General features: G+C 66.3%; 50 protein-coding genes and 3 pseudogenes (2 of these 53 running past the window's edge). 27 read left to right on the forward strand and 26 right to left on the reverse strand.

Features of this window, described 5'->3' with window-relative positions:
• The 6 genes from EPN59_RS08700 to EPN59_RS08725 form a co-directional block, all read right to left on the reverse strand.
• Window positions 1–740 carry the 5' portion of a sigma-54 dependent transcriptional regulator gene (locus EPN59_RS08700; RefSeq protein WP_293042599.1) on the reverse strand. 619 nt of this gene lie to the left of the window's left edge, so 740 of the gene's 1,359 nt are visible here — the first part of the coding sequence; its start codon is at window positions 738–740; its stop codon lies beyond the left edge, outside the window.
• 38 nt (window positions 741–778) lie between these two features.
• Window positions 779–2,725 (reverse strand): ATP-binding protein, encoded by a 1,947-nt coding sequence (locus EPN59_RS08705; protein WP_293042596.1) that lies wholly within the window; start codon window positions 2,723–2,725, stop codon window positions 779–781.
• Between the two features lie 424 nt (window positions 2,726–3,149).
• A complete protein-coding gene (locus EPN59_RS08710) occupies window positions 3,150–4,430 on the reverse strand; it encodes a dicarboxylate/amino acid:cation symporter (RefSeq protein ID WP_293041287.1) in 1,281 nt (426 codons plus the stop codon).
• A gap of 469 nt (window positions 4,431–4,899) precedes the next feature.
• On the reverse strand, window positions 4,900–5,904 hold the full coding sequence (gene lipA, locus EPN59_RS08715) for a lipoyl synthase (protein ID WP_293041285.1): 1,005 nt from the start codon (window positions 5,902–5,904) through the stop codon (window positions 4,900–4,902).
• Between the two features lie 13 nt (window positions 5,905–5,917).
• Window positions 5,918–6,769: a lipoyl(octanoyl) transferase LipB gene (lipB, locus tag EPN59_RS08720; protein ID WP_293041283.1), complete on the reverse strand. Its 852-nt coding sequence runs from the start codon at window positions 6,767–6,769 to the stop codon at window positions 5,918–5,920.
• A gap of 240 nt (window positions 6,770–7,009) precedes the next feature.
• Window positions 7,010–7,336: a DUF2917 domain-containing protein gene (locus tag EPN59_RS08725; protein ID WP_293041282.1), complete on the reverse strand. Its 327-nt coding sequence runs from the start codon at window positions 7,334–7,336 to the stop codon at window positions 7,010–7,012.
• A 99-nt stretch (window positions 7,337–7,435) separates the two neighbouring features.
• Here EPN59_RS08725 and EPN59_RS08730 point away from each other — a divergent pair, with 99 nt between their 5' ends.
• Window positions 7,436–8,413: a transcriptional regulator GcvA gene (locus tag EPN59_RS08730; RefSeq protein ID WP_293041281.1), complete on the forward strand. Its 978-nt coding sequence runs from the start codon at window positions 7,436–7,438 to the stop codon at window positions 8,411–8,413.
• 110 nt (window positions 8,414–8,523) lie between these two features.
• On the opposite strand, the gene EPN59_RS08735 is transcribed toward EPN59_RS08730, so the two are convergent.
• The 8 genes from EPN59_RS08735 to EPN59_RS08770 form a co-directional block, all read right to left on the reverse strand.
• Window positions 8,524–8,808 carry a DUF493 family protein gene (locus EPN59_RS08735; protein WP_293041280.1) on the reverse strand — a complete coding sequence of 95 codons (285 nt, stop codon included), beginning with the start codon at window positions 8,806–8,808 and terminating at the stop codon, window positions 8,524–8,526.
• Between the two features lie 43 nt (window positions 8,809–8,851).
• A complete protein-coding gene (locus EPN59_RS08740; RefSeq protein WP_293041279.1) occupies window positions 8,852–10,069 on the reverse strand; it encodes a D-alanyl-D-alanine carboxypeptidase family protein in 1,218 nt (405 codons plus the stop codon).
• 384 nt (window positions 10,070–10,453) lie between these two features.
• Window positions 10,454–11,086 (reverse strand): alpha/beta fold hydrolase, encoded by a 633-nt coding sequence (locus EPN59_RS08745; RefSeq protein ID WP_293041278.1) that lies wholly within the window; start codon window positions 11,084–11,086, stop codon window positions 10,454–10,456.
• A 13-nt stretch (window positions 11,087–11,099) separates the two neighbouring features.
• The gene (locus EPN59_RS08750; RefSeq protein ID WP_293041277.1) at window positions 11,100–11,426 is read right to left on the reverse strand and encodes a (2Fe-2S) ferredoxin domain-containing protein; all 327 of its coding nucleotides are present in this window, start codon (window positions 11,424–11,426) and stop codon (window positions 11,100–11,102) included.
• Between the two features lie 273 nt (window positions 11,427–11,699).
• Window positions 11,700–12,320, reverse strand: coding sequence for an ABC-type transport auxiliary lipoprotein family protein (locus EPN59_RS08755; RefSeq protein WP_293041276.1), 621 nt, complete (start codon window positions 12,318–12,320; stop codon window positions 11,700–11,702).
• Between the two features lie 96 nt (window positions 12,321–12,416).
• Entirely contained in the window at window positions 12,417–13,382 is a 966-nt protein-coding gene (locus EPN59_RS08760; protein WP_293041274.1) for an MlaD family protein, read from the reverse strand.
• Window positions 13,383–13,455: 73 nt separating this feature from the next.
• Window positions 13,456–14,343, reverse strand: coding sequence for an ATP-binding cassette domain-containing protein (locus tag EPN59_RS08765; RefSeq protein ID WP_293041273.1), 888 nt, complete (start codon window positions 14,341–14,343; stop codon window positions 13,456–13,458).
• Window positions 14,340–15,473, reverse strand: coding sequence for an ABC transporter permease (locus EPN59_RS08770; protein WP_293041272.1), 1,134 nt, complete (start codon window positions 15,471–15,473; stop codon window positions 14,340–14,342). The genes EPN59_RS08765 and EPN59_RS08770 overlap by 4 nt, the downstream gene beginning before the upstream one ends.
• A gap of 166 nt (window positions 15,474–15,639) precedes the next feature.
• Between EPN59_RS08770 and EPN59_RS08775 the strand changes: the two genes are divergently transcribed.
• From EPN59_RS08775 to EPN59_RS08785, 3 genes are all read left to right on the forward strand, one after another.
• A complete protein-coding gene (locus tag EPN59_RS08775; RefSeq protein ID WP_293041271.1) occupies window positions 15,640–16,557 on the forward strand; it encodes a biotin--[acetyl-CoA-carboxylase] ligase in 918 nt (305 codons plus the stop codon).
• A complete protein-coding gene (locus EPN59_RS08780) occupies window positions 16,554–17,450 on the forward strand; it encodes a type III pantothenate kinase (RefSeq protein ID WP_293041270.1) in 897 nt (298 codons plus the stop codon). The genes EPN59_RS08775 and EPN59_RS08780 overlap by 4 nt, the downstream gene beginning before the upstream one ends.
• Window positions 17,451–17,569: 119 nt before the next feature.
• Window positions 17,570–17,809, forward strand: a complete 240-nt coding sequence (locus tag EPN59_RS08785) for a hypothetical protein (protein ID WP_293041269.1) — start codon at window positions 17,570–17,572, stop codon at window positions 17,807–17,809.
• Window positions 17,810–17,844: 35 nt separating this feature from the next.
• Here EPN59_RS08785 and rfaE2 read toward each other — a convergent pair whose 3' ends face one another.
• The 6 genes from rfaE2 to EPN59_RS08815 all read right to left on the reverse strand — a co-directional run bounded on the left by rfaE2 (window position 17,845) and on the right by EPN59_RS08815 (window position 23,912).
• Window positions 17,845–18,330 carry a D-glycero-beta-D-manno-heptose 1-phosphate adenylyltransferase gene (gene rfaE2, locus EPN59_RS08790; protein WP_293045897.1) on the reverse strand — a complete coding sequence of 162 codons (486 nt, stop codon included), beginning with the start codon at window positions 18,328–18,330 and terminating at the stop codon, window positions 17,845–17,847.
• A 155-nt stretch (window positions 18,331–18,485) separates the two neighbouring features.
• Entirely contained in the window at window positions 18,486–19,358 is an 873-nt protein-coding gene (locus EPN59_RS08795) for a ferritin-like domain-containing protein (protein ID WP_293039264.1), read from the reverse strand.
• Window positions 19,359–19,843: 485 nt separating this feature from the next.
• A complete protein-coding gene (locus EPN59_RS08800) occupies window positions 19,844–21,052 on the reverse strand; it encodes a patatin-like phospholipase family protein (protein ID WP_363928551.1) in 1,209 nt (402 codons plus the stop codon).
• A 56-nt stretch (window positions 21,053–21,108) separates the two neighbouring features.
• Entirely contained in the window at window positions 21,109–21,852 is a 744-nt protein-coding gene (locus tag EPN59_RS08805) for a PhaM family polyhydroxyalkanoate granule multifunctional regulatory protein (protein WP_293039266.1), read from the reverse strand.
• Window positions 21,853–21,981: 129 nt separating this feature from the next.
• Entirely contained in the window at window positions 21,982–22,872 is an 891-nt protein-coding gene (locus EPN59_RS08810; protein WP_293039268.1) for an enoyl-CoA hydratase/isomerase family protein, read from the reverse strand.
• 47 nt (window positions 22,873–22,919) lie between these two features.
• A complete protein-coding gene (locus tag EPN59_RS08815; RefSeq protein WP_293039270.1) occupies window positions 22,920–23,912 on the reverse strand; it encodes a fumarylacetoacetate hydrolase family protein in 993 nt (330 codons plus the stop codon).
• Between the two features lie 272 nt (window positions 23,913–24,184).
• Between EPN59_RS08815 and EPN59_RS08820 the strand changes: the two genes are divergently transcribed.
• The 6 genes and pseudogenes from EPN59_RS08820 (at window position 24,185) to EPN59_RS08845 (ending at window position 31,563) form a co-directional block, all read left to right on the forward strand.
• Entirely contained in the window at window positions 24,185–25,600 is a 1,416-nt protein-coding gene (locus tag EPN59_RS08820) for a DUF3108 domain-containing protein (RefSeq protein WP_293039272.1), read from the forward strand.
• Between the two features lie 277 nt (window positions 25,601–25,877).
• A complete protein-coding gene (locus tag EPN59_RS08825) occupies window positions 25,878–26,666 on the forward strand; it encodes an alpha/beta fold hydrolase (protein WP_293039274.1) in 789 nt (262 codons plus the stop codon).
• 166 nt (window positions 26,667–26,832) lie between these two features.
• Window positions 26,833–27,090 carry a DUF3567 domain-containing protein gene (locus EPN59_RS08830; protein WP_293039276.1) on the forward strand — a complete coding sequence of 86 codons (258 nt, stop codon included), beginning with the start codon at window positions 26,833–26,835 and terminating at the stop codon, window positions 27,088–27,090.
• Window positions 27,091–27,318: 228 nt separating this feature from the next.
• A complete protein-coding gene (locus tag EPN59_RS08835; RefSeq protein WP_293039278.1) occupies window positions 27,319–28,413 on the forward strand; it encodes a homocysteine S-methyltransferase family protein in 1,095 nt (364 codons plus the stop codon).
• Between the two features lie 73 nt (window positions 28,414–28,486).
• Window positions 28,487–31,204 (forward strand): annotated as a pseudogene (metH, locus tag EPN59_RS08840) (methionine synthase).
• 158 nt (window positions 31,205–31,362) lie between these two features.
• A complete protein-coding gene (locus EPN59_RS08845; RefSeq protein WP_293039282.1) occupies window positions 31,363–31,563 on the forward strand; it encodes an acid-shock protein in 201 nt (66 codons plus the stop codon).
• Between the two features lie 148 nt (window positions 31,564–31,711).
• Here the strand turns inward: EPN59_RS08845 and EPN59_RS08850 are convergent, their stop codons facing one another.
• Window positions 31,712–32,038: a DUF1840 domain-containing protein gene (locus tag EPN59_RS08850; RefSeq protein ID WP_293039284.1), complete on the reverse strand. Its 327-nt coding sequence runs from the start codon at window positions 32,036–32,038 to the stop codon at window positions 31,712–31,714.
• A 306-nt stretch (window positions 32,039–32,344) separates the two neighbouring features.
• Here EPN59_RS08850 and argS point away from each other — a divergent pair, with 306 nt between their 5' ends.
• From argS to EPN59_RS08875, 5 genes are all read left to right on the forward strand, one after another.
• Complete coding sequence (argS, locus tag EPN59_RS08855; protein ID WP_293039286.1) at window positions 32,345–34,129, forward strand: arginine--tRNA ligase; 1,785 nt, start codon at window positions 32,345–32,347, stop codon at window positions 34,127–34,129.
• Between the two features lie 118 nt (window positions 34,130–34,247).
• Window positions 34,248–35,057: an SPOR domain-containing protein gene (locus EPN59_RS08860; protein ID WP_293039378.1), complete on the forward strand. Its 810-nt coding sequence runs from the start codon at window positions 34,248–34,250 to the stop codon at window positions 35,055–35,057.
• A gap of 144 nt (window positions 35,058–35,201) precedes the next feature.
• On the forward strand, window positions 35,202–35,840 hold the full coding sequence (locus tag EPN59_RS08865; protein ID WP_293039289.1) for a thiol:disulfide interchange protein DsbA/DsbL: 639 nt from the start codon (window positions 35,202–35,204) through the stop codon (window positions 35,838–35,840).
• 16 nt (window positions 35,841–35,856) lie between these two features.
• On the forward strand, window positions 35,857–36,633 hold the full coding sequence (locus EPN59_RS08870; protein ID WP_293039292.1) for an SDR family oxidoreductase: 777 nt from the start codon (window positions 35,857–35,859) through the stop codon (window positions 36,631–36,633).
• 178 nt (window positions 36,634–36,811) lie between these two features.
• Window positions 36,812–38,452, forward strand: a complete 1,641-nt coding sequence (locus EPN59_RS08875; RefSeq protein ID WP_293039295.1) for an ABC transporter substrate-binding protein — start codon at window positions 36,812–36,814, stop codon at window positions 38,450–38,452.
• A gap of 211 nt (window positions 38,453–38,663) precedes the next feature.
• On the opposite strand, the gene EPN59_RS08880 is transcribed toward EPN59_RS08875, so the two are convergent.
• Window positions 38,664–41,417 carry a DUF3141 domain-containing protein gene (locus EPN59_RS08880; protein WP_293039298.1) on the reverse strand — a complete coding sequence of 918 codons (2,754 nt, stop codon included), beginning with the start codon at window positions 41,415–41,417 and terminating at the stop codon, window positions 38,664–38,666.
• A 372-nt stretch (window positions 41,418–41,789) separates the two neighbouring features.
• Here EPN59_RS08880 and EPN59_RS08885 point away from each other — a divergent pair, with 372 nt between their 5' ends.
• The 9 genes and pseudogenes from EPN59_RS08885 (at window position 41,790) to EPN59_RS08925 (ending at window position 48,645) form a co-directional block, all read left to right on the forward strand.
• A complete protein-coding gene (locus EPN59_RS08885; RefSeq protein WP_293039301.1) occupies window positions 41,790–42,725 on the forward strand; it encodes a phosphate acetyltransferase in 936 nt (311 codons plus the stop codon).
• A gap of 23 nt (window positions 42,726–42,748) precedes the next feature.
• Window positions 42,749–44,002, forward strand: a complete 1,254-nt coding sequence (locus tag EPN59_RS08890; RefSeq protein ID WP_293039381.1) for an acetate/propionate family kinase — start codon at window positions 42,749–42,751, stop codon at window positions 44,000–44,002.
• A 264-nt stretch (window positions 44,003–44,266) separates the two neighbouring features.
• A pseudogene (locus EPN59_RS08895) lies at window positions 44,267–44,482 on the forward strand (VOC family protein); the annotation flags it as partial.
• Window positions 44,483–44,504: 22 nt separating this feature from the next.
• A complete protein-coding gene (locus EPN59_RS08900) occupies window positions 44,505–45,455 on the forward strand; it encodes a glyoxylate/hydroxypyruvate reductase A (protein WP_293039384.1) in 951 nt (316 codons plus the stop codon).
• 88 nt (window positions 45,456–45,543) lie between these two features.
• Entirely contained in the window at window positions 45,544–46,467 is a 924-nt protein-coding gene (locus EPN59_RS08905) for a hydroxymethylglutaryl-CoA lyase (RefSeq protein WP_293039304.1), read from the forward strand.
• Window positions 46,468–46,527: 60 nt separating this feature from the next.
• Window positions 46,528–47,046, forward strand: coding sequence for a YbaK/EbsC family protein (locus EPN59_RS08910; RefSeq protein WP_293039307.1), 519 nt, complete (start codon window positions 46,528–46,530; stop codon window positions 47,044–47,046).
• A gap of 2 nt (window positions 47,047–47,048) precedes the next feature.
• Window positions 47,049–47,285: a DUF1289 domain-containing protein gene (locus EPN59_RS08915; protein WP_293039310.1), complete on the forward strand. Its 237-nt coding sequence runs from the start codon at window positions 47,049–47,051 to the stop codon at window positions 47,283–47,285.
• A complete protein-coding gene (locus EPN59_RS08920; protein WP_293039313.1) occupies window positions 47,282–47,716 on the forward strand; it encodes a MaoC family dehydratase in 435 nt (144 codons plus the stop codon). Before EPN59_RS08915 ends, EPN59_RS08920 begins: the two co-directional genes overlap by 4 nt.
• Entirely contained in the window at window positions 47,713–48,645 is a 933-nt protein-coding gene (locus tag EPN59_RS08925) for an MBL fold metallo-hydrolase (RefSeq protein ID WP_293039316.1), read from the forward strand. The genes EPN59_RS08920 and EPN59_RS08925 overlap by 4 nt, the downstream gene beginning before the upstream one ends.
• A 410-nt stretch (window positions 48,646–49,055) precedes the next feature.
• On the opposite strand, the gene EPN59_RS08930 is transcribed toward EPN59_RS08925, so the two are convergent.
• Entirely contained in the window at window positions 49,056–49,949 is an 894-nt protein-coding gene (locus EPN59_RS08930) for an alpha/beta hydrolase (protein ID WP_293039319.1), read from the reverse strand.
• A 216-nt stretch (window positions 49,950–50,165) separates the two neighbouring features.
• On the opposite strand from EPN59_RS08930, the gene EPN59_RS08935 reads away from it, so the two are divergent.
• Entirely contained in the window at window positions 50,166–51,125 is a 960-nt protein-coding gene (locus EPN59_RS08935) for a nitronate monooxygenase family protein (protein WP_293039322.1), read from the forward strand.
• Between the two features lie 142 nt (window positions 51,126–51,267).
• On the opposite strand, the gene EPN59_RS08940 is transcribed toward EPN59_RS08935, so the two are convergent.
• From EPN59_RS08940 to EPN59_RS08950, 3 genes and pseudogenes are all read right to left on the reverse strand, one after another.
• Window positions 51,268–52,203 carry a LysR family transcriptional regulator gene (locus EPN59_RS08940; protein WP_293039325.1) on the reverse strand — a complete coding sequence of 312 codons (936 nt, stop codon included), beginning with the start codon at window positions 52,201–52,203 and terminating at the stop codon, window positions 51,268–51,270.
• Between the two features lie 203 nt (window positions 52,204–52,406).
• Window positions 52,407–53,510: a porin gene (locus EPN59_RS08945; RefSeq protein ID WP_293045901.1), complete on the reverse strand. Its 1,104-nt coding sequence runs from the start codon at window positions 53,508–53,510 to the stop codon at window positions 52,407–52,409.
• Between the two features lie 576 nt (window positions 53,511–54,086).
• A pseudogene (locus EPN59_RS08950) lies at window positions 54,087–54,266 on the reverse strand (hypothetical protein); the annotation flags it as partial.
• A 608-nt stretch (window positions 54,267–54,874) separates the two neighbouring features.
• Here EPN59_RS08950 and EPN59_RS08955 point away from each other — a divergent pair.
• Both EPN59_RS08955 and EPN59_RS08960 read left to right on the forward strand, forming a co-directional pair.
• The gene (locus EPN59_RS08955; protein WP_293039331.1) at window positions 54,875–55,921 is read left to right on the forward strand and encodes a bile acid:sodium symporter family protein; all 1,047 of its coding nucleotides are present in this window, start codon (window positions 54,875–54,877) and stop codon (window positions 55,919–55,921) included.
• A gap of 241 nt (window positions 55,922–56,162) precedes the next feature.
• Window positions 56,163–57,513, forward strand: partial view of a phosphodiesterase gene (locus tag EPN59_RS08960; protein WP_293039334.1) — the 5' portion only. The gene runs 488 nt beyond the window's last position; the window shows 1,351 of its 1,839 coding nt (coding positions 1–1,351); the start codon lies at window positions 56,163–56,165; its stop codon lies beyond the right edge, outside the window.

Consider the following 57,513-nt stretch of genomic DNA (forward strand, 5'->3'; position numbering starts at 1 on the left):
TCGTCGAGAAAGAGCGTGCCGCCCGAGGCATGTTCAAGCTTGCCGATCCGCCGCCTGGCCGCGCCCGTGAACGCGCCCGCCTCGTAGCCGAACATCTCCGATTCGAACATCGGCTCCGGCAGCGCGGCGCAGTTCACGGCGACGAACGGCTTGTCGCGGCGCGGCGAGCGTTCGTGCAGGCTGCGCGCGATCAGCTCCTTGCCCGCGCCGGTATCGCCGTTGATGAGCACGGCCGCATCGGTCGGCGCGACGTTCGCGATCAGGCGGCGCACCTGCTCCATCGCCGGACTCTTGCCGATGATGCGCGGCGCGAGCGTATCCTGCCCCGCCAATTCGCGGCGCAGCGCGAGGTTTTCGAGCACCAGCGTGCGGCGTTCGAGCGCGCGGCGCACGGTTTCGACGAGCCGCTCGGTCGCGAACGGCTTTTCGATGAAATCGTAGGCGCCGTCGCGCATCGCCTGAACGGCCATCGTGATGTCGCCGTGCCCCGTGACGAGGATCACCGGCACATCCGGCGCGCGCTCGTGGCATTGCGCGAGCAAGTCGAGCCCGCTCGCGCCGGGCAGGCGGATATCGCTGACCACGACGCCCGCGAACTGCGCGTCGACGAGCGGCAGCGCCGCCTCGGCCGTGGCGAATCCGGACGCGTCGAAGCCCGCGAGCTGCAGGCTTTGCACGCCCGCGCGCCGCACCAGTTCGTCGTCCTCGACGTAGAGCACCTGGCCGCCGGTTGGAGTCACTTTGGAGTCACCCTGTTCATTCGATTTCCTGATCTGATTCAGACGTCGGTGGCGGCAATCCGCGCCGCGCTCACTGGCGCGCGGCGCAGCGTCAGCACGAAGCACGCGCCGCCGTCGGGTTCGTTGTGCGCGACGAGCGAGCCGCCGCAGTCGCGCGCGATCGACGACGAGATCGCGAGCCCGAGGCCGAGCCCCTGCCCCATCTCCTTCGTCGTGAAGAACGGCTCGAAGAGGCGCGGCATCACGTCTTCGGGAATGCCGGGCCCGTTGTCGCGCACGCGAATCGCAATCGTCGCGGCCTGCGCTTCGATATCGATGGCGATGCGCGGCGACGCCGCATCCGCCGCCGCGTCGAGCGCATTGCCGATGAGATTGATGAGCACCTGTTCGAGCCGTAGGTCGTCGCACTGCGCGACGAGGCCCGGATACGCGCCGTGCGGATCGAACGGAACGGCGAGCGGCTCGCCGACCGTGTTCGCCACGCCCGCCGTGCCCGCTGTGTAGTCGGTCAGCGTGAGGCTCACGTTCACGCCCACAAGTCGCTTGGCGAGCAGCGCAAGTGCCTGACGCAGCGCGCTCGCCACCGGCGAGCGCAGGCTGCGCGGACGCGCACGGCCCACGAAGAGCTTGAGCTGGTTGACGATCTTGCCCATGCGCTCGGTGAGCGAGCCGATCGCCTCCAGATTCTCGTGCGCCGCCGCGTACTGGCCGCGTTCGAGGAACACGCGCGTGTTGTCGGAGAAGCTGCGCAGCGCCGCGAGCGGCTGGTTCAGTTCGTGCGTGATGCCCGCCGCCATCTGGCCGAGCGCGGCGAGCTTGCTCGCCTGGATCAGTTCGTCCTGGGCCGCGCGCAGCTCGGCTTCGGCGCGCGCGCGCTCCTGCACTTCGCGCTGCAACTGCTCGTTGGCCTGCGAAAGATCGGCGGTGCGCTCGGCCACCCGCTCGTTGAGCATCGCGTAGGCCTTCTGCAGCATCGCGCGGCTTTGCATGACCTCTTTCACGCGCTGGCGCCGCTGCCGCCAATAAAAGCCGAGCAGGCAGAGCGACACCCAGGCGAAGCCCGTCACGATGGTCGCGCTGCGCGTAGCGATGACCACCGGGCGCACCGGCGACATCGTCACGAGATTCCAGTCCGGCACGCCGAGCGCGCGGCGCGTTTCGATGTAGCGCGGCGCACCGATGCCGCCGCCGATGCCGCCCCCGATGTTGCCCACTACGCCTCCGCCGATCCGCACGATATCGGCGTCGTCCTGCAGCACGCGTTCGACGTGCGCGGGCAGCGGCGCGATGATCTGGCGCGCGTACTGCTGCGTCTGGTCGATGGACGCCACGACGTCGGCGGGCAGCGGCCGCACCGTGTGGTACTTCCACGCGGGCACGGACGACAGGAAGATCACGCCGTGATCGTCGGTGACGAGAAGCGGCTCGCCTGAGTCGGTGCCCGGAAACCATTCGAGATTGAGCTTGACGACGGCCACGCCGACGATCTTGCCGCCGCGCCGCACCGGCTGCGAAACGTAGTAGCCCGGATCGTGCGAGATCGTGCCGATGCCGAAGAAGCGGCCGACGCCGCCTTTCACCGCATCGATGAAATACGGCCGGAAACGGTAGCTCACGCCGACGAAGCTGTCCTTGTCGCGCCAGTTGCTGGCTGCGATGCACATGCCGTCGGCCCGGATGATGTAGGTGGTGGTCGCGCGCGCGTGGCGGTTGACGTCTTCGAGATAGCGGTTCGCCGCGTCGATCCACTCGGGCTTCGGATCGACGAGCACGTCCTGCACGAGCGGATGCTCGCCGACGATAAAGGGCAGCGACTCATAGCGCTCCAGCGTGCTCCTGAGCGCGGCCGTCGTGCGGTCGCCGCGCACGGCGGCGGCGCGGCGCAGCGTATCGATGCCGCTTTTCCAGGCGAGCGTCCACGTGAGCGCGCAGACCGCGACAAGCCCGGCGGCGAGCGCAAAGAGAATGAACAGGCGGCGCGTCACGCGATCGGCTTCCAGACGGTCAGACGGGGATTAACGGGATTGTGGCACAGGCGCACCGGGCGGAGCGCCCCGGCGAGGCGCGAGCGGATCGGGACGACCGCCGCGCCGGAAAAAAACAGACAGCGCGCCGCAGGGGATCGGCGCGCTGTCACGCCGTGAGGGCGGGGAAATGGAACAAGCTTGAGACGAGGGAAACGGCGGGAAAACAGCGAGCGAGCGAACGGCGCGCGAGACGTCGAGCCGCGCGCCAGCCGTCTCGCGCGGGCGAGGCGGGAATCCGGCAGCAACGCCCCGGCGAACCCGCGCCATCGTCCCGCGAGCGCGCAGACATCGCGCCGCACGCCATCCATCTCATGCAGGCGAGGCGGGAATCCGGCAGCAACGCCCCGGCGAACCCGCGCCATCGCCCCGCGAGCGCGCGGCTTTAAGCCTCCGCGCTTTCCTTCACATCGACTTCGCCTGCGAGCACGGCACGCAGCTTCTTGCGGTCGAGTTCCTTCTCCCATGCCGATACGACAACCGTCGCCACGCCGTTGCCGACGATGTTGGTCAGTGCACGGCACTCGCTCATGAAGCGGTCGATGCCGAGGATCAGCACCATGCCCGAGAGCGGAATCGTCGGCACCACGGCGAGCGTCGCCGCGAGCGTGATGAAGCCCGCGCCGGTCACGCCGCTCGCGCCCTTCGAGGTGAGCATCGTCACCGCGAGCAGCGTGAGCTGCTGCGTGAGCGTGAGGTCGGTGTTGGTGGCCTGGGCGATGAACAGCACGGCCATCGTCATGTAGATGTTGGTGCCGTCGAGGTTGAACGAATAGCCGGTCGGCACGACGAGGCCCACCACCGAGCGCGAGCAGCCCAGGCGTTCGAGCTTCTGCATGAGCTGCGGCAGCGCCGATTCCGAGGAGCTCGTGCCGAGCACGATCAGCATCTCTTCCTTGATGTACGCGACGAAGCGCACGATCGAGAAGCCGACGAAGCGCGCAATCGTGCCGAGCACCACGAGCACGAACACGATGGACGTGAGGTAGAACGTGCCGATCAGCTTCATCATCGGGATCAGCGAGCCCACGCCGTACTTGCCGATGGTGAACGCCATCGCGCCGAACGCGCCGATGGGGGCGAGCTTCGTGATGATCTTCACGACGCCGAAGAGCACGTTCGAGATGCCTTCGATGAACTCGGTCACGACGCGGCCGCGCTCGCCGATCTGCGTGAGCACCGCGCCGAACAGCATCGCGATCAGCAGGATCTGCAGGATCTCGCCTTGCGCGAACGCCGAGGAGATCGTGTCGGGAATGATGTGCATCAGGAAATCGACCGAGCTCGTGCCGTGCGCCTTTTCGGCGAACGAGGCGACCGACTTGGCGTCGAGCGTCTTCACGTCGACGTTGAAGCCCGCGCCCGGCTTCAGCACGTGCGTGGCGATCAGACCGAGCAGGAGCGCGAAGGTCGAGACGATCTCGAAGTAGAGCAGCGCCTTGCCGCCCACGCGGCCGACCTTCTTCATGTCTTCCATGCCGGCGATGCCGGTCACGACGGTACAGAAGATGATCGGGCCGATCACCATCTTGATGAGCTTGATGAAGGCTTCGCCGAGCGGCTTCATGTCGACGGCGAGCGCCGGCGAGTAGTGGCCGAGGATGATGCCCACGACGATCGCGACGATCACCTGGACGTAGAGCACTTTGTGGAGAGGTTTCTTCACGATTTTTCCTGCATGCAAAAGTAAGCCAATGGCCGAACGCGAGCGGGCGGCGCGAATGGGAGATCCGGGCGGCGTTCGTGCGATGCGTGCCGCAACAGAACGGGGGGAATCAGCGGAATTCGGCGGGGGTATCGGACATCGACTGTCTCCTTGCTGTAGTTGTGTGGCTCGGATGGCCATGCACGAAGCATTGCAAGGTTGGTGCCAGACGGCCTATGTCGTTAAGCCATTGATTTATTTTAATTTTTACGCCTGGCGAGCGGTAAGGAATCCGGATTTCCAGAATCCGGCGCGGGCGGCGTATGGATTTCCGCACGCTTTCCGTAAGCCGCAGCCGCGCATAGGCGCAAAAAAGCCCGCGTTTAGCGGGCTATTCGGACGATGAGCGGAGGATGAGCGGAGGATGAGCCGCGCTGCCTGCACACGGCTGACCCGATGCTTTCGGCACGGTTTTCACCGTGCCAATCGATCAGACGACGCCTGCGCCCTTCGCCTGCAGATCGGCGTGATAGCTCGAACGCACCATCGCGCCAACGGCGGCGTGCGTGAAGCCCATCTTGTACGCCTCTTCCTCGAACATCTTGAACGTGTCGGGATGCACGTACGCGCGCACCGGCAGGTGGTGCTCCGAAGGCTGCAGATACTGGCCGATCGTCAGCATTTCGACATCGTGCGCGCGCAGGTCGCGCATCACCTGAAGCAGTTCTTCGGTGGTTTCGCCCAGCCCCACCATCAGGCCCGACTTCGTCGCGACGTTGGGATGCTGCGCCTTGAAGTCCTTCAGGAGCTTGAGCGAGTGGGCGTAATCCGCACCCGGGCGCGCTTCCTTGTAGAGGCGCGGCACCGTTTCGAGGTTGTGGTTCATCACGTCGGGCGGCGCGGTGTTCAGGACTTCGAGCGCACGCTCCAGACGGCCGCGGAAGTCCGGCGTGAGGATTTCGATGCGCGTGAGCGGCGAATGCTCGCGCACCTGGCGGATACATTCGACGAAATGGCCGGCGCCGCCGTCACGCAGGTCGTCGCGGTCGACGCTCGTGATCACGACGTACTTGAGCTTGAGCGCGGCAATCGCGCGCGCGAGCTTGCCCGGTTCTTCCTGGTCGAGCGGATCGGGACGGCCGTGGCCGACGTCGCAGAACGGACAGCGGCGCGTGCACTTGTCGCCCATGATCATGAACGTCGCCGTGCCGTGGCCGAAGCATTCGCCGATGTTCGGGCAGCTCGCCTCTTCGCACACCGTGTTCAGGTTGTGCTCGCGCAGAATGTTCTTGATCTCGTAGAAGCGCGAATTGCCGGTGGCCGCCTTCACGCGGATCCACTCGGGCTTCTTGAGCTTCTCGATGGGGATGACCTTGATCGGAATGCGCGCGGTCTTGGCCTGCGCCTTCTGTTTCACGGTGGCGTCGTACGGAGCGGCGTCGGTCGCAGGTTTGTCGGCGGGGTTCGCGCCGGAGGTGGGCGTTGCGTCAGTCATTCTGTCGATCCATTCAGGCAGCGGGTGCGTCGCCGGCCTGCAATTGCGGCGGTTGTCCGCCTGAGGCCGCCTGCGCGGCCGGGTCCACAGCGGCCGCTTCGGCTGCCGGGTCTGCGGCAGCCGCTTCGGCCACCGAAAGAGTGGGAGCGAGATGCGTGAGCGCATGCCCGCCGAAATTCGCTTCGAGCCGCGCGGCGAGCGTTGCGGCCACGTCGCGCCAGCTCGCGGCGACGCCAAGCGTTGCCATATCGACGGTTTCGAGGCCCGCATAACCACACGGATTGATCGCAAGGAACGGGCTCAGGTCCATCGACACGTTCAGGCTCACGCCGTGATAGCTGCAGCCGTTGCGGATCTTGAGGCCAAGCGCGGCGACCTTCGCGCCACCGTGCGCGGCGCTCGCGCCCGGCGCTCCTTCCGGCACGTATATTCCGGGCGCGCCAGCCTTGCGAACACCGGCGAGATTATACGCCGCCAGGGTTTGGATGACGGACTCCTCGATGAGGGTGACCAGCTCGCGCACCATCAGCTTGCGGCGGCGAAGATCGAGCAGCAGATAGGCGACCACCTGGCCCGGGCCGTGATACGTGATCTGGCCGCCACGGTCGATCTGCACGAGCGGAATGCCGCTATCGGCAACGAGGAGATGCTCGGGCTTGCCCGCCTGGCCCAGCGTGAAAACCGGAGGATGCTCGACGAGCCAGATTTCGTCGGGAGTCTCTTCGGTGCGGGCGTCGGTGAACTCGCGCATGGCGTCGAAGCTCGTCTGATACGGCTCGACGCCGCGCCAGCGCAGCACGATAGGCGCGATGGCCACGACAGAGGCGACGGGTGCGGAATTCGCTGCGGAGACCGGCTCCGGCATAGCGGAGCCGGATTGGCTGGGTAGAGATGAAACCGGGGTGGCGCACATGGTTTCGGGAGTTTACCGAAATCGGCGCGCCCGCGCCCGACGTCAAAAAGGGACCGGTGAGGTGACCTTGCAGGGACGCTGAAGGAACGCAGAAGAGCGCAGGCAAACGCAGACAAATGCAGACAAACGATAAGGCGGCGAACCCGGGCGGCGCGCGGCGTTGCCCACCGCGCACCGCGCGCCCGCAAAACCTCAGATCGTGCGCCAGCCGTCGCCCGCGTGCAGGCCGAAGCGGGCCGCGGCGCGCGTCACCGCGTCGACCACCTGCTCGCGCACATTCGCGGGCGACGCGAACGCCACCCACGCGGGCTGGCCGCCTTCCGCGCCGATCCACAGGCGCTCGCCGCGCCGCAGCCGCACCGTGTGGCCCGGTTCGAGCCAGTAGTCGGCCGTATCGTCGCTGCGCGTGAGCCAGACCGCGCCGCAGCGCACCGTGATCCGCGTGCTGTGCGCCACGCGCACCGACGCGACCTGCCCAGTGGGCACTTCAAACGTGATATCCGAAGAAATCTCTCTCATTTTTGCCTCCGACGGTGCAACATCAATGGCTACAATCGTAGGCACATCAAGGGTTTGGGCAAAACGATCAATTTTCACGGCTATGTGAGAAAAACTACGATGGATCTCCGCCAGCTCCCGGCGCTGAACGCCCTCAAGGCGTTCGAGGCCGCCGCCCGTCACGAAAGCTTTTCGCGCGCCGCCGACGAACTCTTCGTCACGCACGGCGCGGTAAGCCATCAGATCCGCGCGCTCGAAACCGAACTCGGCGTCGCCCTCTTCACGCGCGACGGCAAGCGCGTGCGCCTCACCGAAACCGGCCGCCGCTACGCCGCCCAGGTGCACGACGCACTCGCGCAGCTCGCCCGCGCCACCCAGGAGATCCGCGCGGGCGACCGCGAGCGGCGCCTCGTGGTGTCGATGCTTTCGTCGTTCGCCGCGCGCTGGGTAACGCCGCGCATCGGCCGCTTTATCGAGGCGCATCCGCAGTGGGACGTCGAACTGCAATCGACGAATCAGCTCACCGATTTCGCGCGCGACGACGTCGACGTGGCGATCCGCTTCGGCTACGGCCACTATCCGGGCCTGCACGCGGAGCTTCTGCTCGACGAGATCTACTTTCCGGCCTGCTCGCCGCATTTTCGCGGCGGCAAGCTGCCCGCCGATCCGCACGAGCTGGCCGACCTGCCGCTCTTGCGCTCGGACGACGAACTCTGGCGGCCGTGGTTCGACGCGGCAGGCCTCGCCGACGTGCCGGAGCCCAAACGCGGCGTGCTCTACCAGGATTCGTCCAACCTGCTCCAGGCCGCGATGGACGGCCAGGGCGTCGCGCTCGTGCGGCGCTCGCTCGCGATGCACGAGATCACGCTCGGGCGGCTCGTGCGGCTTTTCAAGGACATCGACGGCCCGAGCCCGTGGCGCTACTACTTCATCTGTACGCCGCAGCGCATGCAGACCGAACGCGTGCAGGCGTTCCGCGAGTGGGTCTTCGACGAAGTCGCGCGCTTCCGGCGGCTCTATGAGGATGCTTGTGAAGCCGGTCCGCTGATGACGGCCGCCGCGGCTGCGTGGCGCGAGCGCTCCGGTGAAATGCCGTGAACGCGGCCTGAAGCACGGACGATAAGCGGTAAACGCAACGAGGGCCGCATAGAGCGGCCCTCGTTTCCACAGCACTGTTCAACAGCACCGTCCAACAGCACAACGCACAGTTACAGCACGATCTTCACCATCGGATGCCCCGTGAGCGCGCGATAGATATCGTCCAGATGCGTCTGGCTCGTCGCGCGCACCGTCACCGTGAGGCCGGTGTAATTGCCGCCGCTCGACGGACGCGTTTCGATCGCGTCTGCGTCGAAGCCGCTGTCGAACGTGCGGATCACCGTCACGATGGTCTGCGCGAATTCCGGGTGCGTCTTGCCCATCACCTTGATCGGGAAGTCGCACGGAAACTCGATCAGCGATTCTTTCGGGTTGGCGTTCTGCGCCTCGTTCATTTTTCCACTCCTTGCCGCGATGCAGCCGCGATATCGCCACCGCTTACTTCTTGCTGACCATGAGCATCAGCGAATCCCACACGCGGCCCACGACGCCGGCCTGCGGCACCGTATGGAGCGCGACCACCGGAACCTGCGCGAGCACCTTGCCGTCGGAGCCGACGAACTTCGCCGTGCCGACCTGCTGGCCGTCCGCGATCGGCGCGATCAGCGGGCTCGTGAGTTCGAGCTTCGGCTTCGCGTTGCTGACGGCGCCCTTCGGCAGCGTCACGTACTCGTCTTTCTTCACGCCGACCGAAACCGAATCCGCCATGCCCTTGAACACGCGCGGCGTCGCGATTGCCTGGTTTGCCTTATAGATACGCGTGCTGTCGTAGGCGGAGTAGCCGTAGTTCAGCATCTTCATGCTGTCGTCAACGCGGTTGTGCTCCTTCGCCTCGCCCATCATCACCGAGACGAGACGGCGCGCGCCGCCGTCGGCGAGCGGCCGCTTCGCCGACGCAATCAGGCAGTAGCCCGCAGCCTGGGTGTGGCCGGTCTTCAGACCGTCGACGGTCGGATCGATCCACAGCAGGCGGTTGCGGTTCGGCTGCTTGATGTTGTTGTACTTGAATTCCTTGACCGAGAAGATGCCGTAGTACTCGGGATAGTCGCGGATCAGGTGCGTCGAGAGCGTCGCGAGGTCGCCTGCCGTCGTGTAGTGCTGCGGATCGGGCATGCCGTTCACGTCGGCGAAGTGCGTGTGCGCCATGCCGAGCCTCTTCGCCTCGGCGTTCATCATGTTCACGAAGTTCGGCTCCGAGCCGCCGACCAGTTCGGCGAGCGCGATGGCCGCGTCGTTGCCCGACTGCACGATCATGCCGTACACGAGGTCGTGCACGGAGACCGGCTTGTTCGGTTCGATGAACATGCGCGATTCGTCGGTTCTCACGCGGCGCACGCCTTCGCTCGGCATGACGATCTGCTCCATCGAGATCTTCTTCGACTGCAGCGCCTCGAACACGAGGTAGGCGGTCATCAGCTTGGTCAGCGACGCCGGTTCGGCGCGCTCGTCGGGGTTGCCCGAAGCGAGAACCTGATTCGCCGTGGCGTCGACGAGCACCCATGAGCGCGCGTTCACCGCGGGCGGCGGCACCTGCGCGAAGGCGCTGGCCGACGCAAGCAGCGACGCCGGCAACAGCGCGCCGAGCGTGACGTTACGAACGAGCGAAGGGGAAACGAAAGCGAAGGAAGACGATTGGCCGGAGGAGAGAAAACGCATAGGTTCGTGTCGGGCTGGATGAACGTTGCGCGCCATGCGGCGCACAGGCTGGGAGTGCCGGTGAGCGGATGCGCGAACCCGCGAAGCCGGCGCAAAAGGCGAGCGTTGGACCGGCTGCGCAGCAAGAAGGTTCGCGCGCGGCGCAGAGTGCGCACAAGCGGGTCACGCGGCGCCCGAGCGCGGCGAACCGCGGGCCGAGACATCCACAAAAAGAACGGCCATTATACGCGCGGCGTTGCGGCATTTTTTTGCGAAAAACCGCTTCTGCGCAGACCTGTCGTGAGTTTTTTTCGAACCGGACCGACCCGCGCGAGTGCGCGGGCCGCCAGGAAAAAACAGGGACGATTGCGGACAGAGGGATACAGGAGGACGGCGGGCGAACGCCTAGCGCCAGGCCTCGACGATGATGCGCTTGAGGACGTGAAGCTTGCGGTGCAGGAAATGTTCCGCCCCCGGAATCACGACCACGGGCAGTTCCTGCGGGCGCGCCCATTCGAAGACGGAAAGGATCGGCACGGTGTCGTCGAGTTCGCCGTGCACGACGAGCGTGGTGCCGGGCACCGGCGCGACTTCCCAGCGGCTCGCCGCCGTGCCGACGAACACCATGCGCTCGATTGCGCCGCCCGCTTCGACGTAGCGCTTCGCGACGTGCGACAGCACGAAAGTGCCGAACGAGAAGCCTGCGAGCACGAGCGGCACGTCGGCCTGGCCCGGTTGCGCGCGCATGTACGCGATGAGTTCGAGCAGGTCGTCCTGCTCGCCGATGCCGTTGTCGTGCGTGCCCGCGCTCGCGCCGACGCCGCGGAAATTCGAGCGGTACGTCGTGTAGCCGAGCTGCACGAGCGTGCGTGCGAGCGTCTGCGCGACCTTGTTGTCCATCGTGCCGCCGAAGAGCGGATGCGGGTGCGCGACAAGCGCGATGCCGCGCACCGGCGTGCCCGCATCGGGGCGGTCGAGCGCGCATTCGATTGGTCCAGCCGGCCCGCCGATGGTGAACTTCTGGGTCTGTGCATTCATCGTGCGGCAGTCCTCAGCGGTCGATCTTCAGGCGCTCGACCACCTGGCCGTTCTGCAGATGCGAGACGACGATTTCCTCGATGTCGGTCTCGTCGACGTAGGTGTACCAGGTGCCCTCCGGGTACACGACGATCGTCGGGCCTTCTTCGCAGCGGTCGAGGCAGCCCGCCTTGTTGATGCGCACCTTCCCCGGGCCCGCCAGGCCCAGTTCCTTCACGCGCTTTTTCGCGTATTCCTGCATCGACTGGGCGCCGCAGTTCGCGCAGCTCGGGCGGTCGGCGCCGGGCTCGCGCTGGTTCAGGCAGAAAAAGACGTGGTACTTGTAGAACGAATCGGTCATGGCGTGGCGTAGCGTGGAGTGGCGAGGAGAACGCGGCGCAGGCCGCGCGGGGCGTGGCGCACGTCCGCGTGAGCCGATGCGGCAAGGGCTGGCCGGGTTTGGCCGGGTTTGGCATTCCGTGGCGTGCGGCGTAGCGGATGCCGAAGATTATAGCGAGCGCGGCAAGAACGCTCCCGCGCACGCCCCGGCTGCTCGCGCGCGGCCTTCGGCGTGCGAAGACGTCACGGCATATCGTCACGGCATATCGTCACGGTGAATCGTCACGGTGAATCGTCACGGTGAATCGGCCAGTTGCTGCGTGCCCAGCCACGCGCCGACCTGGCCCACGAAATCGTCGCTCGCCGCCGCGAGCGCACGCACGCCGCCAGCGGCATCGGGCGAACTGGCCGGCACGCGTGCGACGAACGCGCGCTGCGCGATCACCTTGCCGCCCTGAATCAGCGTCGCGCGCGCGGTGAGCACGCCGAAGCTTTCGGTCGCGCTGGCGAACACCTGCTCGAACTGATCGAGTTCGACCTTGAGCATCGGCGCCTGCACGGCATCGGCGCCCGAAAGCACCGTCGCATGCGCGCCGAGCGAGGTGCGCAGGCGCATCGTGAGCAGACGCGCGGGCGACATCGTCCAGCGGCTGTGCGCGTAGCGCCCCGTGCGCTGCGCATCGGTGCTCAGGCGATAGAGGATGCCGTCGTTGTCGAGCGGCGGCGGCGCGCTCACTTCGAGCACCTTGAGCGGCGGCAGCGCGCCCGCCGACGGCGTCATGGACACCGGCCCGAGATCGTAGCGGGTCTCGTTGAGTGCGAACGGACGGCCCGCGCAGGCCGCGACGAGCGCGGCGGCTGCGAGCGCCACGAGTGCCGTCCGGGCGGCGCGGCAAGAGAAGATCGAACGTGACATTGCAATTCCTTCTGGGTCGTGCGGGGACGCGCTTCGTGCATCGGCGGTCATACGGCTGCGCCTCGTGTTGCGCATCGTGTTACGTCGCTTTCCGCATCACTTTCCATCCGCGGCCGCGGGCCACACGAAGCCCGGCTCGCCCGGCCCCGGCTTGGGCAGCGGCGCGCCGCCGAACAGCAGGCTGGTCGGACTCGTGCTGAACGTGCCCGCCGCGCGATCCACCGAGCGCATCGCCGAGCGCACGTCGTCGGTCAGCGAATTCACGCGCGGCAGCGTGTCGTAGCCGAGGCGCGCGGACAGGTCCTCGATCGATGCGTTCATCGACTGCAGCGCCGTGCCCGCCCGCTCCGCCGCCGTGCCGGCCTTGTTCAGGTTCGTCTGGAACGGGCCGTCCGGGCGGTTCACGTTCTGGATCAACTGGTTCGTCGACTCCAGCGTGCGCTGCAGATCGGCGACCGTCGCGGGCAGGCGGCGCGTCGTCGGCTCAAGCTGCTTCGCGAGCGTGTTCGCGCTGTCGGCGGCCTGATGCAGGCTCGTGACGGCCGCCATCATCTGCTGGCGATTCGGCTCGGACAGCAGTGCATCGAGGTCGTCGGCGACGCTGTCGAGCTTGCGCACGAGCGCCTCGCCGCGCCGTTGCAACTGCTCGAGCAGGCCCGGGTGCAACGGCAGTTGCGCGACGTGCGCCTCCGAAGAATGCAGCGGCGACAGGTCCTGCCCGGTGTCGTCGAGCTGCACGAACGCAATGCCCGTCACGCCCTGCAGCGCGAGCGTGCCGAACGTCGAGCGCGTGATCGGCGCCTTCTGGTCGACGAGGATGCGGATCACGATCTGCCCCGGCTTGTGCGGATCGAAGCTGATCGAGCGCACCTTGCCGACGTCGAGACCGCGGTAGCGCACGGCCGCGTCCGGGGAGAGGCCCGTCACGTTCGAGTGCGAAATCAGGTCGTACGGCACGCGCACGACGCGGTCGGCGCTGAAGAAGAACACCACCAGTGCGATCACGACCAGCAGGCCGATCGTGAACAACCCGGCCCAGAACGCATGCGGTTTGTTTTCCATCGTCAGATTCCTTCGTTGGCGGCTGCAGCCAGCCAGGGCGCGCTGCACCGCACGGGCAACACCGCGCGCCGCGTCAGCATGGACCGCCTCCCATCGAGCCGAATGCCGGCGCGAGCGCGGCGCGCGGCAGCTTCGCGCGGCGCTCGGGCGGCAGCGCCTGCAACGCGCGCCGTCCGCGCATGCCCAGAAAATATTCGCGAATGAACGGATCGTCCACGCCCGCCACTTCTTCCACCGGCGCCGCAATCAGCACGCGCCGCTCTGCAAGCACCGCCACGCGCGTGGAGAGCGCGACCATCGCATCGAGGTCGTGCGTGACCAGCACGACCGTGAGCCCGAGCGCGCGGTGCAGCGTGCTGATCAGATCCACCACTTCGTCCGACGAGCGCGGGTCGAGCCCCGCCGTCGGTTCGTCGAGAAACAGCAGTTCGGGTTCGAGCACGATCGCGCGCGCGAGGCCCACGCGCTTGACCATGCCGCCCGAGAGCGCCGCCGGCATCTTCGACGCGTGCTTGCACGGCAGCCCCACCATCTCCAGCTTGAGCATCACGATGTCGCGCAGCAGGTCGGCGGGCACCTTGCCCAGCTCGCGCACCGGCTGGGCGATGTTGTCGAACACCGTCAGCGAAGAAAAGAGCGCGCCGTGCTGGAACAGCATGCCCGTGCGCGTGCGCATGAGGCGCATGTCTTCGGCGCCGACCGTCGCGAGATCCTCGCCAAACATGCGGATCGAGCCCGAACTCGGTTTTTCGAGGCCGAGGATCTGCCGCACGAGCGTCGTCTTGCCCGCGCCCGAGCCGCCGACGATCGTCACGATCTCGCCGCGCCGGATATCGAGATTCAGATGCTGGTGCACGATGTTGCGGCCGTAGCGCTTGGTGAGGTTGTGCACCTCGATCACCGGCTCGCCGATGGCGGGCAGCGGCAGATCGCGCACGGCCTCCTTGAGCGGCGTGCTCATGAGAGCCCCACGTTCTGGAACAGGATGGCGAAGACGGCATCGGCGAGGATGACGATCGTGATCGACGTGACGACCGACGTCGTCGTGCCCTCGCCGAGGCTTTGCGAATTCGCCTTGATGCGAAAGCCGAAGTGACAGCCGACGAGCGCAATGAGCATGCCGAACGCCACGCCCTTGCCGAGGCCGATCCACAGGTTCGCCATCGGCACGACGCTCGGCAGCGCCCGCGCGAAGTACGACATGTCGATGCCGAGCACGAGGCTCGCCGAGAGCGCGCCGCCGAGGAGCGCGATGATGTCGGTCCAGATGACGAGCAGCGGCATCGCGACGCCGAGCGCCACGACGCGCGGCAAAATCAGGCGCAGCCCGTGCGAGATGCCCATGACGCGCATGGCGTCGAGTTCCTCGGTCACGCGCATCACGCCGATCTGCGCGGTGATGGCCGAGCCCGAGCGTCCCGCCACGAGAATCGCGGCCAGCACCGGCCCGAGTTCGCGGATCACGGCGAGGCCGAGGATGTTGACGATGTACTGGTTCGCGCCGAAGAGCCGCAACTGCTGCGCCGACAGATACGACAGCACGATGCCGATCAGGAACGCGACGAGCGCCGTGATCGGCAGCGCGCGCGCACCGGCGTTGTAGATGTTCGCGGAGATCTCGATCCACGGCATGAGCTTCGGCTTGCGCAATACGAACAGCAGGTCGAGGACCACGCGCCCGAGCATGCCGATGCCGCCGTAGAGGTGATCGAGGAACGAGAAGATTCCGAGGCCGAACTGCGTGACCGGATCGATGCGGATCACCTTCTCGACCGGTTCGCGCACCGAGTCGAGCAGCGCGATCCGGTTGAAGATATCGCGCTGGGTATCGGTGAGCGCGACGAGGTCGGGCGGCAGCTTGCGCCCCCAGACGCGCCAGAGCGCCTGGCCGCCGACGTGGTCCATGCGATCGACGCGCGAAAGATCCCATTGGCCGACGTGCTCTTTGGCGAGCGCGCGCAGGCGCACTGCGGCGCCGCCCCGTTCGCGGTCGCGCGCAAGGGCGAGCGCGGTCCACTGGCCGGAGAGGCGAACGATCTTTCCGTGGGCGCCGGCCGCGATATCGAGGCCGGGCGGCGTCTCTTGAGTCAAGTTCGGCGAAATGACGGGGGAAGTTGAACGATCATTGTAGCGAACGCGCCCCCTTTCGGCGTCGCGGCGCACAGGGCCGCGCGCGCTCCTGCGGTGCGCGCCATCTACTCGCTCGCCGCCCGGCTGTAACGGTTCCGCGGCGGCGCCAGCTACTACAATACCGCTCATGAACGCGAAGCCCCCTTCCCCCGCTACTCCCGCCAGCCCGCCCGCCGACGACTGGCGCATCGACCGCGAGCGCGCCGTCAGGCTGTTCGGCCCGGCCGCCCACGACTGGCCCATCGAGATCGTCGAGGAAACCGGCTCGACCAACGCCGATCTGATGACGCGCCTGAAGGCCCTGCCGCAGCGGCGTAACGCCCTCGCGCGGCCGATCGTGCGCGTCGCCTACCTGCAGACCGCAGGCCGTGGCCGGCGCGGACGCAGTTGGGTCGCGCAACCCGGCGACGCGCTGCTGTTCTCGCTCGCCTGCGTGGTGCCGCGTCCGATCGACGGCCTCGCGGGCCTGAGTCTCGCGATCGGCTCGGCGCTGGTCGACGGCCTGCGCACGCTGCCCGTCGCCGCGCCCGGCCAGATCGCGCTCAAGTGGCCGAACGACGTGCTGCTCGAAGGCGACAAGCTGGTCGGCATCCTTGTCGAGACCGCGTGGAGCACGCCGAGCGCGACGGCGGTCGTGATCGGCATCGGCACGAACGTGCGCGGCGCCGACACGCTCGCGGCGAAAGTCCGCGCGCTGAACGCAGGCGCCGACGCGCCGCCCGTGCCGGGCACGACGCCCACGGCGCTCTCGCGCGTGTGGCCGAACGCGAACCTGACCGACACGCTCGCCGCCGAACTCAACGCCCTCGAATCCGCACTGCAACGCTTCGGCCAGTCGGGCTTCGCGCCGTTTCAGGCGCGCTGGAACGCATGCCACGCGTATGCGGGCCGCGAGGTGGCGCTGTTCGAGCAGGGTAAGGAACTGATGCGCGGCGTCGCGGTTGGCGTGGATGAGCGCGGCCAGTTGCTCGTCGATACCGCGCAGGGCCGCGAAGCCGTCGCGACCGGCGATATCTCGCTGCGGATCGCGGACGGCGGCGCATGAAGCGCGCGCCGAGTCATTCGCCGAATCAGCCGCCGCATTTGCCGCCGTACTTGCTCATCGACGCGGGCAATAGCCGGATCAAGTGGGCGCTCGCCGATGCTGCGGGCGTACTCGCGCATGCAGGCGCGGCGAGCCACGACAGCCTGCAGGACGGCGCGCAGCCGCTTCCGGGCTGGTCGAATCTGCCTGCGCCGGCCAGCGCGTGGATCTCGAATGTTGCGGGCGATACCGTCGCGCAGCGGCTCGACGCGCTCATCGAGGCGCAGTGGCCGGGCCTGCCGCGCACGGTGATTCGCGCGCGCGCGCAGCAATGCGGCGTAACCAATGACTACACGACGCCCGATGCGCTCGGCAGCGACCGCTGGGCCGGCATGATCGGCGCACGCGCTGCGTTTCCGGACGAACCGCTCCTGATTGCGACGCTCGGCACGGCTACGACGCTGGAGGCATTGCGCGGGGACGGTACGTTCGTCGGCGGACTGATCGCGCCGGGCTGGTCGCTGATGATGCGCTCGCTCGGCGAGCATACGGCGCAGTTGCCGGTGCTCAATGTGCTCGATGCGCGCGCCGCGGGCGGGCCGATGGGTGGTGAGAGCAGCGGTGAGAACAGCGGCGACAGCAGCGGTGACGGCAGTGGCGGAGCCGAAGACGCGCACCACGCCCTGCCGTTCGCCACCGATACGAAGCGCTCGATCGCGGCGGGCTGTGCGCTCGCGCAGGCGGCGCTGATCGAGCGCGCGTGGGCGGATCTGGAGCACGCGTGGCATACCCCGGTGCGGCTGGTGGTGAGCGGCGGCGCGGCCGCCGTTGTGACAGCGGCGCTCAAGGTGCCGCATACTCGTCACGATGCGCTTGTGCTCGCGGGCCTCGCGCTGATCGCGGCGCAAGCCTGAGCGCCGGGCCGCGAAAGGCACGAGCGAAAGGCACAAGCGAAGGAAAAAGCAAAGAAACACGAGCGCCGCGCACAAGACGCGCGGCGCGCAGATTAACGACATCGACGGAGCCTCACACGATGCTGCGCTGGCTGATCGCCATCCTGATTCTTGCCAACCTCGCCGCGTTTGCGGCCATTTCCGGCGTATTCGGCCCGACGCCCGCTTCGGGCATGCGCGTGAGCCATCCGCTGAACCGGCAGATCCATCCCGAACGGCTCACCGTGCGGCCGATCCTGCCGTCCGAATCGGTCGACGTGCCGCTGGTGGGCGGCCCCATTGCAGAACCGCCCGTGGAGGCCTCTTCACTTGCGCAGTGAGCGCTTGCGGCAGACATGCACGACGCGTGCGGCGCTCAGTCTTGCTGCGCGCGCACCTTCTTGAGCAGCTTCGTCGTCGAGCGATCGTGCTCGAACGGAATCGCGAGCGCCGTTCCGCCCCAGCCGCGCACGAGCGCCGATTCGGGTAGCGCGTCCATATCGTAGTCGCCGCCCTTCACGAGCACGTCGGGACGCAGCGCCCCGATCAATTCGACCGGCGTGCGCTCGCCGAAACACACGACCCAGTCCACGCTCTCCAGCGCCGCGAGCAGCGCCATGCGATCGTTTTCCGTGTTGATCGGACGGTCGTCGCCCTTGCCGAGCATGCGCACCGACGCATCGCTGTTCACCCCGACAATCAGCGTCGCGCCCAGCGCCTTCGCGTCGGCGAGATAGGTCACGTGGCCGCGATGAAGGATGTCGAAGACGCCGTTGGTGAACACCACCGGAGCGTCGAGCGTCGGGCGCAGTTGCGCGAGCGCCTCGCGCGTCATGATCTTGCGTTCGAAGGATGCGGGCATCGAAGGAAACTCGATAAAGAAAGGCCGACGAGAAAGGCCAACGTAAATGGCCAACAAAAGCGGCCAACGGAAACGGCCCGGCGCGCTAACGCGCCGGGCCGTCGTGAATTCGCGCCGCGCGCCGGCCAGGCCGGGCTGCGGCGCATGCCCGGGCGTCAGGCGGGTTGTTGCCCCGTGCCTTGCTCCGCCTGCAGGCGCAACACCACTTCCTTGCGATAGCGGTTCAGTTCCTGCGCCGTGGTGAACGTGCGCTCGAACAGGATCGACAGGTTGTGCAGGATACGCTCGACGACCTTCTTTTCCCAGCCGTCGTCGAAGCGGATCTGCTCGTCGAGCCAGCGCTCGAGCCATTCCGGATCGGGCAGACGCGACTGCACCGTATCGCGCGGGAAGAGCGACTGGTTCACGTGCAGGTTGGTCGGGTGCAGCGGCTTGTCGGTGCGGCGCGCCGACGCCATCAGCACGCCGATCTTCGCGAACGCCGCGCGGGCTGCGTCGCCGAAGTTCGTGAGCGCCTTCTTCATGTAGCGCAGGTAGGCGCCGCCGTGGCGCGCTTCGTCGCGCGAGATGGTTTCGTAGATGGCCTTGATGACCGGCTCCGTGTGCCATTCGGCAGCGCGGCGATACCAGTGGTTCAGGCGGATTTCGCCGCAGAAATGCAGCATCAGCGTTTCGAGCGGCGGCGCCGGATCGAACTCGAAGCGCACCGCGTGCAGTTCTTCCTCGGTCGGCACGAGTTCCGGCTTGAAGCGGCGCAGGTACTCCATCAGCACGAGCGCATGCTTCTGCTCCTCGAAGAACCACACGCTCATGAACGCGGAAAAGTCGCTGTCGTCATGGTTGTCGCGCAGGAACATCTCGGTGGCCGGCAGCGCCGACCATTCCGTGATCGCGTTCATCTTGATGGTTTGGGCCTGCTCGTCGGTGAGGAGCGACGCGTCGAATGTGTCCCAGGGAATGTCCTTCTCCATGTCCCATCGGACCGATTCGAGCGATTTGTAAAGTTCCGGATAAAGCATCGTGTTCATAGTCCCGCCCCTGATCTGCGCATAACGTGCGCATGACGATTTCGTAGCGTGCCGCGCGCTGGGCTGAACAACCCGGCGCGCAGGCGAAAGCTTTCGATTTTACGCGGTAATCGGCCGTCCAGACGCGCCCGGCAGCAGGCTCGCGCCTGCCGCCGGGCGCTCCGCGATGTTCAAATGAAAGGTGCGCTGTCGGGCTTACGCGCCGAACCTGGACGCAGACGCCATTCCTGGAACCCCGCTGCCGGTGCATCCGCCGGACATCGTTCACGTCGCCTGGCTTGCCTGACACGCTTGTTTGACACCCGGCCAGCCGCTGCCGCAAACGCCATGCGACATATTGCCGCACCACTGCCATCTGTCGTGCCCGGAACACACCTGCCTTCCATTTCGACGTGGGCGCGAAGTGGGCGCGAAGTGAGCAAAAACGCGCCAAACAACGTCCAAAACAGCCGAAAAACCTTGGATCAGCATAGCACGCGGACCTTTCAGCCCCGGCGCGCGGCCTCCGGGCGGGCCGGTTCGCCACCTGCAGGAGGCTTGAGCCAGGTCAATAGCACCTCGCGCTGCGCGAGCGTGTCCTGATAGCCGAGTTCAATCAGTTCGCAGGTAAACGCCCGCTCGAACAGGAGGTAGCTCGCGAATGCGGCCCCCGAAGCGCGATTGCCGCCCACGGCGCCCAGCAGCATGCGCACCGACGCGGGCAATTCCAGCAGATGCCGCGCGGCGATCAGCTCGATGCGCTTGCGCGGTGCGATCGTCAGGACGTCGACGTGATGCCAGGCGCTCTCGGGTTCGACCGTGTGCGGCAGTTGCAGCACCACCCGGTTGATGTGCTCGAGGCGCTCGATGTCGGCGCCGAGCGAATCGAGGAACACGCTCGCGAGCACCTGCTGGCCGATCTGCGCGAGCGACGGATAGACGTCGATGTCGGGACGCGCGGCGGGCACCTCGGGCGACGGCGCGCCAGCGCCGATCACGACGATGCGCCGTGCGCCGAAGTGAATGGCGGGACTGAGCGGCGCGATCTGGCGAATCGAACCGTCGCCGAAATATTCGTGGCGGCCGTCGAGTTCGAGGCGCACGGCGGGAAACACGTACGGAATCGATGCCGACGCGAGCAGGTGCGCGGGCGTGAGCGCCACCATGCGCGCCGTGCGCTGGGCGCGGCGCCAGGCGCTGATCGGCTCGCTGGCTTGATAAAAGGTCAGATGCCGCCCCGACGAATAACTGATTGCCGTGACGGCGAGCGCGTGCAGACGGCGCTCGTCGAGCATCTGCTCGATGCGGTGAAAGCTCATCGTGCGCGCAAGCAGGTGTTCGAGCGGCCCGTTGTCGAGCAGCGTGCGCGGCATGCGGCGCGCTCCGAAGCCGAACGTGGCCCAGCCGAACGCGAGCGCCGCGAGCCAGCGCGCACCCGCTGCGGCAATGCCCGGCCAGTCCGTGCGATAGACCTGACCGGCGGTGATGTTCGACCAGACGTCGACGAGACGCGCCGCGCCCTGCGCGAAATCGTCCGCATGACTCGCGATCGACGTCGCGTTGATCGCCCCGGCCGAGGTGCCGCAGATGACCGTGAACGGCATCTCGCGGCGCTCGGGCGAGGCTTCCTGCGCCAGCTCGGCAAGGGCGCGCAGCGCACCGGCCTGGTAGGCCGCGCGTGCGCCTCCGCCCATCATCACGAGCGCAAGCCGCATGATGCCGACGCTCCCCGTGTGCGCTCTCGCGCAGGTTCAACCGTGCGCCGCGCGCCTCACTCGGGCTGCGCCGGCGCCTTCTTCGTGCCGCGCGGCGCGGACGTCTTGCCCGCGCTGCGCTTCGCTGCGGGCTTCGCGTTCGTGCTCGCCGCCGTGCCCGCCTGCGCCGCTGCCGTGGCTGCTGCTGTAGCGGCTGCTGTAGCGGCTTCCTGAGCAGCCTCGGCCGCAGCCGCGGGCTGCGTCATCGCGAACTGCGCGAGCTGATTGAATTGCGACTGGAGCATGTTCCACCATGCGGAGGCATCGAAGCCCGGCGGCGGTGCGCCGTCCGCTCCGGCAGCCTCAGCCTCAGCCGCGGGCGGCGGCTCGGGCTCGCGAGCGGCCTTCGCACTGGCGTTCGCCGACGCGTGCGGCGATGCGCTCTCCGATGACGATGACGGCGACATCTGCGACTGCGCGAACGCACCGAACGCGCGCAGCGTCGAGAGCGTGGCGCGCTGCACTTCGAGCGCCTGGATCGACGACTGCAGCATGCTCAGGTTCAGCTTGAGCCATTGCTCGACGGCGCGCAGATCGGTGATGCGCTTGTCCAGTTCTTCGATGTTGGTGAGCGGGGCCATCATGTCGGACATCATCGACAGCGACGGCCCGAAGCCCTGCGCCATGCCCGGTTCGCTGCCCGGAAACGCGCTGCCGAACGGCGTGAGGCGCATCATCCCCCACATGCGATCGAGCATTTCGGCGGGTGGGAAACCGGGAAAGCCCGGGAACGGCGGCACGGAGCCTGCTGGGTCGGTCATGCGGATCTCCTCGCACGGTTGGAGGTCAAGTGAAAACACGGTTGTCCGATCATACCCCGCAGACCGTGCCGTGCGCGATGGCTCGCGCCCGCGCGCGCCGCAGTGTCCGCCACGGACGTTGAGCAGACATCAAGCGCCGAACAGGTCGCCGGAAGGATCGCTGAACGGGTCGCCAGAAGAATCGCCGAACGGGTCGCCAAACGGATCGCCCCCGGGAAAATCCGGCGCGCGCCGCTCGCGCAGCGACTGCACGCCCTCGCGCACATCCGGGCCCGCGAAGCCCATGAATTCGAGCGCGAGCGACGTGTCGAAAGTCGGCCCCGCCATGCGCAGCCAGTTGTTGAGCGCGTACTTGGTCCAGCGCACGGCGGTCTGCGAGCCGTTCGCGAGCCGCGTTGCCACCTCGAACGCCTTCGGCAGCAGATCGCTTTCGTCCACCGCCAGCGACACGAGGCCGATGCGCTCCGCTTCCTCGCCGCTCACCGGTTCGCACAGCAGCAGGTAGTACTTCGCCTTCGCCATGCCGCACAAGAGCGGCCACACGATCGCCGCATGATCGCCCGCGGTGACGCCGAGCCGCGTATGGCCGTCGATGATGCGCGCGGTCTTCGCCGCGATCGAGATATCGGCGAGCAGGCCCGCGACGAGCCCCGCGCCCACGGCCGGGCCGTGCATCGCCGAAACGACCGGCTTGCTGCAATTGATCACGTTGTAGACGAGGTCGCGCGCCTCGCGCCACACGCGCGCGCGCACGTCGAAATGCGTGGCCATGTCCTCGACGAGCTGCAGATCGCCGCCCGCCGAAAAACCCTTGCCCTCGCCGCGGATCAGCGCAACGCGCGCATCGGGATCGCGGTCCACGTCGCGCCAGATTTGCGCGAGTTCGCGGTGCATGTCGGCGTTGGCGGTCGCAAGCCCGCTCTTGTTCGCGCCTTCGCCGCTCATCACGATTTCGACGATGCCGTGCTCGTGCCGCTGCACGCGCAGGGCGCGATAGTGTGCGTAGAAAGGATCGTTCATGCGCAGGTTCTCCTTGCTTCGGATGGCTGACGACTTTTAAGCGATGCTCATGCCGCTTCATGCGGCGGCGCGACCGCCTGGTCGATCGCACCGAAAATCGACTTGCCTGCCGCGTCGAGCATCTCGATCTTCACCGTGTCGCCGAACTTCATGAATTCCGTGCTCGCCTGCCCGTGCTCGATCGTTTCGAGGCAGCGCTTTTCGGCGATGCAGCAGTAGCCGCGCTTCGCGTCCTTGTTCGAGACCGTGCCCGAACCGACGATCGCGCCCGCGCGCAGATTGCGCGTCTTCGCCGCGTGTGCGATCAACTGGCCGAAGTGGAACACCATGTCCGTGCCCGCGTCGGGCTGGCCGACCTTCTTCCCGTTCCAGTGAACCAGCATCGGCAGATGCACGCGGCCCTCGCGCCAGTGCTCGCCGAGTTCGTCGGGCGTCACCGCGACCGGCGCGAACGACGTGGCCGGCTTGCTCTGGAAAAAGCCGAAACCCTTCGCGAGTTCGGCGGGAATCAGGTGGCGCAACGACACGTCGTTGGCGAGCGTGACGAGGCGCACCGCCTTGAGCGCGCCCTCGGGCGTGGTCCCCATCGGCACGTCGCCGGTGATCACCGCCACCTCGGCCTCGAAGTCGATGCCGAACGCTTCGGACGCGCACACGATGTCGTCGGCGGGGCCGATGAAGTCGTCGCTGCCGCCCTGGTACATGAGCGGATCGGTCCAGAATTCGGGCGGCATTTCGGCGCCGCGCGCGCGGCGCACGAGTTCGACGTGGTTCACATACGCCGAGCCGTCCGCCCATTGATAGGCGCGCGGCAGCGGCGCCATGCAGTTGCGCGCATCGAAACTGAAGCTGTTGCGCGCGCGGCCGTGGTTGAGCGCATCGTAGAGATCGAGCAGTTGCGGCGCGTAAAAGCGCCAGTCGTCGAGCACGCGTTGCAGCGTCGGCGCGATCGTGTCCGCGATGGCGGCGGTGCGCAGGTCGCGGGAAACGACGATCAGTTGGCCGTCGCGCGTGCCGTCCTTCAGCGTGGCGAGTTTCATAAAAGCGGGCGTTGTTCGTATGACGATGGAGGAAATGTATTCTACGATGGCAAATCCGCCCGGCCAAAGCGGGCCAAAGCGGCCCCGACCGCCCGGCGTGCGCCAGCGGACGCCGCCGCACCCGGCACGCACTATCGCAGCGCAACGCGCGTTGCGCATGCGTGTCCGAACCCGCCTGGCTGCACGTTCGGCACGCACGCGGGGCACATTCGGCACGCAACCCGCGCGCCGTGTCACAGTAACGTTCATCCTCAATCGCCACATTCCCGCCGATGTCGACCGCCACCGCCCCAATCCGCCCCGAGCGAACCGGCTCCGCCCAGCCGCGCAGCGCGCGCGCGTGGCGCTGGGTGGCGGTATTCATCGCGGTCGCGATCCTGCACGGGCTCGCCGTGGCGTGGTTCGAGCGGCACCGCGATGTGGCGCCGCCTGCGTCCGCCGCGCACGTGCCGGTTCAGGTTGCGCTGCTCAAGCCCGAGCGCATCGAACGCGAAGCCCATCCCGCAACAGCCGCCGCCGCGCCGAAACCGGCCACACGCCAGGCACGCCGGGCGCACCAGGCGCATCACGCGCCGCACGACGCGCATGCGCTCCATGCCTTTACACCGCCCCGGCCGCCGCGACCGCATCCCAGGGCCCCGGTCGAACCGCCCGCCTCGGGCACAGCCGCCACCGCCGCCACCACCGCCGCGCCGTCCGGCGACGCGGCGGCCAGCAGCGCGGCAGCAAGCGCCATCCCGGGCGGCAACGCGAATGCCGCGTCGGGCAACGGCAATACGCCATCGGCGCCTGCGGCGAGCGCATCGCATGGCGTGAAGTTCTCGGTCCCGCCCTCGGGCGACCTGCGGTACGACACGTTCTATAACGGCGTGCGCAACCAGCCGGGCACGATCCACTGGAAGAGCGACGCGCAGCACTACGAGATGGTGGTGTCGGTGCCGCTGCCGTTCGTGGGCACGTTGAGCTGGACGAGCCGCGGTCGTGTGGATGCATTCGGCCTCGCGCCGGACCAGTACATCGAAAGGCGCGGCCATCGCCCCTCGGACGTGACGGTCTTCAACCGCGACAACAGGCAGATCGTGTTCACGCGCACGCCGAACTCGCTCGCGTTGCCCGACGGCGCACAGGATCGCTTCAGCATGGTCATGCAGCTCGCGAGTCTCGTTCGCGGCGACCCAGGCACGTACCAGCCCGGCGTCACGCGCGCGTTCTACGTCGCCGACAACGATAGCGGCGAAGACTGGCCCGTGACGACGATCGGCGACGAAACGGTGCAGACGAACCACGGCTTCGTGACGGCGCGCCACTTCATGCGGCTGCCGCGCCGCGAAGGCGACAAGCGGCGCATCGACGTATGGCTCGCGCCGTCGCTCGACTGGCTGCCGGTGCGGCTCGTGCAGACCGAACCCAACGGCACCGAATTCGAACTGCTGTGGCGCGGGGCGCTGGCGTCGCCCGCGTCGAACGATGCAGGCAGATCCGGCAGCGCCGGGGTAGCCGACGACGCACCCAACGCCGCAGCGCCCGCCATGGGAACGGCGCCAGCCGGCACATCGGCCACGGCGCCTGGCGACACGGCGTCCGAACCATCTCCACTGCCAGCCGCGTCTGAACCGGTTGCACCTGCGCCCACCGCATCAGAACCGGTTGCGCCGCCGCCAGACAGCGAAGCGCCCACGCAGCCTTGAGTCGGTGAATCTCGCAAGCGCGCCGGGCAAAACCAGCCGGTAACACACGCTCACAAACGCGCGTCGCCAGTCGGCCCGCGCTCCGGCAAGCATGCGGGAAATAGCGCATACTCGGTTCACTGGATGCGAGCTTTATCGACCGCAACGTTCGTCATGAAGCCGCGCATCCGAAAGCACCCCGCGGCAACCCGCGCGCGGGTTGCTCCACCAGCGTGACGTTCACGCAGCACCTCGCCAACAGCCTGACTTCCTGCCCCGCAACGTGAAGGAGGAAACCATGCAAGTGAGCGTCAACGGCATCGACACGCACTACGTCCTCGACGCGCGCAGCGGCGGTCCTTCGCTCACGTTCGTGCATCAGCTCGGCGGCGATCTCACTGTGTGGGACGCGTTGGCCGGTCACTTCCGTCATCGCTACAACGTGCTGCGCTACGACGTGCGCGGTCACGGCGCGAGCGCCGTTTCGCGCGAAGCGTTCGGCTTCGCACAGCTAGCCGCCGATCTGGGCGCAATCCTCGATGCAAACGGCGTAACGACGACGCACCTCGTCGGCGTGTCGATGGGCGGCATGATCGCGCAACAGTTCGCAATCGAGTATCCGTCGCGCGTGCTCTCGCTCACGCTGTGCGACACGTCGAGCCGCACGCCACCCGAAGCGCACGCGATGTGGACCGGGCGCGCCGCGCTCGTGCGCCGTGAAGGCACGGCGGTGCTCGCGAGCGCAACGATGGAGCGCTGGTTCACGCCCGATTTCCGCCGCATGCACGGCGAAACGGTCGAGCAAATATGTGACGTTTTATTACGCACAGCTTCGGAAGGCTATGCAATGGCGTGCGAGGCGCTACGCGAATTCGACGTGCACGAGCGGCTCGCGCAACTGCGCATGCCCGCGCTCGCAGTTGCCGGGCGCTACGACAGCGGCACGCCGGTTGCGCTTACACAGGGGCTCGCCAATGCCATCGCGGGCGCGCGTTTCGAGATCCTCGACGCGGCACATCTGGCCCCGGTAGAGGAATCGCATCGATTCACGGCGTTGCTTGAAACGTTTTTGCGGCAGTCGGTCTAACAGCTACGACTGAAGCAGGCAACAGCAGGAGAAGGCGAAAAAAAAGGAGGAGTAGTACTGAAGAGCGGCTGAAAAGTGGTGATGCAGGCCCACTTGAATTCCAGAACGAACGCTCCATTTATGCCCACAAGGATGCGAGGGAGCACAGGAAAAAAGGAGTGTCGCCATGCAAATGATCTACAACAGTCAGAACTATTGCGTTGTCGAGTTCCCGCCACAAGACGGTCATGTCGTCATGAGTGCCGGCGGCTATGAAATCGTCGACAAAAACGCGCGCCGCGAGATCTTCATTGAAGGCGCGCTGGCGGCGAGTTTTCGCGAGCATGTACAAAGGCTGATCGAAGAAGAGCCGTCGCTCGACGAGGTCGACGAGTTCCTCGGACAATTCGACAGTCTCATGCAGCAACCGGTGGTGCTTCACTAACCTCGCGCACAGACGGCACTCGAGCACACGCTCAGGGAACCCCGTCCGCTTCGGCGGACGGGGTTTTGCTTTTTGGGCCCGCCGCGCATCGTGCTTCACGGGGTACTTCTCAGCGTGCTTCTCAGCCTGCTTCTCAGCCCACTTCGCAGCGCCCGACGGATCTGCCCGTCAGCCGCTACAATAACGGGCTCTCCCCCGTTCAACCGGCATCCAGCCCGCGCGCACCCCATGAACCAGCCTGCCGATAACGTCTCCAGCACCGCCGCCGTCCGCACGGACGAGCGCGCCGTGCCCGCCCAGTACACGCGCGGCGCCGCCTTGCCCGCGCTGCTCGCGTCGCGCATCCTGATCCTCGACGGCGCGATGGGCACGATGATCCAGCGCTACAAGCTCGACGAAGCCGCCTATCGCGGCGAGCGCTTCAAGGATTTCCCGCGCGACATCAAGGGCAACAACGAACTGCTCTCGATCACGCAGCCGCAGATCATCCGCGAGATTCACAACCAGTATCTCGCCGCCGGCGCCGACATCATCGAGACCAACACGTTCGGCGCGACGACCGTCGCCCAGGCCGACTACGGCATGGAAGACCTCGTCGACGAGATGAACCTCGCATCCGCGAAGCTTGCGCGCGCCGCGTGCGACCACTATTCGAGCCCGGACAAGCCGCGCTTCGTCGCGGGCGCGATCGGGCCGACGCCGAAGACCGCGAGCATCTCGCCGGACGTGAACGATCCGGGCGCACGCAACATTACCTTCGACGGACTGCGCGCCGCGTACTACCAGCAGGCGAAGGCGCTGATGGACGGCGGCTGCGACCTGTTCCTCGTCGAGACGATCTTCGACACGCTCAACGCGAAGGCCGCGCTCTTCGCGCTCGACGAGCTGTTCGAAGACACGGGCATGGTCCTGCCGATCATGATCTCGGGCACCGTCACCGACGCCTCGGGCCGCATTCTCTCGGGCCAGACCGTCGAGGCGTTCTGGAACTCGCTGCGCCACGCGAAGCCGCTCACGTTCGGCCTGAACTGCGCGCTCGGCGCGGCATTGATGCGCCCGTACATCGCCGAGCTTGCCAAGCTGTGCGACACGTACGTGTCGTGCTATCCGAACGCGGGCCTGCCCAATCCGATGAGCGACACCGGCTTCGACGAAACGCCCGCGGACACGTCGGGCCTGCTCAGGGAATTCGCCACGGCGGGTCTCGTGAACGTCGCAGGCGGCTGCTGCGGCACGACGCCCGATCACATCGTCGCGATTGCGAAAGCGCTCGCCGACGTCAAGCCGCGCCGCTGGCCCGGCCAGTATCGCGACGCCGCCTGAAGCTACGCACAGCCACATAGAGCCGCAAAGCGCCTCGCCCATTCAAGACAACCTGACGATCCGGTCCCACGCCATGACTGACCACACCTTGCGACTCTCCGGCCTCGAACCCTTCAACGTCAACGAAGGCTCGCTCTTCATCAACGTGGGCGAGCGCACGAACGTAACGGGCTCGAAGGCATTCGCGCGGATGATCCTGAACGGCCAGTTCGACGAGGCGCTCGCGGTCGCGCGCCAGCAGGTCGAAAACGGCGCGCAGGTCATCGACGTCAACATGGACGAAGCCATGCTCGACTCGAAGGCGGCGATGGTGCGCTTCATGAACCTCATCGCATCCGAGCCCGATATCGCGCGCGTGCCGGTCATGATCGACTCCTCGAAGTGGGAAGTGATCGAAGCGGGCCTGCAATGCGTGCAGGGCAAGGCGATCGTCAATTCGATCTCGCTGAAGGAAGGCAAGGAGCAGTTCGTCCACCACGCGAAGCGCATTCGCCGCTACGGCGCGGCGGCGGTCGTGATGGCCTTCGACGAACAGGGCCAGGCCGACACGTTCGAGCGCAAGACCATGATCTGCCAGCGCTCCTACGAGATCCTCGTGAACGAAGCGGGCTTCGCGCCCGAGGACATCATCTTCGACCCGAACATTTTCGCCGTGGCGACGGGCATCGAAGAGCACAACAATTACGCCGTCGACTTCATCGAAGCGACGCGCTGAATCAAGCAGAACCTGCCGTACGCGAAGGTGAGCGGCGGCGTGTCGAACGTGTCGTTTTCGTTCCGCGGCAACGACCCGGTGCGCGAGGCGATTCACACGGTGTTCCTCTACTACGCCATCCAGGCGGGCATGGACATGGGCATCGTCAACGCGGGTCAGCTCGGCGTCTATGCCGATCTCGATCCCGAGCTGCGCGAGCGCGTGGAAGACGTGGTGCTCAACCGCCGCGCCGACGCGACCGACCGCCTGCTCGAAATCGCCGACAAGTTCAAGACCGGCGCCGCGAAGAAGGAAGAGAACCTCGAATGGCGCAACCAGGACGTCGAGAAGCGTCTTGCGCACGCGCTCGTGCACGGCATCACGAACTTCATCGTCGAGGACACCGAAGAAGCGCGCCAGAAGATCATGGGCGGCGGCGGGCGGCCGATCAACGTGATCGAAGGGCCGCTCATGGACGGCATGAACATCGTCGGCGACCTGTTCGGTCAGGGCAAGATGTTCCTGCCGCAGGTCGTCAAATCGGCGCGCGTGATGAAGCAGGCCGTTGCCCACCTGATTCCGTTCATCGAAGAGGAAAAGCGCCTGCTCGCCGAAGCGGGCGGCGACGTGCGCGCGAAGGGCAAGATCGTCGTCGCGACCGTGAAGGGTGACGTGCACGACATCGGCAAGAACATCGTGTCGGTCGTGCTCCAGTGCAACAACTTCGAAGTGGTCAACATGGGCGTGATGGTGCCGTGCAACGAGATCCTCGCGAAAGCGAAGGTCGAAGGCGCGGACATCATCGGGCTCTCCGGCCTCATCACGCCGTCGCTCGAAGAAATGGCCTACGTCGCGTCCGAAATGCAGCGCGACGACTACTTCCGCGTGAAGAAGATTCCGCTGTTGATTGGCGGCGCAACGACCTCGCGCGTGCATACCGCCGTGAAGATCGCGCCGCAATACGAAGGGCCGGTCGTGTATGTGCCGGACGCGTCGCGCTCGGTGTCGGTCGCGTCGAGCCTGCTCTCGGACGAAGGCGCAACGAAGTACCTCGACGACCTCAAGAGCGACTACGAGCGCATCCGCGTCCAGCACGCCAGCAAGAAGACGCAGCCGCTCGTGACGCTCGAAGAAGCGCGCGCGAACAAGACGAAAATCGACTGGACGAACTTCCAGCCCGTGAAGCCGAAGTTCATCGGCCGCCGCGTGTTCAAGAACTTCGATCTGAACGAACTCGCGCAATATATCGACTGGGGCCCGTTCTTCCAGACCTGGGATCTCGCGGGTAAGTACCCGCAGATTCTCAACGACGAGATCGTCGGCGAGTCGGCGCGCCGGGTGTTTTCAGACGGAAAGTCGATGCTCGCGCGCCTCATGCAGGGCCGCTGGCTCCAGGCGAACGGCGTGCTCGCGCTGCTTCCCGCGAACACCGTCAACGACGACGACATCGAGATCTACACCGACGAGTCGCGCAGCGAAGTGGCGCTCACGTGGCGCAGTCTGCGCCAGCAGACGGTGCGTCCAGTGGTGGACGGCGTGATGCGTCCGAACCGCTCGCTCGCCGACTTCATCGCGCCGAAGGAATCAGGCGTGGCCGACTACATCGGCATGTTCGCGGTGACGGCGGGCATCGGCGTGAACGTGAAGGAAGCGCAGTTCCAGAAGGACAACGACGACTACAGCGCGATCATGCTCAAGTCGCTCGCCGACCGCTTCGCGGAAGCGTTCGCCGAAGCGCTGCACGCGCGCGTGCGCCGCGACCTGTGGGGCTACGCGGCGAGCGAGACGCTCGACAACGACGCGCTCATCGCCGAAAAATACGCGGGCATCCGCCCGGCGCCGGGCTATCCGGCCTGCCCGGACCACCTCGTGAAGCGCGACATGTTCGACGTGCTCCAGGCGAACGAGATCGGCATGAGCGTGACCGAATCGCTCGCGATGCTGCCCGCTGCGAGCGTCTCGGGCTTCTATCTCGCGCACCCGGACAGCAAGTACTTCTCGGTGGGCAAGATCGGCGCCGATCAGCTCGCCGACTACGCGCGCAGGATGGCCCTCTCCGATCAGGACGCGCGCCGCGCGCTCGCTCCGCTGCTTTGACGCAGGCAGTCGCGCGGCGGCCGGTTCGAATTCTGGCCGCCGCGTGCGGCTTTCGCGCCTGGCAAGACGAGTCGGCCATATATAGCCACAGGCCCGTAGGGCCGACCCGGCCTGATCGTCAGCCAGTCCCTGACAACAACACGCGACGGAGAAATCGTATGAAGAAGCTGACGTTGATGTTGACCGCCCTCGGCATCGCGGCACTCGCGCAGCCGTCGTTCGCCCAGCCCGCCGCGCCCCAGGAAGCGAGCGCCGTGTCGTCGTACTCGGCGCCCATCGTCAAGCACGTGAAAAAACCGAAGAAGATGAAGGCGAAGCACGGCGCGGCTGCGGCTGCGCCCGTGGCCGCCAGCCAGTAAGCGCGTCTCGCGCCCTCACGCGCGGCACATGCGGCACATGCGGCGGCATCGTGCGGCGTGCACAAAAAAGAGCCCGCGCGATGCGGGCTCTTCGTTTTCGTGCTGGTTCAGGAACGGAAAGCGCAGCCGGGAACGGCCTTACGCGCGATCAAATCCCCCAGACGATGTCGTTCTGTTCCGTACGCGCCGCGCGCAGCATGTCGAGGAACGGAAACGCGCGCTGGGCGAGGCCCACCGGCACTTCGTGGTGCGCGTGATCGTCTTCGGTTTCGTGAAAATGGCCCTCGTGCTCCGAGCGTTCCTTCTTGTCGGAGGCGATGGCGTCTTCGAGCTTCGTGATCGCGACATCGAGTTCGTCGTGCGTGATCACGCCGCGTGGCGCGAGCCGCTTGCCGATGATGCCGAGCAGGTACTGGGCGAGGTTCTCCAGCATCGTGACATCGGGTGCCGCATGGCATTTGAAGGTAACCAGCATGACAATTCCCCCTTTGATTTTTTGAGGCCCACGCGTTTCGGCCCGCATTCCGCAAAAGCCTGCAAACGAGCGGCCAGTGAGCCCATCCCGGCAAAGACCCCGCGCGGCAGCCGCCTGAAGGCAGCGCCCGCCCTTGCAGGGCATCTCATTGCACATATTAGCACCTGCTAAAATCCGTCTGAACGGAATTACCCGCAAGGCGCGCCCGGCAAGGCGCAGGCCGGTTTCACGCCCACCGCGCGACGGTCCGCGACGGCCCACGCCATCGGAACGCACTCAACTACCCGCACAGGACCTGCAACAAGCATGCTGCCCGCACAGAAACACACGCTGGAGACCCTGCTCGCCGACGCCGTCAGCCAGGTGACGAAGGCGCTCGAAGGCGCCACCGAATCGGCATTCGTCGTACCCGCCATCACGCTCGAGCGCCCGAAAGCCGCCGCCCACGGCGATGTCGCGTGCAACGTCGCGATGCAGCTCGCCAAGCCGCTGCGCGCCAATCCGCGTCAGCTCGCGCAACAGATCGTCACCGCCGCGCTCGCGCTGCCCGCCGCAGCCGGTCTCATCGAAGCCGCCGAAATCGCCGGTCCCGGCTTCATCAATCTGCGCCTCACCGCCGACGCGAAACGCGCCGCGATCAGCGCCGTGTTCGCCGAAGGCGAGACGTTCGGCCGCTCGCAGCGCGAAGCGGGCAAGCGCGTGCTCGTCGAATTCGTGTCCGCGAACCCCACGGGACCGCTGCACGTCGGCCACGGCCGCCAGGCCGCGCTCGGCGACGCGATCTCGAACGTGCTCGCCTCGCAGGGCTACGGCGTGCACCGCGAGTTCTACTACAACGACGCGGGCGTCCAGATCCAGAACCTCGCCGTCTCGACCCAGGCGCGCGCGCGCGGCCTGAAGCCCGGCGACGCCGACTGGCCCGAAGCGGCGTACAACGGCGAGTACATCGCCGATATCGCCCGGGACTATCTCGCAGGCGCAACGGTCGCCGCGAAAGACGGCGAGCCGGTAAAGGGCGCGCAGGATCCGGCGGATCTCGAAGCGATCCGCCGCTTCGCCGTCGCGTACCTGCGCCACGAGCAGGATCTGGATCTGCAGGCGTTCGGCGTGAAATTCGACCGCTACTACCTCGAATCGTCGCTCTACACGGAAGGCCGCGTGGAGCAGACCGTCGAAGCGCTGGTCGCCTCGGGCGAGACCTACGAGCAGGACGGCGCGCTGTGGCTCAAGACCACGGACTACGACGACGACAAAGACCGCGTGATGCGCAAGTCCGACGGCACTTATACGTACTTCCTGCCGGACGTCGCCTACCACGTCACCAAGTGGGAGCGCGGCTTCACGAAGGTCATCAACGTGCAGGGCTCGGACCACCACGGCACCATCGCACGCGTGCGCGCGGGCCTGCAGGCGCTCCGCGCCGGCATTCCGAAGGGCTACCCCGACTACGTGCTGCACAAGATGGTCACGGTGATGCGCGACGGCCAGGAAGTGAAGATCTCGAAGCGCGCGGGCAGCTACGTGACGGTGCGCGACCTGATCGAATGGTCGGGCGGCGCCAATCCGGGCAGCGAAGTCTCGCCCGATCTGCTCGACGAGGCCACCGTCCGCCGCGGGCGCGACGCCGTGCGCTTCTTCCTGATCTCGCGTAAGGCCGACACCGAATTCGTGTTCGACATCGACCTCGCGCTCAAGCAAAACGACGAAAATCCCGTGTATTACGTGCAGTACGCGCACGCGCGGATCTCGTCCATCCTGAACGACTGGCAGTCGAAGCACGGCGGCAACCTCGCCGCGCTGCCGCAGGTCGATCTCGCGCCGCTGTCGAGCGAGCGCGCGCTGGCGCTGATCGCGAAGCTCGCCGAGTTCCCCGACATGCTCACGCACGCTGCCGCCGAACTCGCGCCGCACGCCGTCGCGTTCTATCTGCGCGAACTCGCCGCAGAGTTTCACTCGTTCTACAATGCCGAACGTGTACTCGTCGACGATGCCGCCGAGCGCGACGCCCGCGTCGCACTGCTCGCGGCCACGCGCCAGGTGCTCGCGAACGGGCTGGCCGTGATCGGCGTGTCCGCGCCCGAGCGCATGTGACTGGCATCGAAGCTGGCCTTAAAGCGGACCTCGAAGCGGACCTCGAGCGAGCGACACGCGACGCGATATGCATGGGGCCGTCCGCACCACGCGGGCGGCCATTCCAGAACTCCCTTGTTTGCAGGTGATTCAGACGATGGCACAACCGCGCCGCACTTCAAAACAGCAGTCGAAGCAGTCTGGAGGTACGTTTCTCGGTGTCGTGCTAGGCCTGATTGTCGGCCTTGCGATTGCAGTGGTGGTGGCGCTCTACATCACGCGCACGCCCACGCCGTTCGTCTCGAAGGTCGCGCCTCCAGCCGCCTCCGACGCGAGCCAGGCCGACGCCCAATACGATCCGAACCGCGCGCTGCAGGGCAAGTCGCCTGGCCAGCCGGTCCCGCAGGCCGCGCAGGGCACGCCGCCCAACACCGCGCCGGGCCAGAGCGCCAATCCATCGCAGGCCGCGGGCATGCTCCAGGAGCCGCAGATCGTCGAAGTGCCGCCGTCGGCCGCACCGACCGATAACGCATCGGCGGCTGCAAACGGCGTCGCCGTGCCGTCGCGGCCCGCCATCGCCGAGAAAAAACCACAGCCGGCGAGCAACCCCGCGCAGATCCTCGCGAACAACGAGCCGCATAAGCCCGCGACGGGCATTCCCACGCCGGCCGCGAAACTCGCGCCGGGCGTGCCGTCCGCCGCCGAGGCGAATACGGGCTATTTCCTGCAGGTGGGCGCGTACAAGACTTCCGCCGACGCCGAGCAGCAACGCGCCCGTCTGGCGTTCCAGGGGTTCGAATCGAAGGTCACCCAGCGCGATGCGGGCGGTATCACGTACTATCGTGTCCGCATCGGGCCATTCACGAAGTTCGACGACATGAACTCCACGCGTCAACGGCTGTCTGACGCGGGCATCGATACAGCCGTTATCCGCTTCACGAAGCAGTAACCCGGGCGCCCGCCGCAGTGTGCGGGCAACTTGCAACGCATGACCCGCACGCCGGAGCCTGCACTGTGCGAGCGTCGCTCGCGCGAGCGTGCGGTACAGCACAGCGTCGGCGCCGCCAGTCACGCCAACGTAAATCAACAAGATATGAAACGACTTCTTGGTTCGCTTTTGCTTTCGCTTTCGATGATCGCCGGGGTCGCCCACGCCTCGCCCGCCGCGCCCGTCGCCAACAAGGACTACATGGTCCTCGCCGGACAGCAGCCGCTTGGCGTGCCCGCAGGCAAGATCGAAGTCATCGAATTCATGTGGTACGGCTGCCCGCACTGCAACGCATTCGACCCGTACCTCGAAGCGTGGGTCAAGAAACAAGGTCCGGACGTCGTGTTCCGGCGCATCCCGGTCGCGTTCCGCGACGACTTCATTCCGCACTCGAAGATGTTCTACGCGCTCGACGCGCTCGGCCTCGTGCAGAAACTCACGCCGGCCATCTTCCATGAAATCCACGTGAACAAGAATTACCTGCTCACGCCGGAAGACCAGGCCAAGTTCCTCGCGACCCAGGGCGTCGATACGAAGAAGTTCATGGACGCGTACAACTCGTTCTCGACGCAATCCGCCCTCCAGCGCGACAAGGAAGTGATCAGCGCGTACAAGATCGAAGGCGTGCCGACGCTCGCCGTGCAGGGCAAGTACGAAACGGGCCCGGAACAGGCCGGCACGCTGCCGGGCACGATCCAGGTGCTCGATTTCCTCGTCTCGCAGGTCCGCGCGAAGAAGATGTAAGCCCCTGCGCGCCGGTATGAGTCAACCGTTGAAGGTCTTCATCACCGGCGCGTCGAGCGGCATCGGCGCCGCGCTCGCCGCCGAATACGCGCGGCGCGGCGCCATCCTCGGGCTCGTCGCGCGCCGCGCCGACGCCCTCGCCAGCTTCCAGCAGTCCCACCCGCAGTCCTCCGTCTCCCTCTATCTCGCCGACGTACGCGACGCCGATGCGCTCGCCGACGCCGCGCGCGCGTTCATCGAAGCGCACGGCCTGCCGGACGTCGTGATCGCCAACGCGGGCGTGAGCCAGGGCGCGATCACCGGCCACGGCGACCTCGCGACTTTTCGCGACGTGATGGACACCAACTACTTCGGCATGGTCGCCACCTTCGAACCGTTCGCCGCCGCGATGAGCGAGGCGCGACGCGGTACGCTCGTCGGCATTGCGAGCGTGGCCGGCGTGCGCGGGCTGCCGGGTTCGGGCGCGTACAGCGCGTCGAAGGCCGCTACGCTCGCCTACCTCGAAGCGCTGCGCGTCGAGATGCGGCCGTTCGGCGTGAGCGTCGTCACGATCGCGCCCGGCTATATCCGCACGCCGATGACGGACAAGAATCCGTATCCCATGCCGTTCCTGATGGACGTCGACCGCTTCGCCGCCAAGTCAGCCGAAGCGATTGCGCGCGGCACGCCGTTCGCGATCTTTCCGTGGCCGATGCGCGTGGGCGCCGCGTTGCTGCGCATGCTGCCGCGCTGGCTCTACGACCGCGTGTTCGAGCGGGCTCCCCGCAAGCCGCGCGCCGCCGCCGACCACTGAACGGCACGCCCGCGCGATCGTTTTGCGTGCTGCCGCAACGTGATCGCACCTTCGTATGCGCTATGCGGGTCATCGGTTGTCCCGGCAATTTCCCTTCGATAAGCTTTCCCCCATCGGGCGCTCCCGTGCACCGCATTCGCCGCGCTCCCGAACGCTACAGCAGACAACCGGAGATCCCATGCGCCTCACCTCACTTGTCCCTGCGCCCGGCGCGCTGCGCGCCATTGCCTCGCTCGCCGGCTGGCTGACCATCTGCGGCGCACTCGCCTGCGCAGCTGCGCCCGCAGGCGCAAAACCGCTGACTGTCTGCACCGAGTCGAGCCCCGACGGCTTCGACGTCGTGCAGTTCAACTCGCTCGTGACGACCAACGCGTCCGCCGATGTGATTTTCAATTCGCTCGTCTCGTACGACGAGGCCGCGAAGAAGGTCATGCCCGCGCTCGCCGACAAGTGGACCGTGAGCGCCGACGGCCTCACATACACATTCCATCTGCGCCCCAACGTGCAGTTCCAGACGACTGCGTGGTTCAAGCCCACGCGCGCGCTGAACGCCGACGACGTCGTCTTCACGTTCGAGCGCATGCTCGACCCGAACCATCCGTGGCACAAGGTGGCGGGCGCAAGTGGCTTTCCGCATGCACAGTCGATGGGACTGACGAAGCTCGTCAAGTCGGTCACGAAAGTCGGCGACAACACGGTCCGGTTCGAACTGACCGAGCCGAACGCGACGTTCCTCTCGATCCTGACGATGGGCTTCGCATCGATCTATTCCGCCGAGTACGCGGACCAGCTCCAGAAGGCGGGCAAGGAAATCGATCTCAATGCGAAGCCCGTGGGCACGGGCCCGTTCATGCTGAAGAGCTACACGAAGGATGCGCTGATCCGCTATGACGTGAACCCCGCGTACTGGGGGCCGAAGCCGAAGGTGGACCGGCTGGTCTACGCGATCACGCCCGACGCCGCCGTGCGCGCGCAGAAGGTAAAGGCAGGCGAATGCCAGATTGCGCTTTCGCCGAAGCCCCAGGACGTCGCGGCGGCGAAGGCCGACAAGGCGTTGAGCGTGGTCGAAACGCCTGCCTTCATGACCGCATTCGTCGCGTTGAACACGCAGAAAAAGCCGCTCGACAACCCGAAGGTGCGTCAGGCGCTGAACATGGCGTTCGACCGCACGACCTACCTGAAAACCGTGTTCGACAACACCGCGACGCCCGCAACGAATCCGTGGCCGCCGATCACCTGGGGCTACGCGCACGATGTTCAGCCGTATCGGTATGACCCGGCGAAGGCGAAGCTATTGCTCGCCGACGCGGGCTACCCGAACGGCTTCTCGACGACGATCTGGGTGCGTCCGAACGGCAGCCTGCTCAATCCGAATCCGCGCGTGGGCGCCGAGCTGCTGCAGGCCGACTTTGCGAAGATCGGCGTGAAGGCTCAGATCAAGGTGATCGAATGGGGCGAACTGATCAAGGAAGCGAAGCAGGGCCAGCACGACACGCTGTTCATGGGCTGGGCCGGCGACAACGGCGATCCGGACAACTACCTCTCGCCGCTCTTTAGCTGCAACGCGGTGAAGTCGGGCATCAACTTCGCGCGCTTTTGCGATCCGCAACTCGACAAGCTGATCGCCGACGGCAAGACCACCGCCAATCAGGCCGAGCGCGTAAAGCTTTACGAAGCGGCGCAGAAGATCATCCGCGATCAGGCGCTGTGGATTCCGCTCAGCTATCCGACCGCCGCGGCGATCACGCGCACCAACGTGAGCGGCTATCGCGTGAGCCCGTTCGGACGCCAGAACTTCGCGGACGTCGCAGTGCAGTAATCGTTCAACGGCCCGCTCAACGCGAGATAGCGTGGACGCGGATGCCGGCGGGCGAGCGGTCGGAAAGTGTCTGCATGGCTTGCCTCGCGGGTGGTGATCCGCCCTTCGTATGCCGCGCGCAGCATACGTCGCCCCGGCGATTGCCGGGCAGGCGCACGCTGCGCAGCACAGTGCGTCGCGTGCGCCGGGTTGCCCGCCCTATCCGCTGGCGTTATTCGCCCGTGGCACGCGTAGCGCGACGGCGTGCAGTTGGCGCACCCGCCACGCGCGACGACGATGGCGCTGCGCTACGCGCGCGGCGTGCGGGCGTGGCTTCGCGAGGCGGCTTCGCAGTTGCGGACGCAACCTTGCCCGGCGTTGTTTTCGCTTTCGCGGCGGTTTTCGCGGCGGTTTTCGCGGCGGTTTTAGCAGCAGTTTTCGTGGCGGTTTTCACGGTTGCTTTCACGGCTGCTTTGGCCGCTGTTTTCACGGCGGTTTTCGCCTTCAACGTCGCGCGCTTCGGCGTCGCATTCTCGTTCGCGCTAGCACCCGAAGCACCCGAAACAACCGGCGCTTCGGCGCTGACCGCAGGCACAGCCGCCTTGTCCGCCTCGCCCGCGGCTTGCGCGCTCCCCCCTCCCGACACCGCACCCGAAGCGGCCGCGCCCGCAGGAGGCACAGCGCCGCCCGTTGCCGGACCGCCGTCCTGCGGCGGCATCCCGCCCTTCTCGCTACCCGGCTCGATGCCGAGCGCCCGCTGCACCACGCGAAAGCGCTCGCGCTGCTCGCCTTCGAGCGGCCCCGATACCGTCACAATGCGATAGACCGCCGCGAGCAGCGCGCGGCGCGTAGTCATGTCGGGCACGATATCGGGCAGCGCGTCGATCGCAGCCTGCGGATCGAGATGGACAATCGCACCCTGGCGGCGCGCAGCCTCCTTCAGTTCGGCGATGGTCGGCTGGCTCGCGCCGAGGTACTCGCGCGCCAGTTCGCGCATGCGCTGGAACGGGCGGTACTGCACCGTATGCATTTCGTCGACGAGGTACGCGGCGATACGCATGAACGCATCGACGAGCGTGCCCGTGTGCAAGTGTTCGCGCGCCGAGCGCAGGCGAAATTGCGCGAGTTCCTTGCGCAGCTCCATGAGCGGCGGCGCAATCGGATCGAGCGGCTGGTTCGGCGCGACTCCCACGTAGGCCTGCGCCCACGGCGCCGTATAGACGCTGTAGAAGGTGTTCTCGATCCACGTATCGCGCGCGTCGCGGTACATGTCCCACGCGGATTCGATGCTGGCCGACATCTGCCGTTCGAGCAGCGTGAACGGATTGTCGGGCGCGGCGGGCTTGCGATGCTTGCGCACCGTCCTGGCGATGGCGGGCAGCCCGAGAAGCGCGGGATTCGCATCGCTCAACACGCTGCGCTCCACGCGCGTGGGATGCGTCTCGCGCAGCATGTGCGCGGACAACGCGTTGCTCGAAGCACGCACGAACGGCGAAACGAGCAGATCGTAGAGCCGCTGGTTGTTCTCGGCGAAGCGGCGCACCACTTCGAACGGCTGCTCGTCTTCGCGGCCGTCGTCCAGCGCGAGAATGTCTTCGATCGTGCGCCGCTCGAAGCGGATTTCATAACGGCCTTCGAGCGCTTCGAGGCGGCCCGCTTCCGGCGTCGTGTCGGTGATCTTCGCTTCGTAAAGACCCGGCGGCAGCACGTCGATCAGATCGAGCGCCGAAAACAGTTCCGTGTGCTCTCTGTTGGCCACGCTCGCCGAAACGAAAATACCGAGGTGACCGACCTTGTCGTGCAGGCAATACACGATCACCTGTTCGTTGGCGATGACTTCGTCGACGCTCGCGTAGAGATCGGGAATCCAGTTCAGCGCCTGTTGCGGCGGCGTGATGTTGTCGCCCCACGAAGCGAGCACGATGATCGGCGTGCGGATATTGCGCAGATCCACGGGTGCGCGCGCGTGCTTCGCGTACACCTCGTTGCGCGTGAGATGGTTGCCGACGAACAGGTTCTGCACGATCCAGTCTATTTCGGCGCGGTTCAGCTGAAAGTGGCCGCCCCACCAGCGCTCGAATTCGAGGAAGCGCTCGCGCTCCGTATCGACGTTCGCATACAGGTTGTAGAGCTTGCCCCAGAAGGTGTTCGCGGGATTGAGGTTCTCGAAGTTCTGCACGAGATGCGCGCCGTCGAAGTGGCCGTCGCCCAGATCGGCAGCGAGCGACGATGTCCACGTGCCGCCCAGCATGCCGCCCGCGTAGCGCATCGGATTCTTGCCCTTCACGCCCGCCCAGTACGAAAGCGGCGAACCCGCGAGCATGACCGGCCCGACGAGTTCCGGCGCCGAAGCCGCGAGCAGCGCCGCCGCCCATCCGCCCTGGCAATTGCCGATCACGAACGGCAGGCCGTCCGATTCGGGATGCAGTTCGCGCACCTTGCGGATAAACACGGCTTCGGCCTGCGCGACCGACTGGATGGTCTGCGTCTCGCACGGCACCGGGAAGAACGTCACGAAGTAGCACGGATGGCCCTTGCGCAGCGCAATGCCCACTTCGCTGTCCATCTTGAAGCCCGCGATGCCGGGGCCGTGGCCCGCGCGCGGATCGATGACGACGAAGGGACGCATGTGCGGATCGGACGGCACGTCGTCTTCGGGCAGGATGCGCAGGAGCGCGTAGTTGCACGGATCGTGCAGTTCGCGGCCATCGGCGATCACTTCGTATTCGAAGCGCAGCACGGGCGGCATCCCGGCCTGCTCGTGCAGGTGGGTCTGATTGCCGCGCTCGCGCAGCACGTCGAAGAACAACACGCTGCGCTGCCAGGCGTCGAACAGGTACTCGTAGAGCGGCTGGGCGGCGGCCAGCCCGGTCACAGCGGACGAACCGGCCTGCGAACCGGCCTGCGAATGGGCATGCGAAGGGGCCGAAGACAGGGCCGAAGAAGGGATGGACGAAGCAGCGGAAGTAGAGGCGGAAACTGCCACGACATGAATCTCCTTTAGCGGGGAGCCCCCGGCGGCGTTATGTACGATGCGGCACGAGGCGGCACGAGGCGTATGTTGCACTGCAGTATTTCAATCTAGGCAGGCCTGTCTCGAAAGTCAAGGCAGGCAAAACGGCGACAGCGGGGTTGCCCCCGGGGGGCAACCCCGCAAGGCGCGCCGGACATGATCTCCGCGCGGCATGAACGATGCGTGACACAGCGCCGCACGCCCTGCGGCGTTGATGCTGCGCTGGTACGGCACAGTTTTCCGACGGCGATCCAGGCGCTGCACTACACTTGTCAGCGCGTTGCGCGCCGCAGCATGCGGCCCTCACGCGGCGGCGCACAACCGTGATTCAGCATGGAGACACGCATGACTTCATCGGCCGACAAATATTCGGTCCTGCTCGAACGCTGCAGCAGCCTCGCCCCGGTGCCGACCGCCGTGGCGCATCCGTGCGATGTGTCCTCGCTCACGGGCGCGCTCGACGCCGCGAGCCTCGGCCTGATCGTGCCGCTGCTCGTCGGCCCCGAAGCGAGGATTCGCGCGCTGGCCGACGAAGCGAAGCTGTCGCTCGCGGGCGTCACAATCATCGACGCGCCGCATAGCCACGCGGCGGCGGCGCGCGCCGTGCTCGCCGTGCGCTCGGGCGAAGCCGAACTGCTGATGAAAGGCAGCCTGCACTCCGACGAACTCCTGCACGAAGTCGCCCAGGCCGCCACGGGCCTGCGCACCGAGCGGCGTCTGTCACACGTCTTCGCCATGGACGTGCCTTCGTATTACAAGCCGCTCTTCATCACCGACGCCGCCGTCAACATCTTCCCGAAGCTCGCCGACAAAGCCGATATCGTGCGCAACGCAATCGAGCTCGTGCAGGCGCTCGGCATTGCCGTGCCGAAGGTCGCGATCCTCGCCGCCGTCGAAACGGTGTCCGACAAGATGCCCTCGACAATCGATGCCGCCGCGCTGTGCAAGATGGCCGAGCGCGGCCAGATCACGGGCGGCGTGCTCGACGGCCCGCTTGCGTTCGACAACGCCATCAGCAAGGAGGCGGCGCGCATCAAGGGCATCGTCTCCGAAGTCGCGGGCGATCCCGATATCCTGCTCGTGCCCGACCTCGAAGCGGGCAACATGCTCGCGAAGCAGCTCACCTTTCTCGCCGGTGCGGGAGCGGCCGGCATCGTCCTCGGCGCGCGTGTGCCGATCATCCTGACGAGCCGCGCCGACACCGTGCGCTCGCGCATCGGCAGTTGCGCGATTGCGGTGCTCGTCGCCCACGCGCGACGCAAGAGCATGGAGCAACTGTGAGTACACAACCCGTGCATTCGCCCGTGCATTCGCCCGCGTATTCATCCGCGTATTCATCTGATAAAGGCCACGTCGTGCTCGTCGTGAACGCGGGCTCGTCGAGCATCAAGTGTTCGGTGTATCGCGTCGTCGACGATCCGGCCGTCGAGGGCGGCACGCGCGCAATCCTCGGCGCGGGCGGCCAGATCGAAGGGATCGGCGTGTCGCCGCGCGTGGTCGCGCACATGGCCGACGGGCGGCTCATCGTCGACGAGACGTTTCCGGTCGCGCAGGTCGCCGACCACGACGGCGCATTTCGCCTCCTGCGCCTCGTGCTCGCGGTGGGCCTGCGCGACACGCCGCCCGCCGCGATCGGCCATCGGGTCGTGCACGGCGGCGCGCGCCACAGCGACGCCGTGATCATCAACGATGAAGTCATCGACGAACTCGCCGCACTCACGCCGCTGGCGCCGCTGCACCAGCCGCACAATTTGTCGGCGATTCGCGCGGTGCGCCAGGCCGCGCCCGAACTCGTGCAGGTCGCCTGCTTCGACACGGCCTTTCACGCAACCAACGGCGTCATGCAGCAGCTTTTCGCCCTGCCTTACAGCTATTTCAGCGACGGCATCCGCCGCTACGGCTTTCACGGGCTCTCCTACGAATACATCGCGCGGCATCTGCATTCGGTTGCGCCCGACATCGCGCTCGGGCGCGTGATCGTCGCGCATCTCGGCAACGGCGCGAGCCTGTGCGCGATGAAGGAAGGCAAGAGCGTCGAGACGACCATGGGCCTGACCGCGCTCGACGGCCTGCCGATGGGCACGCGCAGCGGCGCGCTCGACCCGGGCGCGGTACTCTGGATGATGGCGAGCGGCATGGATCACGACGCCATCGAAAAGCTGCTGTATCACGAGTCGGGCCTCAAGGGCCTCTCGGGCCTGAGCAGCGACATGCGCGAACTGCTTGCGAGCAGCAGCGAACGGGCAAAGCTCGCCGTCGATTTCTACACGTACCGCATCGCGCAGGAGGTGGGCAAGCTCGCGGTGGGGCTCGGCGGACTCGACGCGCTCGTGTTCACGGCGGGCATCGGCGAAAATTCGCCGCCGGTCCGCGCCCAGGTGGTCGAACGGCTCAAGCCGCTCTTCGGCATGGAAATCCATGCGGAGGCGAACGCCGCGAACAAGGAGCACATCAGCACGCGCGAAAGTCGTGTGCCCGTATTCGCGGTTCGCACCGACGAGGAAGGCATGATCGCGCTGCACACGGCGCGTCTGCTGCGCGAGGCGACGCGCAAGTAACGTAATCGGCGGCAACGCACGGAAGTCGGCGCGAGAAAGCACGATTTTTTCCTCAGAAGGAAGAAGCGTGAAGCGATTGCGGCCCGTGCGCACCACGGGCCGAACCAATTTTTTTCCCGCTCAATGCCGCGCGCATGCACGCGGCAGCCAGCGCGTGCGCCAAGCAGTGAAAGGGCGGCAGCCACGAGCCTGAAAACGTAGAATGTCGGCAAGACACCAGCCACGGGAACTGTCATGTCGCAGGCTACGAGCATCAATCAGCGGCCCTTGCAGCCGTTTCATCTCGCGTTTCCGGTGACGAGCCTCGACCACGCGTGCGCCGCGCGCCTGAAAGACGCGGGCACGCAATTCGTCATCGAGCCGCATATCCGCTTCAAGGGTCAGGTGGGCGAGCAGGCGACCATGTTCTTCCTCGATCCGTGCGGCAACGCGCTCGAATTCAAGGCGTTCGCCGATATCGGCCGCCTCTTCGCCAGGTAAGGCGCACCGCACGATGGCAAAAATGAAAATCCTGTTCTGGCTGCCGCAAGCCGATGCATCGGCATGGCTCCATGGTCTCGCTCGCGCACTGCCCGAGGCCGAACTGCGCGCATGGCAACCGGGCGATAACGCCGCCGCCGATTACGCGATCGTCTGGCATCCGCCACGCGAACTGCTGGCCGCGCGTCCCGGCTTGCGCGCGATCTTCAATCTCGGCGCGGGCGTCGATGCGATCCTCGCACTCGAACGCGATCAGCCCGGCTCGCTGCCGCAGGATGCGCTGCTCGTCCGCCTCGAAGATTCGGGCATGGCGCAGCAGATGGGCGAATACGTGCAGCACGCGGTGCTGCGCTATCTGCGCCGGTTCGACGAATACGCGCTCGCGCAGGCTCGGCGCGAGTGGCACGTCCTCGCGCCGCATCCGCGCGAAGCGTTCACGGTGGGCGTGCTCGGGCTCGGCGTGCTGGGCGCGCAGGTCGCGCGCGCCATTGCCGCGCTCGGCGTGCCCGTGCGCGGCTTCTCGCGCAGCGCAAAAACGCTCGATGGCATCGCGACTTATTCGGGCGAGCTGCACGGTGCGCAGTTCGACGCGTTTCTCGACGGCGTGAAGCTGCTCGTGAACCTGCTGCCCGCCACGCCGGATACGCAGGACATCCTCGACGCACGCGTTTTCGCCAAGCTCGAACGCGGCGCGTATCTCGTGAATGTGGCGCGCGGCTCGCATCTCGTTGAGCAGGATCTCATCGACGCGCTCGCGAACGGCACGCTTTCGGCCGCGACGCTCGATGTGTTCCGCGAGGAACCGCTCGCGCCCGATCATCCGTTCTGGCGCGAGCCGCGCATTACGATCACGCCGCATTGTTCGGCGCTCACGCTGCGCGACGAGGCGATCTCGCAGATCGCGGACAAAATCGAAGCGCTCGCGCGCGGCGAAACCGTGAGCGGCATCGTGCATATCGGGCGCGGTTACTGAACGCCACGGCACACAACACAAGCAACACACGCAACACACGCAACACACGCACATCAAGCAACGCAGGTGATATAGGCAGGAGACAGGCATGACCCTACCCGCAGCAGTAAAGATCGTCGAAGTCGGGCCGCGCGACGGTCTGCAAAACGAAAAGGACTTCGTTGCCACAGCAACGAAGATCGAGTTGATCGACCGCCTCTCGGCGGCCGGATTCCCGAACATCGAAGCGGCCTCGTTCGTCTCGCCGAAATGGGTTCCGCAAATGGCCGACGGCGCCGAAGTCATGGCTGCGATCGAGCGGCGCGCGGGGGCGATCTATTCGGTGCTCACGCCGAACCTGCGCGGCTTCGAGGGTGCGCTCGCCGCACGTGCCGACGAGATCGTGATTTTCGGCGCCGCGAGCGAAGCGTTCTCGCAGAAGAACATCAACTGCTCGATTGCCGAAAGCATCGAGCGCTTCGTGCCGGTCGCGCAAGCCGCGAAGCAACACGGCATGCGCATTCGCGGCAGCGTCTCGTGCGCGCTCGGCTGCCCGTATCAGGGCGAGGTGCCGGTTGCATCCGTGGTGGATGTGGTCGAGCGTTTCGCCGCGCTCGGCTGCGACGAGATCGACATTGCCGATACGATTGGCGTCGGCACGCCGAAGCGCACGCGCGAAGTGTTCGAGGCCGTGACGAAGGTGTTCCCGCGCGAGCGTCTCTCGGGCCACTTCCACGACACCTACGGCCAGGCGCTCGCGAACATCTATGCGGCGCTGCAGGAAGGCATCGCGATCTTCCACGCTTCGGTGGCGGGACTCGGCGGCTGTCCCTACGCGAAAGGCGCAACGGGCAACGTCGCGACCGAAGACGTGCTCTACCTGATGAACGGCCTTGGCATTCACACCGGCGTCGATCTGAACCAGGTCGTCGCAGCGGGCGATTTCATCTCGAATGCCATTGGCCGCGCCAACGTCTCGCGTGCGGGCAAGGCGCTGCTCGCGAAGCAGCGCAGCGAAGCCGCATGCGCATAACGGCACGTAAAGACACGAAACGCATCGCCCGTTGAGTTGCAGTACGAAGGAACGAATCCAATGACGCAAACGCTTTCCCCCTCGCACGACGATCTGGACGCACTGCCGGATTCGGCACGGCGCGTCGCGCGCCTGCTGCGCGAACGCGGCCACGAGAAGCCTGTCGTGATGCTGCCCGAAACCGGCAAGACCTCTGCCGAAGCCGCGGCCGGGCTCGGCTGCGAAGTCGCGCAGATCGCCAAGTCGATCCTCTTTCGCCGCCGCGATGACGACGCGCCCGTGCTCGTGATTGCAAGCGGCGCGAACCGGGTCGATGAAAAGAAAGTCGCGGCGCACGTGGGCGATATCGGCCGTGCCGATGCGAAGTTCGTGCGCGAGAAGACCGGCTACGCGATTGGCGGCGTCTGCCCGATCGGCCACGCCACGCCGCCCGTCACGCTCATCGACGCCGATCTGTTCGAACTCGACAGCCTGTGGGCCGCAGCCGGTCACCCGCATGCGGTGTTCAATCTCTCGCCGCAGGAACTGGCCGCGCTGACCGGCGCACCCGTGGTCGATGTCGCCTTGCGCGACGCGTGAGCATGACGGCGCATTCCGCTGCCGGTACAACGGCCTCGCCGTGCATCAACATCTGCCGCATGAGCGAGGTGAGCGGCCTGTGCGAAGGTTGCCTGCGCACCATCGACGAAATTGCGGCGTGGTCCACGCTCGATGACGAGGCGAAGCGCGCGGTCTGGAACGCCATCGAAACGCGTCACGCGCAGTGGATCGCGCAACGCTTCGACGCCGCACCCGCAAGCGAAGAAGGTGCGCAATGAACGCGCCGCCCAGGGTCGTGAAGCACGGCGAAACCTGCCGCTCGACGCTCGCGCTCTCGCCCGATTCGGTGAAGTCGTTTGCCACACTCGTTGGCGATCTGAACCCGCTGCATCACGACGACGCTTATGCACGTGAAAGCCGCTTCGGCGGACTGATCGCATCGGGCACGCAGCCCACCGCCCATTTCATGGCGCTGCTTGCGACGCATTTCTCGACCTACGCACAACCGCTCGGCCTCGAGTTCGACATCAAGCTCAAGCGCGCAACCTACGCGCACGACGTGCTCACGTTCGAATGGCGCGTCGAAGAAGCGTGGTGGAAGCAGAGTCTGAATGGCGACCTCGTCAAACTTGCGGGCACGGCGGTCAATCAGGATGGCGAACCCGTTATCGTCGCCAGCGCAACAATTCTCGTCATGCCGAAACCATGAGCGCCAGCACACAACTTCCGCCGTCGATCCGCGTGTTCGAGCGCGGCTGGCTTTCGTCGAATAACGTGCTGCTCGTCGACGACGCGCGCGCCGCGATTGTCGATACCGGCTACGCGACGCACGCGGCACAGACCGTCGCGCTCGTCGAGCGCGCGTTGGGCGCGCGCCCGCTCGATCTCGTCGTCAATACGCATCTGCATTCCGATCACTGCGGCGGCAACGCGCAACTGCAAGCCGCGTGGCCGTGCGAAACGCTGATCCCGGCGCGCAGCGCACGCGCCGTGCGCGAGTGGGACGAGGCACGCCTCTCGTTTCTCGCGACTGGACAGACCTGCCATCGCTTCGGTTTCACCGGCACGCTCGCGCCGGGTGAGCGTCTTGTGCTCGGCGGTTTCGAGTGGGAGGTGATTGGCGCACCGGGTCACGATCCCGATTCGGTGATGCTCTACGCCGCGCAACCGCGCCTTTTGATCAGCGCCGACGCGCTTTGGGAAAACGGCTTCGGCGTGATCTTTCCCGAACTCGATGGCGAAAGCGGTTTCGCCGAGCAGCAAGCGGTGCTCGAAGCGATTGCGAAGCTCGATGTGAATATCGTGATTCCGGGCCACGGCGCACCGTTCTCGAATGTCGATGCGGCACTCGAACGGGCATTCTCGCGACTCGCGTGGCTACGCGCCGATCCTGCGCGCAATGCACGCAACGCGTTGAAAGTGCTCGTCGTATTCAAGCTGCTCGAAGTGCGCTCGATGACATTCACCGCGCTGGAGGCGATGCTCGCGCATGCTTCGGCCATGCGCGCGGCGGCTCGGCAGCTTGCGCCGCAAGCCGCATGGCCTGCGCTCCTTCGTGAACTGGCTGGCGAACTCGCGAAGGGCGGCGCGCTCGTGCTGGACGGCGAGCGGATCGACGCACGCATGACCGTGGATTAGGCGAGAAGCTTCAGCGAAGACGGCCGGGGAATGTGCAGCAATAGTTGTTCGCACAACAGGCGAACGGATTGCGGCGGGCCGGCAATCGACCGCTATTTTACGAAGCACAATAAAAAAAACGCTCGTCCATTGCTGGGCGAGCGTGAGCATCGTTTACCGACGTGATCAAACTATGAAGTTATCATACCCGCGCAAAGAAGCATGCCGAGTAGGTAATTTCCCTAAAGGCGGCTGACGTAAATCAAGAAACGTCTCGCATTGCATGGACAACATGACGCACCCCGATCCTCGATTCGCGATCCGAATCAATTTTTAGCGAAACCGGGACCGACCCTTGCGCGTTGCAACACGATCCGCCAGCCCGGATTCACGCCCGCTGCCGCTCGCGTGAACGAAGAGGCGACGCGCTCTCAGCGCTCGGTCGCCTCGAAAAACGCAAGCATCTCGCTCACGAGTTCCGTACCCGCTTCCTCGGGGATGTAGTGGCCGCACGCCAGCGCGCGCCCGCTCACGTCGCGCGCCACCTTGCGCCATTCGTCGAGCGGGTCGAAGCAGCGCTCGATTGCCCCCTCCTCGCCCCACAGCACGCGCAGCGGGCACGATACTTTGTGACCGCGTTCGAGATCGGCGCGGTCGTGTTCGAGGTCGATCGTTGCGGACGCACGGTAGTCCTCGCAGATCGCATGCACCGCGCCGGGCGCGCGCAGCGCAGCGCGATAGGCATCGAGCGCCTCGGGCGCAAACGGCGCGAGCCCCGCGTGACGATTGCCCATCGTGCGTTCGATGTAAACGTCGGTGTTCTGGCCGATCAGCGTTTCAGGCAGCGGCGCGGGCTGGATCAGGAAGAACCAGTGGAAATACAGTGTCGCGAACGTGCGGTCGGTTTGTTCGTACATCGCGAGCGTGGGCGCGATGTCGAGCAGCATCAGACGCTCGACGGCATCCGCATGATCGAGCGCCATGCGATGCGCGACGCGCGCGCCGCGATCGTGCGCGCAGACGAGAAACCGCTCGTAACCGAAGTGGCGCATCACCGCCACCTGATCGGCGGCCATCGCGCGCTTCGAATACGTCACATGCTCCGGGTCGCCCTGCGGCTTCGACGATGCGCCGTAGCCGCGCAGATCCGTCGCGATCACGGTGAAGTGCCGCGCGAGTTCGTCGGCGCAGCGATGCCAGATCATATGGGTCTGCGGATGGCCGTGCAGCAGCAGCAGCGGCGGCCCCTCACCGCCCTTGACGCCGTGGATGTCGATACCGCTCGCCGTACCGACGGTAAAGGGCGTGAATGCTTCGAACGGCATGTCCCCTCTCTTGTTTGAATTGGACGTGTCACATTGTAGGAGGCGTGCGCTGCGCGCCAGCGTAATTTCCATACTGCCCGAGTAGAAACCGAACACTTGCTCAAAAGCCGCGTACGGTCGCCCCGTGCAGGCCGTACCGTCGCACTCCTATAATCGAACGATCGTTTCGTGATTGTCGTTAAGGCCGTCCGCGCGCCGCATAAGGAGACTCACGTCATGGCATTGCCCGCCGTCCTGCAAAACCTGTCGCTGCCCGTCGTCGGCTCGCCGATGTTCATCGTCAGCTATCCCGAACTCGTGCTCGCGCAGTGCAAAGCCGGCATCGTCGGTTCGTTCCCGGCGCTCAACGCGCGCCCCGCCGAGCAGCTCGACGCCTGGCTCACGCAGATCCAGACCGAACTCGCCGCCTGGCAGGCCGCGAACCCCAACGCGACGATCGGGCCGATTGCCGTGAACCAGATCGTCCATCAGTCGAACGCGCGCCTCGAACACGACGTGCGCGTGTGCATCGAGCACAAGGTGCCCATCTTCATCACGAGCCTGCGCGCACCGGCGCGCGAGATCATCGACGCCGTGCACGGCTACGGCGGCATCGTGCTGCACGACGTCATCAATCTGCGCCACGCGGCGAAGGCGCTCGAAGCGGGCGTCGACGGGCTGATCCTCGTCGCGGCGGGCGCGGGCGGCCACGCGGGCACGACCTCGCCATTCGCGCTCGTGGGCGAAACGCGACGCCTGTTCGACGGGCCGATCGTGCTGTCCGGCGCCATCGCCAACGGCGGCTCGATTCTCGCCGCGCAGGCGATGGGCGCGGACCTCGCCTACATGGGCACGCGCTTCATCGCCACCCGCGAAGCGCACGCGGTGGAGGCGTACAAGCACGCGATCCTCGAAGCAAAAGCCGCCGACATCGTCTATACGAACCTCTTCACCGGCGTGCATGGCAACTACATCCGCGAGAGCATCGTCAACGCGGGGCTCGACCCGGACGCGCTGCCCGAATCGGACAAATCGAAGATGAACTTCGCGGGCGACAAGGCGAAAGCATGGAAGGACGTCTGGGGCGCGGGCCAGGGCGTGGGACTGATGGACGATATCCCATCGGTCGCCGAGCTTGTCGCGCGGCTCAAGCGCGAGTACGACGACACGCGCACCCGGCTCGGCATGGGACGCTGACGGTTCGCGCCGGGTCGCCGGGTCGCCGGGTCGCCGGGCCGCCGGGTCGCCGGGTCGCCGGGTCGCCGGGCCGCCGGGTCGCCGCGCCGCCGGGCAGCGGCAGCAGCCGCCGCAGCAGCAACCACGGCGGCGAGCGCCCCGGCTACGAAGCCGCCGCCGCGCGTATCGCTTCGACGCCGGGCCACAATCCGCGACCGGCGAAACGCTCCGCGAGGAAATCGACGAACGAGCGCACCTTCGCCGAGAGATGACGACGGCTCGCGTAGACCGCGTAAATGGGCAGCTCGCGCGGCGGCAGTTCATCGACGAGCAGCGGCACGAGACGGCCTTCGGCGATGTCGTCGCCGATCACCTCCGTGCCCAGCATCGACAGCCCGCCGCCCTGCAGCAGGACCACGCGCAGCGCTTCGAGGTGGTTGACGATCAGGTTGCCGCGCGGTTTCGCGCGCGCGCCGCCTTCCGGGAACGGCGCAAGCTCCAGCGCCGACGCGCCCGCGTAATGCACGAAGTCGTGCCGGGCCAGATCGGCGACGCTCTTCGGCACGCCGTGCTGCCGCAGATACTCGGGCGACGCGCACAGCACGATGTGCGCGGTCGCGAGCGGCCGCGCGATCAGCGACGACGACTTGAGCCCGGAGGGCGACGCGCGGATCGCGACGTCGAAACCTTCGTCGATGAGTTCGACGACGCGATCCGATAGCGTGATGTCGACGGTGACCTGCGGAAAGCCTGCGGCGTAATCCGCGACCGCGCCCATCACGTGCCGCAGCCCGAATGCGGTCAGCGACGACACGCGCAGCCGCCCCTGCGGCACGACGCTCGCGGCGCCCACGGCCTGGCCGGCTTCGTCGAGTTCGGTGAGCGCGAGCGCAAGACGCTCGTAGTATTCGCGGCCCGCCTCGGTGAGCACGACGCGCCGCGTCGTGCGGTTGAGCAGCCGCGCGCCCAGTTGCTGTTCGAGGTGCGCGACGTGCTTGCTCGCCATCGCCGCGGACATGTTCATGCGCTCGGCCGCGCCGACGAAGCTCCCCGCTTCGACGACCTGGCGGAACACGTTCATGCTGACGAGGGTATCCATCGCGCGTGTCCGTATCGGTGAGTTATCGGAAAACAGCAGGAATCAATCGCCGCCATTGTGCGCGATTTATCAATTGCCGGTGCGCAATGCCCAATACCCAACGCCCAACGCGCACAGTGGCCCGGAATTGCAAAAACCCCGCGCTGCGAGCAGCACGGGGTGCACGGGGTTTTGCGTTGCGGCACGCCCGAAAGCGCTGCGGCCTAGAACTTCGCGCGGATGCCCGCGCCGTACGTCATGCCCGACGACATGTTGTCGAAGTGGTCGTACATGTACGCCGCGTAGACGTCGGTGCGCTTCGAGAGCGGGTAGTCGTAGCCGAGCACCGCGGTCTGGTGCGTCTGGTTCAGGCCGCCGGTGTCGCGCGAGTACACGTACGAGGCCATCACCGTGCCCGTGCCCGCCGGCACCGACACGCCGCCCTGCGCCGTGTTCACGTGCCAGTTGCCGATCTGCTGCGTGTTCGCCGTATACATGTACTGGCCGAACAGCTTCAGGTACTTGAGGTCGTACGACACGCCGACCTGGGCCACGCCCTGGCTCTTCAGGCCGAGCGTCGGCTCGCCGGAAGGCGAAGCCGAAATGCCGCCGATGTCGCCCGGCTTGTTGTTGAAGTTCACGTACTGATACACGGCCGTCGCGGCGAACGGGCCGTGGAAATACAGGCCCTGCGCGCTCCACTTCTTCGAGCGGTTGTCGCCCGCCGTATTGCCGAGCGCGTACATCACCGAGCCCGAGAGGCCGTTGAAGTCAGGCGTCGAATACTGGACGGCGTTGTCCCAGCCCGAATCGCCCACCACGCCCTGGTCGGTCTTGTAGGTGGGGAACGTCGAGAGGCCGAGGAACACGTGGTACACCATCGGCGAGAACGTGTACGAGTCGACGAGCGGGTTGAACAGAATCGTCGAGATGAACAGGTGCGTGGTCAGGCGGCCGGCCGTAACCGTGCCGTACGGCGACTCGATGCCGACGTAGGCGTTGCGGGCGAAGAACGTGTCGCCCTGGAAGCGGCCGTCCTGGCCGTTTTGCGCACGAAAGAAGCTTTCGAGCGTGAAGATCGCCTTATAGCCGCCACCGAGATCTTCCGCACCCTTCATGCCCCAGTACGACGTCGACATGCCGCCGCCGCCGACGTTTGTCGCAGCATTGCCGCCCGGAAACTTCGTGACCCCGACCCATTCGTCGACCTGACCGTAGAGCTGAACGCCCGATTGCGCAAACGCCGGCGAAGAAGCGGCGGCAAGCACGGCAGCGAACGCGCTCGCCTTGAGCGCGGTGCGCAGCGCGCGGCTAACGGTGGTGGTCATGTGATCTCCTGTCTTTGCAAATTGGGGTAATTCGTGGCTCGTGGCGCGCGCAAACCCCGGCTTTGCGCCGATTGCAGACATGGCTATCCCCGGTCCGGTTCATCTTCACGGACCCTGTGTGCCGTCCCAGAAATTAGCGGTTAGCGCCTGTCGGGCGAAACGGTTGGTTTGTACGTCTGCGAATGCCGCCTGACCCGCCCGGGCGTCTCTTTGTGCTGCGTTGCAGCTTGTGCGTCGCCGGGCTTTCGAGCCGGGTCGACGGGGACTTTTTCGGGGTGCTGGGGATTGCGATTGACGCGCCGCCGTAGCGAAGCCGAGATTTGATGACAAATCGGTTACGCGGGCGAGCGCTTTCTGTCGGAGTGTGGTATCCGCACGTCAGAGTGGACCATTTGCCGCACGAGGACGAATGAGTCGTCGAGGCCGGACGCAACTGGTGCGGATGCAACGATATGCGTCGCCCGCCAGCCGGAAAAGCAGGTCAGACGACGAACGTGGAAGGCGATTGACGAGGGGGAAAACGTTGGGAGGTACAACTAATCGCAGCCGCTTGCAGCCGATCGCAGCCGCTCGTGGCTAGTTGCGATACGGCGAAGGCATCGGCGGACGCGGCGCCTCGCCGCCACTGCGCTGCTGCACGGGGCGGAACGCGCCGCGCTCCTCGTTATAGCGCGCCACGTCTTCGCGGATCGAACCCGCGCGCACCGGCGAGTCGGCCGGCGGATGCGGCACGGAACGCGTCTGTGCACTGACCGGCGTAATCGGACCGTTGCCGTAGCCGCCAAAGCCGCCGCCGTGCGCCGCATACGCAGGCTGCACGGGGGCGAATGCGGCGAATACGGCGAGCGCCGTCAATCCCGCCCCAAAGGCCAACCGTCCCAGTCGTGACCACCCTGCGTGCATTATGTCGATCGCCTGCCCGACGTTACGCTTGAAATTCCGCCACTCGGGCCGTGGCGGGCCAAACCTGGTGTCCGCCCGCATGATGCGCGACGCTTGCCACCATCGCGGGCACAAATACCCTTTGAGCTAATTTATGGGCGACCTGAAAAGGTGTCGAGCCTAAAAGTGTTATGCCACCGGAAGGGTTGTAACACCGTGTTACTGCACGGTTTTTTGACTTTTTAAGACCGCCTGGCACGGGTTTCGTGATATCCGGCCGATTATCGCGGCGCACCATTCATATGCCGAAAGAACGCGTTGATTCTTTAAATGAATTTGCTATTTCAATCGGCCTGCGGAGACAATAGGGTTCCCGTTGACCTGCGGCGCGTCGTCCTACCTGGTCCTACCTCGTCCTGCATCGTCCTGGACCCTGGATGTCCTGGCTCCGCGCCGCGCCGTTGCGCCCCCGAGATTGTCAGATGGCCCGTCCGAAATACCTTCCCGATAACTTCACGCTGAGCCTGATCGCCACCGTGATCGTCGCGAGCTTTTTGCCGGTGCGCGGCGCGGCCGCCACACCGTTTAACTGGCTCACCAATTTCGCCGTCGGCCTGCTGTTCTTCCTGCACGGCGCGAAGCTCTCGCGCGAAGCGATCATCGCGGGCGCAACGCACTGGCGTCTCCATCTCGTCGTGCTGGCGAGCACCTTCATCGTGTTTCCGGTGTTCGGCGTCGTCCTCAAGCCGGTCCTCTCGCCGCTCGTCACGCCTGCGCTCTACGCGGGCGTGCTGTTCCTCTGCACGCTGCCCTCCACAGTCCAGTCGTCCATCGCCTTCACGTCGATTGCGCGCGGCAACGTGCCCGCCGCCGTGTGCAGCGCCTCCGCATCGAGCCTGATCGGCATCTTCGTCACGCCCGCGCTCGTGAGCCTCATCGTCACGAACCAGAGCGCGCGCGGCGGTTCCGCCTGGCACACGATCTGGAACATCGTGCTGCAACTGCTCGTGCCCTTCATCGCGGGGCAATTGCTGCGCCCCGTGATCGGCCGCTGGATCGGGCGCAATATCGGCATGCTCAAGTTCGTCGACCAGGGTTCGATCCTGCTCGTCGTTTACGGCGCGTTCAGCGAAGCCGTCAACGAAGGGCTCTGGCATCACATTCCGCTTTCGGCGCTGGGCGGCCTCTTCGTCGTGAATGCGGTGCTGCTCGCGCTCGCGCTCGGCACGACGATGTTCACGAGCAGGAAGCTCGGCTTTTCGCGCACCGACCAGATCACGATCATCTTCTGCGGCTCCAAGAAGAGTCTTGCGGCGGGCGTGCCGATGGCGAAGGTGATTTTCGCGTCGAATGCAGTCGGCGCAATCGTTTTGCCGCTCATGCTGTTTCACCAGATCCAGCTGATGGTGTGCGCGGCGCTCGCGCAACGCTGGGGTGCGCGCGATATGAGCCGCGAGCGCGATGCGCAAGCGGGCGACGAATCGCGCGTGGGCAGCAGCGAGCGCTCGCAGGCCGTGGCGCGGCGATAAACCACACGCGTTCGTCATGCGCGCTTCACGGGCAGGCGGCGCGCAGTTCTCTTTCTTTCCTCTTTCACTCGTGCTTTCGCCACCCCGTTCTTTGCGGCGAAGCTCCCGCGCGCGCATCTTTCCGCCTGCCGTCGCGCGTTTAGGCGCGCTAACGATTGCGCCCCCCTGTCACCAAAAATTCACTTAATTCCAGCACCTTGCTGCCGTTAAGCGTGTCGTCATTGCCTGCAACGGTTCTCCCATGTCTGTTCGCGCAGCCCCGCCTCCCATTCCGACCGGCATCGCCGATTTAATCGCAGGGCGCCATCTGCGCGCTGTTTTTCAGCCGATCGTCTGTTTCGAGGACGGCATGATCCTCGGCTACGAGGGGCTGATCCGCGGCCCCGCCGGATCGCCGCTCGAATCGCCCGCGGCGCTCTTCGCGCACGCGCACGAACAGCGCTGCACGACCACGCTCGAACATGCGGCGGCGCGCATCTGCATCGACGTATTCGCGCAATTCGGCGGCGAGAGCAAGCTGTTCCTGAACTTCAGCGCCGACGCGCTGCACCGCCTCACCGACGGCGGCCGCGACGCCGCCGCGCTCTTCGACGGCACGCTCGACGCCCGCCGCGTCGTGATCGAACTGACCGAGCAGAGCGCCATCGACAACTTCAGCGAATTTACGGGCGTCGTCGATGCCCTGCGCGCAGCCGGCGCGCAATTCGCGCTCGACGACTACCGCACCGCGAACGCGAGCATGAACCTGTGGGTGCGCCTGCAGCCGGATGTCGTGAAGATCGACCGCTTTTTCATCGACGGCATCGCGAGCAACGCCATGAAGTTCCAGGCCGTGCGCGTGATGCACCACTTCGCGCAGGCGAGCGGCGCGCGGCTCGTGGCCGAGGGCATCGAAAGCGAAGCCGATCTGATCGTGCTGCGCGACATGGGCATCGGCAGCGGCCAGGGCTATTTCTTCGGCCGCCCCGAAAACCCGCCTGCGCGCGCGATTACGCAAGCCGCGCGCGAGGCGATCCGCGCGAACCACATCGCCGTGTTTCCCGAAGCCGCGCGCCGCGCGGCGACGACGCAGGCGAGCGGCGCACCCGCGGCGAAGATGATCGTGCACGCACCCGCGGTCCAGCGCCGCGCCACCAACAACGATGTGCTCGCACTCTTCAACCGCCAGCCCGAACTGCACGCGCTCGCCGTAGTCGAGGGCGAAATGCCGATCGCGCTCGTCAACCGGCGCGCGTTCATGGACCGCTACGCGCTGCCCTATCACCGCGAGCTGTTCGGCAAGAAAGCCTGTCTGCAATTTGCCAACGCATCGCCGGTGCTGATCGAGCAGTCGATGACCGTCGAGCAGATGGCGACGCTGCTCGCGAGCGACGACCAGCGCTATCTCGCCGACGGTTTCATCATCACCGACAACGGCCGCTACGCCGGGCTCGGCACCGGCGAAAGCCTCGTACGCGCCGTCACCGAGGTGCGCATCCAGGCCGCGCGCTACGCGAATCCGCTCACGTTCCTGCCGGGCAACATTCCGCTGACGTCGCACATCGAGCGGCTGATCTCGAACGATGCGGGCTTCCACGCGTGCTACGTCGATC

It is taken from the genome of Paraburkholderia sp., assembly GCF_004298475.1.
GTDB classification, from domain to species: domain Bacteria; phylum Pseudomonadota; class Gammaproteobacteria; order Burkholderiales; family Burkholderiaceae; genus Paraburkholderia; species Paraburkholderia denitrificans.

Bases quoted from the DNA above. Each gene is read 5' to 3' on its own strand.
- EPN59_RS08765 (WP_293041273.1), bottom strand. From the start codon at position 14,343: ATGAGCACGCCGCTCAAGGAGGCCGTGCGCGATCTGCCGCTGCCCGCC.
- EPN59_RS08755 (WP_293041276.1), bottom strand. From the start codon at position 12,320: ATGTCACGTTCGATCTTCTCTTGCCGCGCCGCCCGGACGGCACTCGTG.
- EPN59_RS08780 (WP_293041270.1), top strand. From the start codon at position 16,554: ATGAAGCGCGCGCCGAGTCATTCGCCGAATCAGCCGCCGCATTTGCCG.
- EPN59_RS08945 (WP_293045901.1), bottom strand. From the start codon at position 53,510: ATGACCACCACCGTTAGCCGCGCGCTGCGCACCGCGCTCAAGGCGAGC.
- argS (WP_293039286.1), top strand. From the start codon at position 32,345: ATGCTGCCCGCACAGAAACACACGCTGGAGACCCTGCTCGCCGACGCC.
- EPN59_RS08820 (WP_293039272.1), top strand. From the start codon at position 24,185: ATGTCGACCGCCACCGCCCCAATCCGCCCCGAGCGAACCGGCTCCGCC.
- EPN59_RS08730 (WP_293041281.1), top strand. From the start codon at position 7,436: ATGGATCTCCGCCAGCTCCCGGCGCTGAACGCCCTCAAGGCGTTCGAG.
- EPN59_RS08775 (WP_293041271.1), top strand. From the start codon at position 15,640: ATGAACGCGAAGCCCCCTTCCCCCGCTACTCCCGCCAGCCCGCCCGCC.
- EPN59_RS08930 (WP_293039319.1), bottom strand. From the start codon at position 49,949: ATGCCGTTCGAAGCATTCACGCCCTTTACCGTCGGTACGGCGAGCGGT.
- EPN59_RS08870 (WP_293039292.1), top strand. From the start codon at position 35,857: ATGAGTCAACCGTTGAAGGTCTTCATCACCGGCGCGTCGAGCGGCATC.
- lipA (WP_293041285.1), bottom strand. From the start codon at position 5,904: ATGACTGACGCAACGCCCACCTCCGGCGCGAACCCCGCCGACAAACCT.
- EPN59_RS08825 (WP_293039274.1), top strand. From the start codon at position 25,878: ATGCAAGTGAGCGTCAACGGCATCGACACGCACTACGTCCTCGACGCG.
- EPN59_RS08845 (WP_293039282.1), top strand. From the start codon at position 31,363: ATGAAGAAGCTGACGTTGATGTTGACCGCCCTCGGCATCGCGGCACTC.
- EPN59_RS08740 (WP_293041279.1), bottom strand. From the start codon at position 10,069: ATGCGTTTTCTCTCCTCCGGCCAATCGTCTTCCTTCGCTTTCGTTTCC.
- EPN59_RS08815 (WP_293039270.1), bottom strand. From the start codon at position 23,912: ATGAAACTCGCCACGCTGAAGGACGGCACGCGCGACGGCCAACTGATC.
- EPN59_RS08920 (WP_293039313.1), top strand. From the start codon at position 47,282: ATGAACGCGCCGCCCAGGGTCGTGAAGCACGGCGAAACCTGCCGCTCG.
- EPN59_RS08745 (WP_293041278.1), bottom strand. From the start codon at position 11,086: ATGAATGCACAGACCCAGAAGTTCACCATCGGCGGGCCGGCTGGACCA.
- EPN59_RS08865 (WP_293039289.1), top strand. From the start codon at position 35,202: ATGAAACGACTTCTTGGTTCGCTTTTGCTTTCGCTTTCGATGATCGCC.
- EPN59_RS08940 (WP_293039325.1), bottom strand. From the start codon at position 52,203: ATGGATACCCTCGTCAGCATGAACGTGTTCCGCCAGGTCGTCGAAGCG.
- EPN59_RS08725 (WP_293041282.1), bottom strand. From the start codon at position 7,336: ATGAGAGAGATTTCTTCGGATATCACGTTTGAAGTGCCCACTGGGCAG.
- lipB (WP_293041283.1), bottom strand. From the start codon at position 6,769: ATGCCGGAGCCGGTCTCCGCAGCGAATTCCGCACCCGTCGCCTCTGTC.
- EPN59_RS08875 (WP_293039295.1), top strand. From the start codon at position 36,812: ATGCGCCTCACCTCACTTGTCCCTGCGCCCGGCGCGCTGCGCGCCATT.
- EPN59_RS08935 (WP_293039322.1), top strand. From the start codon at position 50,166: ATGGCATTGCCCGCCGTCCTGCAAAACCTGTCGCTGCCCGTCGTCGGC.
- EPN59_RS08900 (WP_293039384.1), top strand. From the start codon at position 44,505: ATGAAAATCCTGTTCTGGCTGCCGCAAGCCGATGCATCGGCATGGCTC.
- EPN59_RS08885 (WP_293039301.1), top strand. From the start codon at position 41,790: ATGACTTCATCGGCCGACAAATATTCGGTCCTGCTCGAACGCTGCAGC.
- EPN59_RS08795 (WP_293039264.1), bottom strand. From the start codon at position 19,358: ATGAACACGATGCTTTATCCGGAACTTTACAAATCGCTCGAATCGGTC.
- EPN59_RS08905 (WP_293039304.1), top strand. From the start codon at position 45,544: ATGACCCTACCCGCAGCAGTAAAGATCGTCGAAGTCGGGCCGCGCGAC.
- EPN59_RS08850 (WP_293039284.1), bottom strand. From the start codon at position 32,038: ATGCTGGTTACCTTCAAATGCCATGCGGCACCCGATGTCACGATGCTG.
- EPN59_RS08835 (WP_293039278.1), top strand. From the start codon at position 27,319: ATGAACCAGCCTGCCGATAACGTCTCCAGCACCGCCGCCGTCCGCACG.
- EPN59_RS08735 (WP_293041280.1), bottom strand. From the start codon at position 8,808: ATGAACGAGGCGCAGAACGCCAACCCGAAAGAATCGCTGATCGAGTTT.
- EPN59_RS08805 (WP_293039266.1), bottom strand. From the start codon at position 21,852: ATGACCGACCCAGCAGGCTCCGTGCCGCCGTTCCCGGGCTTTCCCGGT.
- rfaE2 (WP_293045897.1), bottom strand. From the start codon at position 18,330: ATGCCCGCATCCTTCGAACGCAAGATCATGACGCGCGAGGCGCTCGCG.
- EPN59_RS08830 (WP_293039276.1), top strand. From the start codon at position 26,833: ATGCAAATGATCTACAACAGTCAGAACTATTGCGTTGTCGAGTTCCCG.
- EPN59_RS08915 (WP_293039310.1), top strand. From the start codon at position 47,049: ATGACGGCGCATTCCGCTGCCGGTACAACGGCCTCGCCGTGCATCAAC.
- EPN59_RS08785 (WP_293041269.1), top strand. From the start codon at position 17,570: ATGCTGCGCTGGCTGATCGCCATCCTGATTCTTGCCAACCTCGCCGCG.
- EPN59_RS08800 (WP_363928551.1), bottom strand. From the start codon at position 21,052: ATGCGGCTTGCGCTCGTGATGATGGGCGGAGGCGCACGCGCGGCCTAC.
- EPN59_RS08760 (WP_293041274.1), bottom strand. From the start codon at position 13,382: ATGGAAAACAAACCGCATGCGTTCTGGGCCGGGTTGTTCACGATCGGC.
- EPN59_RS08925 (WP_293039316.1), top strand. From the start codon at position 47,713: ATGAGCGCCAGCACACAACTTCCGCCGTCGATCCGCGTGTTCGAGCGC.
- EPN59_RS08955 (WP_293039331.1), top strand. From the start codon at position 54,875: ATGGCCCGTCCGAAATACCTTCCCGATAACTTCACGCTGAGCCTGATC.
- EPN59_RS08810 (WP_293039268.1), bottom strand. From the start codon at position 22,872: ATGAACGATCCTTTCTACGCACACTATCGCGCCCTGCGCGTGCAGCGG.
- EPN59_RS08910 (WP_293039307.1), top strand. From the start codon at position 46,528: ATGACGCAAACGCTTTCCCCCTCGCACGACGATCTGGACGCACTGCCG.
- EPN59_RS08750 (WP_293041277.1), bottom strand. From the start codon at position 11,426: ATGACCGATTCGTTCTACAAGTACCACGTCTTTTTCTGCCTGAACCAG.